The following is a 57,671-nucleotide window of genomic DNA, read 5'->3' on the forward strand; positions in this document are numbered from 1 at the left end:
GATTACTGCACAATCCAGGCTAGACAAACTGTCACCGGCATGAGCAACTACCGCAACCCCAAAACATCCTGCATATCATAGAGCCCGGTGGTTCGCTCATTTAACCAACGGCAAGCGCGAACCGCTCCACGTGCGAAATTCATACGGCTGGTGGCTTTATGCGTAATTTCAACCCTTTCACCATCAGCCGCAAACATCACGGTATGTTCACCGACAATATCGCCCGCCCGCACGGTGGCAAAGCCGATTGTTTCCCGGTCACGAGGACCGTCTTGCCCTTCACGACCGTAAACGGCCACCTTATTAAGATCACGGCCCAACGTCTCGGCTACCACCTCGCCCATCCGCAATGCCGTCCCGGAAGGCGAATCCACTTTATGGCGGTGATGAGATTCCAATACTTCGATATCGACTTCATCACCCAGCACGCGGGCGGCAAGTTCAAGCAGTTTGAAACACAGATTCACACCAACGCTCATATTGGGTGCAAACATGATTGCCGTTTTGCTCGCTGAAGCCTCTAACTGAGCTTTTTGCTCTGCGCTCAGTCCGGTGGTACCAATGGCCATTTTTTTGCCGTACTGCGCACAAAACTCAGCATTTTTGATCGTTGCTGCTGGAGCAGTAAAATCGATCAGCACGTCAAAATCATTTTTTACCGCATCCAGATTATCGACGACCGCCACACCCAGTTTTCCGATCGCTGCTAATTCACCGGCATCGGAACCGATCAGGGAATTGCCGGGGCGATCAATAGCGGCTGTCAAAGACACCCCTTCCGCCTCGCTAACAGCCTCGATCAACGCACGTCCCATACGACCAGCAGCACCAATCACTGCGACTCTTACATTGCCCTCATTTGTATTCGCTGCACTCACATGGATTCCTTAGCGTTAGAGCATATCGTCAAAAAAAGATTTAACACCATCGAACCAGCCACTGCGTTTTGGCGACTGACGATAGCCTTCTTTTTCCAGCCCGGTCTGAAACTGTTTGAGCAAATCTTTCTGCTCTTTGGACAGGTTCACCGGAGTTTCAATAATGACCCGGCACAACAAGTCACCTGGCTTGCCGCCGCGAACCGGGGTTACCCCTTTTTCACGTAAACGGAATAATTTTCCGGTTTGTGTTTCCTGAGGTATTTTCAGTTTTACCCGACCATCCAGTGTCGGCACTTCCAACTCACCCCCCAAAGCTGCGTCAGCGAAGCTAATCGGTACTTCGGTATATAGATCCTTGCCTTCGCGACGGAAAATAGCATGATCACGCACTGCGACCTGCACATATAGATCACCCGCTGGACCGCCGGCGATGCCTGCTTCACCCTCTCCAGCCAGACGAATGCGATCGCCAGTATCAACACCGGGGGGGATTTTGACCGACAGTGTTTTGCGTTTTTCTTTCCGGCCCTGGCCACGACAATCCGGGCAGGGTTCTTTTATAATTTTGCCCTGACCACGACAAGCTGGGCAGGTTTGCTGAACAGAGAAGAAGCCCTGCTGCATTCGGATTTGCCCTACCCCATTACAGGTGGTGCAGGTTACCGGGCTGGTGCCTTTTTTGGCGCCACCGCCATCGCAGGTTTCACAATTCACCAACGTCGGCACTCTGATTTCAACGCTGGTGCCTTTTACGGCCTCTTCCAAATCCAGTTCCAGGGTATAGCGCAGATCGGAACCCCGATTACTGCGGGCGCCCCCACGACCGCCAGCAGCTCCGGCACCACCGAATATATCGCCAAACACATCACCGAATATATCGCTGAAACTGGCACCACCCGCTGCTGAGTGAAAACCACCGCCACCCATATTGGGGTCGACTCCAGCATGACCGTAACGATCATACGCTTCTTTTTTCTGCGCGTCCGACAGCACTTCGTAGGCTTCGCTGGCCTCTTTAAACTTTGCCTCAGCATCAGCGTCGTCCGGGTTACGGTCAGGGTGATACTTCATCGCCAATTTGCGATACGCTTTTTTCACATCCGGCCCGGTAGCATCTTTGCCTACCCCGAGAATTTCGTAATAATCTTTTTTCGACATGCTTTCAGCCCAATTCTGTTAAACCAATCCTGTTCCAATAGCCGCCTGCGCTTTGCAAGCCATTGACATGACAGCGCGGAGACTAAGCTCCGCGACTATCGAGGTACTGTTTTTAGTTACTGCATCTATGGATGCTACTTTTTGTTTTCATCGACTTCTTCAAACTCAGCATCCACCGCATCATTTGATGAATCGTCGGCACCGGAAGCTTGTGCTCCGGGGCCTGCAGAGGCATCACCACCATCGGCTTCGGCTTGCTGCTCAGCATAAAGACGCTGCGCCAGATTGGCTGAAGCTTCCGTCAATGCTTTGGTTTTCTCGTCAATGTCGTCTTTGTCATCGCCTTTCAATGCTTCTTCCAAAGCAGTGATAGCAGACTCAATCGCCTCTTTTTCGCCTTCCTCTACTTTCTCTTCCGCTTCTTCCAGGGTTTTCTTGGTGGCGTGGATCATGCCATCGGCCTGGTTACGCGCAGCCACTAACTCTTCAAACTTGCGATCCTCTTCCGCATGGGATTCTGCATCACGGACCATTTGCTCGATCTCATCATCATTCAGGCCAGAGGAGGCTTTGATCACGATGGATTGCTCTTTACCCGTCGCCTTATCTTTCGCACTAACATTCAGAATACCGTTAGCATCGATGTCGAAGGTAACTTCGATCTGCGGCATCCCGCGCGGTGCCGGCGGAATATCAGACAAATCAAACCGACCAAGCGATTTATTCTGGGTTGCTTGTTTACGCTCGCCCTGGCACACATGCACGGTTACCGCAGTCTGGTTATCATCGGCTGTTGAGAACACTTGCGACTTCTTAGTAGGAATCGTGGTGTTCTTTTCGATCAGCGGCGTCATTACGCCACCCATGGTTTCAATACCCAGAGTCAGGGGCGTCACGTCTAACAACAAGACGTCTTTTACGTCACCGGCCAATACCGCCGCTTGGATAGAAGCACCAACCGCGACCGCTTCGTCCGGATTAACATCCTTGCGTGGCTCTTTACCGAAGAAATCTTTTACCTTTTGCTGAACCAAAGGCATACGGGTTTGACCGCCCACCAGGATCACTTCGTTGATCTCAGAGGCTTTCATACCCGCGTCTTTCAGTGCAATTGCACAGGGCTTCAATGAATCCTCGACCATCTGCTCAACCAATGACTCCAGCTTGGCGCGGGTCAGTTTGATATTCAAATGCTTGGGTCCGCTCGCATCCGCTGTGATGTAAGGCAGATTAACTTCGGTTTGCTGGCTGGAAGACAGCTCAATCTTCGCTTTCTCAGCCGATTCTTTTAAGCGTTGCAAAGCTAAAGGATCGTTATGTAAATCGATACCGGAATCTTTTTGGAAGGTATCGGCAAGATACTCGATCAGACGTAAATCAAAGTCTTCACCACCCAGGTGAGTGTCACCGTTAGTAGCCAGCACTTCAAACTGGTGCTCACCGTCCACTTCTGCAATTTCGATGATGGAGATATCGAAGGTACCACCACCCAAATCGTACACTGCCACGACCGAGTCGCCGCGTTTTTTATCCATTCCGTAAGCCAGTGCTGCAGCCGTTGGCTCATTAATAATACGTTTTACGTCCAGACCTGCGATACGACCAGCGTCTTTGGTAGCCTGACGCTGACTGTCGTTGAAATAAGCAGGTACAGTGATTACGGCTTCGGTGACGCTCTCGCCCAGATAATCTTCCGCGGTTTTCTTCATCTTTTTCAGAATTTCCGCAGACACCTGAGGGGGCGCCATTTTCTTACCGTGCGCTTCTACCCAGGCGTCACCATTATCCGATTTGATAATTTTGAACGGTGCCCGCTTCAGATCTTTCTGCACTTCATCATCAGTAAATTTACGTCCAATCAGACGTTTTACCGCATATAACGTGTTATGGGGGTTTGTCACCGCCTGACGTTTGGCGGATTGACCCACCAGGATCTCACCATCTTCGTTATAGGCAATGATGGAGGGAGTGGTACGATCACCTTCGCTGTTTTCAATAACTTTGGGCTTATCGCCTTCCATTACTGCTACGCAGGAGTTGGTTGTACCCAGGTCGATGCCAATAATTTTACCCATTTTATGCTCTCCGCTTTTGCGCCGGATTCAGGTTCGGGAACCCGCCGCCGCATACTGTGAATAATGTTAATTGAGTTGTTTAGGGGCTTATCCCTTCACTTGGTTAAGTAAGTGGGGTCAGGCCAATTAAATTCAAGGGCTGAAAAAGTTAACCTGCTGCTTTGCTGACCACGACCATCGCCGGGCGCACCAGGCGGCCTTTCAGAACGTAGCCTTTTTGCATTACAGCCATAACTGAATTGGGCTCCATATCCGGGTTTGGCACCATCGACATGGCCTGATGGTAATCCGGATTGAAGGGCTCACCCACCGGGTTAAGCTGCTCAACACCGTGTTTAGCCAGGGTGTCGACGAACATTTTCAAGGTCAGCTCGATGCCGTCCTTCATACTTTTCACACCGTCGTGCTCAATACTGTCGGCGGCGTCCATAGCCCGCTCCAGACTGTCGATTACCGGCAGCAGATCCGCGGCGAACTTATCCAGCGCAAATTTATGAGCGTTTTCGACATCCCGCTCCGCGCGGCGACGCACATTTTGCATTTCCGCCTGAGCCCGCAGCACAGACTCCCCTTGCTCGGCCAGTTTGGCCTGCAGTACGCCCACTTCTGTTGCCAATGTCTCTATCGTGACCTCGGTGGTCTCAGTATCCGCAGCTTCATTTTCCACTTCCGCTGATTGCTCAGCAGCGTCTGCCTGCACGTCCTGAGATTCTTCCTGCTCCGGTGTTGGGCGCGCAGCTTCTTCATTCGACATGAAATAATCTCCATAAAATCAACATGTTGCTTACCGCCACAAGATTCGTGGCAAGATAACTGAAAAAGTTTGGGGTCTATATGGGGATTATTTTCCAGGCTTCAAGGCTGAACTTAGCATTTTTGCTGTGAGATCGACCATAGGGATAACTTGCTGATAGGGCATACGGGTGGGACCAATGACAGCGAGCACGCCCAATACTTCATCTTCGGTGCCATAGGTAGAGGATACCAGGCTGCACTCATCAAATAATTTAAAGCCGGATTCCTGCCCGATGAAAATCTGGATGCCATCGCTGTTAACACAGTTGTTCATAAGCCCCAAGAGATCCCGCTTCCGCTGAAAGGCGTCAAACAGCTCTTTCAGCTTTTCCATCCCCTGATGATCGGCCATTGCCAACAGGTTGGACTGCCCCGACACCACACAATCACTTTGCTCAGAACTCTGAAAGCTTTGCGAAGCCACCTCAATAACGGTTTGCATCAGCGAATCCATTCGGGTTTTATCGCTTTTCATATCGCTGAGCAACTTACTGCGGATCGATTCCAGGTCACTGCCGAGGAAATTGTGATTCAGGTAATTCGCCGCCTGAACCAATTCACTTTCACTGTAGCAACGGTCGGTGGTGATGATGCGATTCTGCACTTCACGATCGTTCAGCACCAAAATCACCAACACCCGATTACCTTCGAGCGGTAAAAATTCGACCTGACGCAGGCTGGAACGGTTTTTCTTCGGCACCATCACCACACCGGCCATCGAAGTCAGGTCCGACAGTACCTCAGACGCTTCTTCCACCAACTCAAGTGGCGTCTTATCCGGTAATAAGCGCTTGCGCACCTGATCCACATTAATCGCCGCCGGTGAAGCAATGGTAAGCATCGTATCCACAAACAGCCGATAACCCAACGCAGTGGGAATGCGCCCGGCAGACGTATGCGGAGACTGGATAAGGCCGCGACATTCGAGCTGGGCCATGACATTTCGGATGGTGGCAGGGCTCGCACTAACTGACATTGAATCCGCGATAGCCCTTGAACCAACCGGCTCACCATCCCGGATATAACGCTCCACCAACGCTTTCAGGACTTGCTCTGCTCTGTCTATTTTGGGGGGCATGCTTTCTTGGCGCCTGTCATATCATTGAAAAACTGTCTATTTTTGATTCTAGCGCGGGTTTCCCGATGGCGACAAGGGCACAATTTCACTAATATGGAATCCTCTTCCACCCAATCACCCGAATCCTCATTGCGCCCATGCTGACACACATCAATATTTCTAATTTCGCTATCGTTGAGCAACTGGACCTGGACATTCCCAACAAACTCACTGTCATCACTGGCGAAACCGGGGCCGGTAAATCCATCATGATCGATGCGCTGGGGCTGGCTTTGGGTGACAGAGCCGACTCGGGATCAGTACGCCACGGGGCCGACAAAGCAGAAATACTGGCCAGTTTCGACATCAGTAACATCCCCGAAGCACAGCACTGGCTACAGCAACGGGACCTGGAAGCGGAACACGAATGCATCCTGCGGCGGGTCGTTTCCGGCGACGGCCGCAGCCGCGCTTACATCAATGGCACCCCGTCCCCCATTCAGGCGTTAAAACAGCTTGGCGAGATCCTGGTCAGCATTCACGGACAGCATGAACACCAGGCTCTGCTAAAGAAAGAGACCCACCGCCAACTGCTGGACGCGTTTTCGGGACTAGCCGGGCAGGCGGACATAGTTGCGGAGCGCTACCAGCATTGGCAGGACCAGCTAAAGGCTTTCCAGCATTTTCGTGACCATGCCAAGGAAATGCAGGACCGGGTGGATCTGCTGCGCTTCCAGATTAATGAATTACAAGAGCTTAAGCCTGAAGACGGAGAGTTGGCGCAGCTGGAAGTCGAGCATAAGCGGATGTCCAACGTGGATTCACTGCTGGGACGTGGACAACAAGTGGTGAGCGGATTGACAGAGGGAGAACCGGCACTGACCGACCAGGTACAGAGCATAAACCACATTCTTGACGACATGGTGGGTGATGATGAGTCATTACGCGAAATCCACGACATGCTGGACAGCGCCCGTATCCAGATGGAGGAAGCCTCGTCCAGCCTGCAGCATTATTTAGGGCGCCTTGAAATCGATCCTCAACGCTATCAAATGCTGGATTCGCGCATCTCCGGATATTTCCACTTAGGGCGCAAACATCGCATCGACCCCCATCAGCTAGCCCATCTGTGGCAGACCTTGGAAGAGGAACTGAACGCCATTGACGGCGGCGAAGAGAAACTGCAAAAACTGGAGCAAGCAGCCGAAAGCGCTAAAGACAGCTACCTGGACGCGGCCAAGACCCTTTCCAAAGGGCGTAATAAACACGCCAACAAGCTGGACAAGATGATCACCGAGAAAATTCAGCCGCTGGGCATGCCGGGAGCTGAATTCAAGGTGCAGTTACAAACCAATCCAGCTAATCAGTACAGCATCCATGGCCTGGAGCAAGTGGAGTTCGTTGTCAGCACCAACCCGGGGCAACCCATTAAAGCCCTTAACAAAGTGGCTTCCGGCGGCGAGCTATCGAGAATCAGCCTGGCCATTCAAGTGGCTTGCGCGGCAACGACGAACGTGTCCACTTTGGTGTTTGATGAGGTGGACGTGGGTATCGGGGGCGCAGTTGCCCAGATTGTCGGTAAACTACTGCAGGAGCTCGGTACTAACAACCAAGTGCTTTGCGTTACTCACTTGCCCCAGGTCGCCGCCCAGGGGCACACACACCTGCATGTGAACAAGCAGACGAGCAAAAAACAGACTCATACTGACATCGCCAAACTGTCGCAAGATGAAAAAGTAGCAGAGATAGCACGCATGCTGGGGGGATTGAAAATTACCAATCAGACCCTGGCGCATGCCAGGGAGCTGATTGAGGATAGCCAAGGCTGAAAAGCGTTAGGACTTCGGTTTTACATAAAGCACCAAGTTATGATCAATCAGCTCGAAGCCATGGCGTTCAGCAATGGCGTGCTGCAATTTTTCGATATCTTCGTCAACGAACTCGATCACCTGCCCAGACACCATACAAACCATATGGTCATGATGATCACCTTTGGACAGTTCAAAGACAGCATGTCCGCCATCAAAGTTAAGCCGGCTTACCAGGCCTGCACTTTCAAACTGGGTGAGCACCCGGTATACCGTGGCCAATCCGACATCTTCGCCAGCATCCAGCAACGCTTTATAGACGTCTTCAGCGCTTAAGTGATGGGTTTCCGCCGATTCTAGTATCTGCAGTATTTTTACCCGCGGCAGGGTAACTTTGAGGCCGACTTTACGGAGTTCTTGATTTTCATTTGTCATGGGAATCTTTCTGTCCTGACTTTCTGTTCGGGAAGGGATCTTTCTGCGCATTCTGGTTTCTAATTAAACCAGCTTACCTGTATGATAATCGCTTTTTGCGAAGATAGTGGAAAACCATACCAGATGCAAAACTTGTTGCGACAAATACGCCTTCCGGCGTTGATATTGATATTGGCCACCACCACCCTGCCCGGCTGTAGTTCATTGCGTTTTCCGGGGGTTTACCGTATCGATATTGGTCAGGGCAACCTGATTACCAAGGAAATGATCGAAAAATTAAAGCTCGGCATGAGCCCTCGCCAAGTTGAATACGTCATGGGATCACCGATGATTGCCGACACTTTCCATCCTGATCGCTGGGATTATATGTATAGCCTGGAAACCGGCACCGGCATTTTGGTTAAAAATCAGATCACGCTGTATTTCGACAGTGAGCGCTTAGCAAAAATTGACGACAGTCTGTATAAAGACCCTGACAAACTACGAAACGACCTGCTGGAGCAGATGGGTCTGCCGATCCCTCCTGGCGACGACAAGGCTGAGTCCGCCCCCGCGGAACCGGCCAGCGAAGAGCCTCCGGTTATAGAAAGCTAGTCGGAAGCCTTTTCCTTTGCTGCTTTCTCGGCGGCACGTTTTTTACGGACTTCTTTCGGGTCGGCGATCAGCCCACGGTAAATCTCGACCCTTTCCCCCGCCTCCAGCACCCGCTCCTTGGGCTTACGCTCGGCTTTGCCGAACACGCCCATGGGCGCTGACTCGATATCCAACCCCTCAAACTTCGCAGCAATACCGGACTGCACTACTGCATCGTACATTGAGGTGCCTTTTTTTATCATTACCGGCACAATCATCTGCTTTTCAGGCAAAGCATACGCTACTTCCACTTTAATCATTTGTTCGCTCATATTACTCAAATAATTTATTGATCATGACCACGGCCACCCCGACCGGCGACAGCACCCGCACAAATAAATACCACACCCGGTAAATAGTCGGGTGGCTGATATCAACTTCATTGCGCACCACCGCCCGATCCATCACCCAGCCGACAAAGAGGCACAGGGTCAGCCCGCCCAAGGGCAGCATGATATTGGTGGTCAGCTTATCGAAGAAATCAAACAGGCTGTTACCGAATATCGTGAAGTCGCTCCAGATGTTGAGGGAGAGCGCACAGCCAATCCCCAGCGTCCAGGCTATCAGTCCCACGAAAATGGCGGCTTTCACACGGCCGACTCCGGTGCTTTCAACTGCCCAGGCAACCGCCGGCTCGGCCAGAGAAATCGCCGAACTCCAGGCGGCAGCCACCACCAAAACAAAAAACATTGTTCCTAGATACACGCCAGCCGGCATCTTACTGAATGCGATCGGCAGGGTTTTGAACATTAGCGAAGGGCCTGCACCGGGCTCCAGCCCGTTATTAAACACAATAGTAAAAATCACTATACCCGCCACTATCGCTACCAGGGTATCCAGCAAACCGATGGTGACTACCGTCGTCGCAAGATTCTGCTGCCGTGACATGTAAGCGCCATAGGCCATGATGGCGCCCATGCCCAGGCTCAGAGTAAAGAACGAGTGCCCCAACGCGCTAAGAATCGCCTCTTGGGTCAACTTACTGAAATCGACTTTAAACATAAAATCGAGACTGGCCCCAAACGCATCCTGAGTTGCGGAGTAGCCCAGCAGAACCAACAACATAATGAACAACAGCGGCATCAACCATTGCACGGCCATCTCCAGCCCCCTATGGATGCCATTCGCCACCACAACAATGGTCATCACCATAAAAACAGAGTGCCAGCCGAGTAAACGCCACGGATCGCCAAGCAGATCACCGAATACTGCGCCCACTGCGTCCGCCGACTGGCCACTAAAGGAATCGGATGCCATGAGATAAACATAGGACACGGCCCAGCCTGCCACGACGCTATAAAAGGACAGAATTAACATGCCGGCTAAGGCGCCAAGCCAACCGATGCCGCCCCAGAAAGGGGTTGCCCCGGCTTCGTCTGCCAGCTTGTGCATGCTATTGATCGGGCTGGCCCGTCCGCGGCGCCCCAGCAGAATTTCCGCCAGCATCACCGGAATACCGATTGAGAAGATAAATACCAGATAGATTAAAACGAAGGCACCGCCGCCGTTTTCTCCCGCCATGTAAGGAAATTTCCAGATATTCCCCAACCCCACCGCTGAGCCGGTCGCGGCCAGCACAAAGGTCCAGCGCTTCGTCCACACCCCATGAATCGACTGCTGCTCTGACATTGGCAATCCCTTATCTCAGATTTCTTTTTAGTTTAAACAACTTGACCATAAGGCCAGCGCCCACCCAACTATGACATTTTCCTTACGTTTATCCTGGCTGTCAAAGTAACAAAATCCTTTCCAGTGCTAATGATTTGGGTTTCGCTGGCAAAACCCCCTATAATTGGGCCCCATTTTCCAATGACCAACCAAAGCAGACCCCAACGTTATGTCGAATAAGAAAGCCGGTGGCAACACCATCGCACTTAACAGAAAAGCCAAACATGAGTTCTTCCTGGAAGATCGCTATGAGGCGGGCTTGGTGCTGCAAGGCTGGGAAGTGAAAAGTCTGCGTGAAAACAAAATCAATTTCATGGACAGCTATGTAATGATGAAGAATGGCGAAGCCTTTTTGTACGGTTGCCATATTTCACCCCTTGCGACGGTTTCCACTCATTACGTACCGGACCCCACCCGCACCCGCAAACTGCTACTGCATCAGAATGAACTGGGGCGCATATTCGGCTCCATTACCAAAAAAGTGCTGACCTGTGTACCCACTGCCCTGTATTGGAAGAACGGGAGAGTGAAATGTGAGATTGCTCTGGCCAGAGGTAAACAGCTGCATGACAAGCGAGCGACAGAGAAAGATCGCGACTGGAGCCGGGAAAAGCACCGCATACTGAAAAACTGAATATTCCGCACTTATCCAAACCTTCCCAGGTTAAACAGAACTTCAGCGCCGAAAAAAAGTCCAACCAACATGGCGGTCGTGTTACACTCCGCCTTCTGGGGGCGACATTGGCTTCGACGTCGGTTACAAAACCTCTGGTGCATGTCGTGTGGGTAGCAACACACGTACTCCAAATGCTGCACAATATAGTCGCAAACGACGACAACTACGCTCTAGCAGCTTAATGCTAGACCGCCACAAGGGCTTGCTTGTGGGAACGAAGTGGCGGTAATTAAACACAAGATCGTGGTGAGGCCTGCCTGGTGCCGAACCCCTAAAACTTCACAGGCTGGTTTGTTACATCCTGTCTGGTCGGGCCGTAACAGACGAGATCAATAGACTCAGACTAAGCATGTAGATCCTTTGGCAGCGGACTGGCGGACGCGGGTTCGATCCCCGCCGCCTCCACCATCTTGTAAATAGCCCTAATGAGCCCTCACCAGCCATTAGGGCTTTTTATTAACCCGCAACTTTACTATCGGGTAGTTAGGGATGATGCGGATATTTGCGTACTAGCCCACCTTCAAACGGCTTCAAAAGTACTCCTTCTCAAGCAACTGGCCTCATACTCCAGCACATCCTCTCGCCGGTAGCTGACTTGGCCGCCTAATTTCACATAAATTGGGCCAATACCCTCAGATCGCCATTGCTCCAGTGTCGCCTCGCTTACCTGCCAACGATTACAAAGCTCTCTTTGCGTCATAAGTGCTTGATATTCATCCATATAGATTCTCCGGTAGAATTTAGTTGATACAGTCCCATTTTGGGACTATTGTTAACTCTATGAGAATCATTGCCCTATCGACACTGAAAATTTTCTGGGAAGAGCACCCAGAATACATGGATGCGAAAGAGCCAACTCTCGCTTGGTATCGGCATGCCTTAGCGGCTGACTGGAGCGCACCAGCGGATGTAAAGCAGGACTTCAGAAATGCCAGCATCCTCAAAGATGAACGTGCAGTTTTCAATATTGCGGGCAACAAGTACCTACTAGTCGCGTGGATCAACTACGCATGAAGAAAATCAGCATTTAAAAGATCGCGTTGCCTGGTTCGAGCGTCAGCTGTTTGGCCGTAAATCGGAGAAGCGCATTATCGATGCGCCAGTTGGCTAATGATAAGCAGTTACACGGTTATTTTTACAGTCTCCAATCGTGGCATTTTCAAAATCTATTTAATTCGAAAATCCTCATGTAAATTGCCCCAGTGGTCCTTCAATTTTTTCTTGTGCGCCTCATTCATTGGGAGATCTTTAATTGCTTCTCGCCAAAGATTTCGAGCCTTGTCCAAAACGTCATCCAAGTGAGGTTTAATTACTCTCCATGGAATTTCGGCACGATCAGTCCATGACTGAAAATTTGCCATTGAGACGTCGTACCAATCTTTAGTCTTTCCTAAATTGAGCGCGTAATTCCTTTCGCCATCAATATATGCGCTCGTGGTAACGATATCGTATGCTGGCGAAAGCCTAGGTGTGATTTTATCTGAATAAATCAAACTCCAATTTTTTAGATGTGCATCACCGTTAGCAAGAAGAATGTTAACTAGCAATCGCCTGGCGAATTGTTGTGCATCGGCCAAGCCGTCACCAGAGTAACCGTAGATGATTCTGCCGATTTGCTCGTAGTTTGCTGAGTTGTATTTTTCATGGGCATACTTCACCAGTACCTGGGCAAAGTCTTCCATATGGATGCGTACATCATCATCGCGATCAAAACGTTTGATTGCGAAGGCTAGCTTCTCGTCGGGCAGATTTATCTGAGGAAGATTGTCGAGCTTGTTCAGCTCGACCAGCTTAATTTCTGGAATGTCGACCCCAACTAATTCCGCAAGTTTCATTGCGGTGTATTCGTTCACAGGCACATCTTTATGTTTGGTCGAAGGGGTTTTTACTATCCAATCCCCCAAGACGTCGCCTTTGGAAAGATTGTAGCGTCCATCCTTTTCCTTCATGGAAAATTTCATCTGAACGCCGGCCAACGAAAATTTATTTTCCGGTGATACTTTGTCAAACTTTATCGCGCGAGCTTTGCCGTGAGTATTGAGAACACTAACTGGAACATCGTCGGGTTCCATCGGCTCAGCGACCAAAGCGCCAGGAAGGTCAGCACCTAAATATGAGAGAATATGGAACTCATTGTCGATATGGACTTTTAGTCCTTGCGCAATCAACTCCCGCAAAGATCCCTCCGGAAGTAAATTGGACAACGTTGGATGCAACCTTTGGTTTCTTGCCCACGGTTCCGACATTATTTTTTCAGCATGAGGAAACGCCGGGTGGGTAATCAAACTGAATGTAGGGCGACCTACATCACTCTTGAATTGCTCGGCAAAGCTCAGCACATTTCTACCGCCTTGAAAGCCAGCCAAATAGCCAACCAGCCTTTCGTGCAAGCTCAACTTGAGTACGTTTATTTCATCGACTTGGGCTTCGCTCATGATTCATCCCCCAGTAAATCCTGCCATGGATCATCTGAAAGACTTTTCTTTGCATCTTCCTTTGCGTTTTTTTTCGCCTGGGACACATGCGCTTTGCCTGGCTCGGAGCTCTCCTGTTCAAGCAGCGCCATCACAGCGCCAAGCTTTTCCTTTGGTATGAGCATAAGTTCGCTATTCAAGCCCTTCGCGATCAACTCCAAGGTGTCTAACCTAGGGTTTCCTTTGGACTCCAGGCGCTGATATTGCTGACGAGATACGCCTACACGCAACATCATGTCGTTCTGCTTGAGGCCAAGTGTCAGTCGCCGCTGCTTTATTTGGTGGAGTATCGAATTCATCATAGTAAACACATATGTTGCTTTTACAGTCAATAGCAACATATTAGTTGCTTAGAACTCTAAAGGCAACTTATTCGTTGCTTTTATGCAAATCACTACGCCAGATGTAGAAAAAGCAACACAAATGTTGCTTTGCTGGTTGTTTAGCTCTCTCTGCCGGTCTGCCATTGCGCCAACGATTCTTAGCTGCGGTGCGACCCTAAACGGAAGACACCGAACGGATCTGCTGCTTGGCTATGGGGCTGCTGGTAGACTGCCGGAGGCAACTTTCCTCAAAGGCTTCAATGTCGATCTGACGATACATCACTCGGCCGCGCTGCTTCAGGAATTGCGGGCCAATGCCTTCAGATCGCCAGCGCTCCAGTGTCGCCTCGCTTATCTGCCAACGATTACAAAGCTCTCTTTGCGTCATAAGTGCTTGATATTCATTCATATAGATTCTCCGGTAGAATTTGGTTGATACAGTCCCATTTTGGGACTATTGTTAACTCTATGAGAATCATTGCCCTATCGACACTGAAAATTTTCTGGGAAGAGCACCCAGAATACATGGATGCGAAAGAGCCAACTCTCGCTTGGTATCGACATGCCTTAGCGGCTGACTGGAGCGCACCAGCGGATGTAAAGCAGGACTTCAGAAATGCCAGCATGCTCAAAGATGGGCGTGCAGTTTTCAATATTGCGGGCAACAAGTACCGACTAGTCGTGTGGATCAACTACGCATATCGCGTGGTGTACATCCGGTTCATCGGCTCCCATGCGCAATACGACAAAATGGATGTACAAACCATTTAATTGCCTGAGGAAAAATTATGGACATCAAACCGATCAAAACTGATGCCGACTACCGAGCGGCATTAAAAGAAATTGAAAGCCTGATGATGGCTGGCCCTGACACACCTGAAGGTGAAAAGCTGGATGTCATGGTCACGCTTATCGAAGCTTATGAGGCTAAGCATTTCCCTATGGAACTGCCTGATCCTGTTGAAGCCATCAAATTCGAGATGGAGCGCAAAGGATTAACCGTAAAAGACCTTGAGCCAATGATTGGTAAAAGCAACCGAGTCTATGAGATTCTCAACTACAAACGATCGCTCACGCTAAAAATGATCTGGAAGCTGCATAAAGGTTTGGGTATTCCGGCAGAATCCTTAATCAAACCACCTCAAGCGCATGCTTAAGAGTGATAGATTTGAAAGCACAACCGAGATTGACGCTCGGCTCGCACAGCTTGAGCAGGAGAAAAAGCAGCTTCTAGCTCTCAGAGAGCAACTCCAGCAACCTTCACCGAATACATCAGACTCGCCCCTATATTCGCCAGACCAAAAGATTGCCCTCTTCAGAGGGCTGTTTCGAGGCCGAACCGATATTTTTGCATACCGCTGGCAAAACAAACAAGGTCGCAGTGGTTACTCTGTTGCCTGCAACAACGAGTGGGTACAGGGGATCTGTCATAAGCCTCGCATCAAATGTCAGGATTGCAATCACCGTCAGTTCACAGAGTTAAATGACCAGATCATTTATCGCCGCTAAGCTGGGCAACAAGTCGTTGGCCTTTATCCTTTGATGCACGATAACACCTGCTATTTTCTCGCCGCCGATTTTGATAAAGGCCAATGGCAACATCTAGCGAATATGGAGTCTATTTCACACAGCAGACTGACAAAGCTACTGACACAAATTTCACCAAACTCTACGTTATTTAAAGAACAAGAGGTTATAGAGAATCGCCCACCGTGGGAGATGACCGCCAAGGCAAAACCGCTCTTATTGGAAAGCCCACCGAAAAAGGTATCCGTCACTCTCGCAAACCATGTTTATTTTGATTTAAGCGCATTACCGAGCGAATTAGTAGCAAGGTTAAGGCGAATCGCGAGCTTTTCAAACACTGTATTCTTTAAACCACAGGCTCTCCGGTTTTCAACTCATGGTATTCCGAGATTTATTTCCTGTGCTCGAATAGACTTGGCGATACCTCGCGGTTGCTTAGACGAAGCGCTAGAGTTGTTAACCGAGAATAAGATCGAAGTTCAATTAGACGATCAGCGTGAACGTGACACTAAACTGAAAGCCACCAAGTCACTCGTCAAGCTCAGAAACAATCAATGCCATGCTACTCGATAGAGATATCGATTCAGTCGTTTTAAAAGGCGCAATGCGCGCGTCTGAGCTGATTTGCCAAGACTAGATACGCTGTTCTTAGCCATGCCCATTGCATGGAAAGGTTCACTGGCTCGGTATGCCGGGCGTATTCACCGAGAGTCGGATGGCAAAGACCGTGTCACCATTTACGATTATGTCGATTGCTCGCTCCCTATGTGGCAACGAATGTTCAACAAACGGGAGAAAAGCTATGAGGCAATGGGATATCAAATTTCGTTCAATGGTGAAGCGCCCGAACAAGGCCAATTGTCAACCGAGTTTCTGCTAGCTTCTGACAAACAGGGTTCCGAAGCTCTTGCGTAAGCATAAACCCTCATTAGCTTACTAAAGCAATTGAGGGACTAATTCAGCTCCTATTGTGGGAACCAAACCGGCGTCCCACTCCCCCCACCAATTGAAAAAGGTGAACTGATATCAGTTCACCTTTTTTATGCCTGCTCTAACCGCGATTCGTTTTTTCCTGAATCCGGGCCGAGCTCAAGACCAACTCAAATCCTGTTTCCGAAAAGGCATGCTCCGCACCCGCTTTCCGGTAGCCTGATATATAGCATTGGCGATCGCGGGGCCAACAGGACCCACTGGCGCTTCGCCAATAATCGCGAAGCGATCGTGTCCCGAAAGCGCATCGAAGTGAATATTGATCTCCGGAATATCGGCCATTTTGAGTAGAGGCAAACCGTCAAAGTTGCCCTCCATGATGGCGCCATCTTTAATGGTTAAGCCTTCGTTGAGCGCCATATTCAGGCCGAATACGATTCCGCCCTGGAGCTGTTGCATCACAGCGTCTTTATTCACGATACGACCGCAGTCAAAGGTGAAATCGATACGGTGCACCTTGAGCTCACCCGCTTGACTCACCTCAACATGTGCCACCGCGCAAACAGTAGAACCGGCCTGCTTTGAGCCGGAATGTGGCCAGTTGCTGATGGCGATTCCGCGTCCCTGTCCCTTCGGCAAGGACTCACCCCAGCTTGCCTTTTGGGCTGCGATGTTAAGGCAATCCGACCAGGCCGGGTCCCAGTTTTCCAGCAATTTAAGGCGAAAATCCAACGGGTCAGCAGCGGCGGCGACAGCACACTCATCAATAATACTTTCCACGGTGAAGGCATGAGAATTGTAGCAAGGAGCACGATAAGCTCCGGTGGCAATATGGGTGAGCAGCTTACTGGTGGCCAATCGCATGTTCGGTATTGCGCCACTGGCCGCATAAACCATATCACTGTAACCCAGGCTCAGTTCCATACCGCTAAAACAGGTCTCACCCTGCAATGAAATCAATGCACCCTGCTCATCCAGGCCCGCTTTATAGCGAGCAGCAACCGGGGTTCGATACGAACCTTGACGAGTGGTTTCTTCCCGCGACCAGATCACTTTCACCGGCACACCCGGGTACTGTCGGGCAATGGCCACCACAGCCCGAACATCATCACCGATAACACGGCGTCCGAAGCCACCCCCAACCAGGGTCTGGTGAAAGGTAACCTGGTCGGGTTGCAGCCCACTTTCGTCAACCGCCACCCAGAAAGCCTGCTGCATATCTTGTGTGGGGTGCCAGAACTCAAGCCCATCCTTCGTATAGATCGCCGTGCCGTTCAGCGGCTCCATTGCCGCATGCTCACAAAAGGGTGTGCGATAGGTGGCTTCTACCGTTTTGGCTGCCGGTACCGAGACGTCGCCGGCCTTGGTGAGCGCGGAGCCGGACCACTGTTCAAGCACACGGTCCTGACGTTGGTGTATTTTTTCCTCGGAAGACCAGAATGGACCCAAACCCAGATCCCACTCCACCGGCAACGCATCCAGAGCTTTTTTCGCCTGCCAGTAGTGCTCGGCAATCACCGCGACCCCACCGTGACATTCAGAGCCTTCAAACCCGAATGTCGGGTCTGCCTGTACCGGCGATCCCACGCGACCTGCGGGGTCAATTACCACCACGGCTTTAACTCCTGGCATATCCAGCACGGCTTTCGGGTCGTGGCTTTTCAACAGCCCGCCATGCACCGGACACTGCAGGATAGCGGCATACACCATTCCCGGCAGGGTGACGTCAATACCATAGACAGCGGTGCCTTTCACCACTTCCGGAAGCTGCAGCTTATGAGGTTTGGTTTTACCCAACAGGCGCCATTCTGCCTGCGGTTTCAGCGAAGGCTCGGCACTCAGCTCCACCCCGGCGGCCTCTTGCGCCACTTCGCCAAACCGCAGCGTACGGCCACTCGCTTTATGACTCAGCACACTGTCACGGGCCACCACATCCGTGACCGGCACTCCCCAACGTTTGGCCGCCGCTAGCTTTAGCCGTTCGCGCGCACTGGCACCCAGCTGCAGGGTATAAGGCATGCGATCGTGATCGGTGCTGTGACCACCAAAAAAGGGCTGCAGACCGACCGCGTAACTGCCTGGCTGCTGGTGTTCCCGGCTATAGGATGCAAATTCAACTTTGACATTCTGCCACGCACATTCCAATTCCTCGGCGATGTTCATCGCCTGTTGGGTAGAAGACCCGTTGCCGATCTCCGGAGTTGGCACAGAAACAACAACCGTATCGTCGGGCAAAATCTTCAGCCACGGCGAAAACTCATCCGCGGCGGCATCAGGGGTTGCTGCCTTCGAGGCAGCTGCATTTGAATTGGAGGGAATCAATTGCAGCGATAAGCCGCCAGCCAGTACGCTGGCAGAAATCAGAAATTTACGCCGGGACATCGCCGGATTCAGCAGCTTGCCCTGCCGGTATTTTCGCATCAGATAATCAGGATTCATGCTTTTGTCTCCTGTGCCGCACGATGGATCGCTGCACGGATGCGCGGATAGGTGCCACAACGACAAATATTGGATAGTTGGGCGTCAATTTCTTCGTCTGTGGGGTCTGGTATGCGCTTCAGCAGTTCCGCCGCCGCCATCAACACTCCGGCCTGGCAATAGCCACACTGGGGCACATTAAGCTCAACCCACAACGTCTGCAGGATATGGTCTCCGGATTCCGACAAGCCTTCAATCGTTGTGATTTCAGCATCGGACACCGCCTGCACCGGGATCTGGCAGGAGCGCACCGCGGCGCCGTTAAAGTGCACAGTGCAGGCACCGCACATTCCGACACCACAACCAAATTTTGTGCCCGTCATGCTCAAGTGGTCACGCAAAGTCCACAGCAAGGGGGTTGAGGGATCAATATCCAGAGATTTTGGCTGCCCGTTGACCGTAAATTTAATGGCTGTCATTACAATCCCGCCCTTGATTTGGCCAACGCTTCAAAGTCGGCATTAATTTTCGCCAGCTTTTCATCGGACATCGCTTCCCGATCAAACTTCTGCATAAAGTTGAGGGTGAAGCCCCGTCCCTGACCGATATCCGGATGAGTTGAAAAGCCCGGCAGATGCTTATCCACAATATCCCGAGCCTCCGGATCGTCCAATATCACGCCCACCAGTGTAGAGCCCGAGGTATAGACCACGACCCCCGAACCTTTCAGCTCTTTCAATTCGTCATCAATGGCGGCCAATTTGGCGTCGGTGATTCTGTCTGGGTAGTAGGGCTGAATGTCTTTCAGGGTCAAGGCTTTCGCCACTTCAATCTGACGCAATTCAGCAATGCCGGGGATATGGCGTTCCAGCACCTCTTTGGCTTCGGAAAATTCCAATAAGGCGCCGACATTCGATTCGGCCACCGAATAGGAAATACCGGGGAGTGTCACTGTGGGTTCCTGGGAAGGCATGAAGTTATAAGCGGCTATTCCCAGCGCCGCTAACAGCAGGACAATGCTGCCAATAATGAGAAGTTTACGTCGAGACATGAAATGCAGACCACTGATAATTTGTTATTATGCCACTAGTGTACACCAGTGTTGTCTACATACAAAACCCCTCGGATACTATCGGGATTTATCCCGCCTGATTTGCAGATATCGCCATTCCCGCTTGCTGTGCCAACATAGAGAAGCCGGCATATTGCTGTTCATTCAAACCTGTGCCAGACACCGCACGATCGGCATAGAACACACCGATTGGCTTGCGCGAAACAATGATAGGGACAACAAAATACTCGTGGTAGCCTACCGCTTGCTGGATTTGTTCGGTGTGTAAATAACTGCGCCCCGCCATGAGTTTTGACCCCATCCAAAACTGCTGGGACAGCATAATCGCCGAGGTAAATACATTTTCTTCGTTCAGGAGCAGATTAAACCGGGCCTTGAACTGATCATCGACCTGCCCTTTAAACAGTTTAGGCAGAAGTTGCTTTCGGTCTTTAGTGACCAGTGCCATCACCACCCGCTCCATACCAACAGCATTGCACATTCCCTCCATAACCAGCCCCAACATAGCGTTGACATCCATTCTTCTTTCGGCGATCAAAGCATTGAGCCGCTGCATTATATCCATCTGCAACTGAACATCTCCGACTTTGTCTGGTTCGTGTTGCACGCTGTCCCGCGCGCCATTGGAAACAGGTTTGATTAGTTCTGGCTCGTTTACGGGAGCCAGAACGTCTGAACCGGGTATTAAATGGCGAACTTTCGCTGCGCCGTATTGCACCGCCAACTCTTGTGACAGATCAGCGGTTCGCTTAATCTCGTCGAGCGCGTCGCTAACGCTGATGTTGCGGTATTTTGCAATCTTATTCACCACGGCTTTGACCGGTTCTGCGTTCCAACCTAATCCGGCTACCTGGCTTAATTCATCGGCCAATAGAACAGCCTGGGCTGATTTGCTGGGCGTTCCCACTTTGTTTAGCGCTTCAATCAATATGCCGCCCAACTCCCAATGCCTGGCCAAGGCCAGCGAGATTTGATCAAAGCTGCAACCCAACACTTCCCTGGCAGCGTCATTGACGGACACCTCCTCCTCACTCAACAACTCATTTAATTGGCGGCTGATCTCATCGTCTCGCGATAACATGGCCAGCTCTGCAAAATGCAGCAGTAAAGTGGATATGAAAATCTCTTCCTGATCCGGGGTTTTTGCGCCAGCTAACATGCTCCGCGCCTGCATAGCTGCGTGAAACGAATTGGCGATCTGGGCCATCAGGTACTGAGATGGGTTACGCTTCAAAACGTTGTCGAGGATCTGCATGGACAGGGATATATCGCGCACCGTAGTAAAACCCAGCATGACGATGGCATAGGTAATAGTCTTAATATTACCGCCAAAGCCTTTGTAGACTACGCTATTGGAGATCTGCAAAACCCGCGAAGTCAGACTGGGGTCTTTTAAGATTTGCTCCGTGAGCTGCGAAACCCTCGCGTCGTCATCGGAGGTCAGCTTATTGAGTTTCTGAACCGTCTCCGCAAGGGCGGGCATGTGCTCCTCATCGAGAAGGGCTACCCAATCGTCAACCGAATTACTTTGTTGCACCAACATTCCAGCTCTCTTGTTATGACTCCTGCTCAATTAATCTTAGCCGACGAATCGAAAGCTGTTGGTCATATTGGTGTTGTTAGGGTTATCAATTCGGCCCGTACCGGGTTTGCGTTGAAATGCCCGGTACCCGGGAGACATTGGCATTCCGGCTTTAAAACTGAGGATAGAAAATACCCAGTTTATTGCCGTATGAGGAGTTAAAGTCGCCAATAACGCCCTTCTCGGTGACCAAGAAGGCGTCTGGCTCGAACAGCGGCCCTTGTGTCTGGGCTATTGCGGTAGGAGCAAAGAAAGTTTGTCCCTCTGTTTCTGACTGCAATGAACCCGACTGCCAGAACAACACCGACCCTTTCAGGTAATCGGCTATCAGAAAGCCACCGTCATAGGGCAATAAGTCGTCCAGGACCGCTTGCTTGCGCTCGAATAGAACCTCCACATCACCGGGTGTGCCATCGCTATATTGCTTGATGCGCCCCAACACCCCGGTGGTTAGCCGGTGTTGAGCGGTAAAGTACAAATCATCATCTTTCCATTTCAAACCGTTGAACAGCATGCCCGGCGCACGCTTCCAGGTGGATATACTGTTGACTTCCAAAGGACCGTTAAAGGTGACCTTGAAAACCCTGGGTGCACCGTAATCGGCTATGTACAAATCGCCGGCCGCATCCACCGCCACTCCGTTCGGGATGGTAATCTCACTAAGTGGACTTATGATTTCCAGATTCATAGTGGGGTGCAACCCCGGCAGATCCGGATCGATCTGATGAGCACCAAAAGGCTCGATTTTGCTTGCTATCAAATACGAGTCAAGCAGTTCCGGAATCCGGGTTCTGGAGCAGACTCCGTAAATATATTCACCGCTCTGCGCAAGACCCTCCACCAAGCAACTTTCGTGAAACGCGTCCAGCTTATCGTAGCGACCATGCTGATTTTTAAAAATTTCAAATACATTCTCCCCGCCTGACACAAATAGCCTGCCGTCCGGAGTAAAGAACAGGTTTTCTGCATCAGGGATGCCGCTCACCACCGTTTCTGTTTTCGAATCGCAAGCTGCGATTAATAATACTGATGCAGTCATCAATATTAACTGTACATACAACACGACGGTATTTTTTATTTTTGATATAGCACTCATAACAATGACATTCCCTGTCTTTTTTTGATTTTATGTATTTATTATTCATTCGAGAATTACACACACGCATATTTCAAAACGATAAAAACGCTTCCGAAAACAGCGAGAAATATCGAGTATATAAAAAGCCGAATCGAAGCGATATCAAATTCACCGGCTTTCGCCACTGCATCCAGCCTCCTATGGTATGCATCCAAGCCATAACAATGCGCGCTTTAGCCAGCACTTTACCGTTGACCCGACGCCCCGCCTTTTACCCGCTCCCTCATGCCCTGGATCATCGCAAAAAATACCGGGATCACCGGCGTACCCAGCACCAGCGCAGCGGTCATACCCCATAACACGGAGTTACCCAGCGACATTTGCGAAAACATGCCGGCCCCGGACGCGAACACCAGGGGCAGAATACCCAGCACGAACGACAATGCTGTCATGCAAACTGCACGAAAACGCATGCGGCCTGCCTCAGCCGCGGCTTCCATTATTGAAAGGCCTTTCTTAACCCGCATTTCCAGTGCGAACTCAACAATCAGAATCGCGTTCTTCGCAGCCAGGCCGATCAACAAAACCAGCCCCACCTGCGCGAAAAGATTGAGTTCGCCCAATTGCGGGATGCCGATTTGCTTGACCAGTAACAAACCGCCTATCGCGCCCGCCACGGCGAGCGGAACCACCAAGATAATCGCAGCAGGGATCGACCAGCTTTCGTATTGCGCGACCAAAAACAAATAAATGAAGATCATCGCCAAGGCAAAAGCAATCATTGCCTGATTACCCGCTTTTTGTTCCTGATAGCTCATACCGGTCCATTCAATCTGGTAACCGTCTGGCAACTGTGCCCGGGCAACACGCTCAAGCTCTGCCATGGCTTCGCCACTGGACACCCCGTCGGGCGCAGCAGCCCGTAAAATCGCCGAGCGGTATAGGTTATACCGGTTACCCACATCCGGCCCCAGCACCGGCTCAATACTGATTAACGTTGATAGCGGTACCATATCGTTACTGGCTGAACGCACATACAGCTGCTGAACATCACTGATGCTGGAGCGGAAGTCCGACTCGGCCTGCATCATCACCCGATAGGTTTGTCCGAATTGAGAAAAATCATTGATGTAGGAAGAACCGAGCTGAGACTGCAGAGTCGAGAAGATTGAGGTCAGAGATACGTTAAGCACTTTCGCTTTTTCGCGGTCAATATTCACAAGGTATTGGGGAACATTCGCACGGAAGGTGGTGTAAACGTTTTCCAGCAAGGGGGACTGATTTGCAACTGCGGCCAGCGATTGGATGGCCCCGGCCAATGCCTCATGGGAACGCCCCTGGGTATCTTCCACCACCAACTCCAGTCCGCCGACCGCGCCCATTCCCGGTATGGAAGGCGGCGGAAAAACCTGCACCAGTGCTTCCGGAATCGCTTTATACGCCATGCTATTAATCCGCGCTGCCACTGCAAAATTAAGATCTTTCAACTCCGGCCGGTGTTGCCACGGTTTTAACACGATAAAGCCAAGCCCGCTGTTGCTCTGGGCAGCACCAGACAAGATGGAATAACCGGTGATCAAAGTGGTGCTTTCGATTGCCGCATCCTGCTCCAGCAGATCGGCCATTTTTTCCATTACCTGATTAGTGCGTTGCAGAGAGGCGGCATCTGGCAATTGCACGTTCAACATCAAAACCCCTTTATCTTCAACGGGAACGAATGCGGAGGGAATGACATTAACGCCCCAATACAGCAATGACATAGCGACTACAAAGAACACGACAACAATACTTTTACGAACTAGCAATGCACGCACCAAGCGACTATACCCATTGGTAACGCTGCCAAAACCACTGTTGAACCGCGCAAACCAAGCCGCGTCCGCTGTGCGACGTAATACCAGGCTAGCCACAGCTGGGCTTAACGTCAGGGCATTTACCGAAGACAACACCACTGCGACACAAATAGTGACTGCGAACTGGTTGTACATTACGCCAGTGATACCTGGCAACATCGCTACCGGCACAAACACCGCCAACAGGACCAGCGTAGTGGCGATGATCGGACTGCTCACTTCTTCCATGGTCCTCATAACCGCCTGTTTGGTAGAAAATTGCGGATTCTCGCGCAGGATCCGGTCGGTGTTTTCTACCACCAATATGGCATCATCTACGACAATCCCGATCGCTAAAATCAATCCGAATAGTGTCACCGTATTAATACTCATATCCAGCAGCAACAAGACCGCAAAGGTGCCGATAAGTGAAACGGGAATCGCAATGGTCGGTACCAGCGTCGGACGCCAGTTACCGAGAAATACAAAGGTGATTAACACAACCAGCCCCACGGCCATAAACAGCGAAGTGGTGACCTGTTTTACCGACACTTCCACATAACGCGTGGTGTCATAACCGACTTGATAATCCAACCCCTTAGGAAAGCGCTTCTTAAGTTGTTCCAGTTCCGCTTTCACCGCGTCGCCGGTGATCAAAGCGTTAGCGCCGGGCAACAAATAGATAGCCACCGTGGTGGACGGTGCCCCCATGAAAGTAGAATTCACTTTGTAATCCAATTGCCCCAGCTTGACCTCCGCCACATCCTTCAGCCGCACTACAGCGCCTTCATCGGACACCCGCAGCACCACGTTTTCAAATTCTTTTGCGTCTGTAAGCCTGCCTTTTACCTGCAACGTATATTCTGTGCTCCTATTGCCATCGGAAGGAGGGGCTCCGATGCGACCCGCCGGAACCTGCACATTCTGCTCCCGTAGCGCAGCAGCGATATCGTCGGATGTAATGTTGAGCGCCGTCATTTTTGAGGGGTCAAGCCACAACCGCATGGAATAATCAGCGGTGCTGAATGTGGTGGCGTCGGAAACCCCCGGCACCCGTTTCAGGCTATTCTGAATATTGATCATGGTGTAGTTGGCAATAAACAAAATATCCAGGCTTTGATCCGGTGAATACAAATTGATAGTAAACAGAATATCAGGCGATATTTTGGAAATCGTTAGCCCTTGATTGCGCACATCCGCGGGCAAACTGGGCTCCGCCAAGGCCACCCGGTTTTGTACCCGCACCAGCGCCATATCCGCATCGTCACCCACGCCAAACGTAATCGTTAATCTATAGCTGCCATCATTGGAGGAGCCGGAAGACATGTACTCCATACCTTCCACACCATTAACGACATTCTCGATAACCTGACCCACGCTTTCTTCCATTACGGCAGCCGAGGCTCCAGGCCAACTCGCTCTTATCGAAATCTGCGGTGGTGCCACCTCAGGATATTCGGATACCGGCAGCAATTGCAGAGACACCAACCCGGCCAACGTGATGACCAATGCAATCACCATGGCAAATTTAGGACGCTCGATAAAGGTTTTGCTGATCACGAGGCGTCCCCATCCGTTGCCTGAGTGGCAGGTTGATAGGGCGCGGTCTTCACGGTGTCGCCCGGCCGCGCTTTCTGGACACCCCGAATAATGACTGATGCCCCTTCTTCCAAACCTCCAGTCACTACCACATTTTCATCCACCCGCTCACTGGTGGTTACATTGACCCGGCTTACTTCACTCGCGTCGGTGACGGTCAGCACATAGGTTCCCTGCTGGTCGACCTGAACAGCGGATTGCGGAACCATTAATACGGAAATGGGTTTTTTAACCCTTAAAGTTGCCCTTACATACATTCCCGGGCGCAGGACGTCCTCCGGATTCGCCATTCGTGCCCGCACCTCCACGGTCCCTGTGGCGGTGTCCACCCGGTTGGAAAAATAATCCAGGGTACCCGTTTCGCTATACCTGGAATCGTCCGGTAACGTCAACACGACCTCAATGTCCTTGGCGCTCGGCTGACCCGGCTTGCGCGCCCTGGTTGCCACTATCAGGGCCTCTGGCAGCTGGAACACAGCGTCCATGTCGTTCTGTCCTACTAACGTTGTCAAAGCACCCGATTGCGGCCCGACGACATCACCCACCGCGTGGATAGAGCGCCCCAAACGCCCTGCCTGCGGCGCAGTTATGGTGGTGTATTCCAGATCGACTTTAGCGCTCTCCAGGGCGGCTTCAGCGGATTTTACAGCGGCTTGCGCTTCCTGCATGGCGGATTCCAGGTTATCCAACTCAGCACCCGAGATATAACCGTCTTTTACCAATGTTTTGCCCCGCTTATAGTTTCGGGAAGCGTTCGCGTCACTCGCCTTGGCTTTGGCCAGATCCGCTTCAGCCTTGTTCACCGCTGCCCGGAATGGTGCCGGATCAATATCGAATAATTTAGCACCGGCCTCAACCTGATCTCCTTCAGTGAAGTGCAGCGCGATGAGCTTGCCTGTTACCTGTGCCTTAATCGAGACATCGCTGCGCGATTGAATTCTGGCGTTAAAGCTCGCGTTGGGTTGATAGGCGTGTTTTTCTGCGGGCAAGACCAGGACTTCGGGCACCGGCTTGGCTTGCTGTTCCGTTTCCTCACACGCCGTGAGCATGAATAAAGCCAAAACAGTCAGCATTGGTACTGTTAAACGAAATACCATTCGTCTCTCCCTGTGTCATTGATAACAATCATTGCGTTAAAGATAACCGATCTATACCAGTCCAGCCATGCATAACCCCGTATTTAGCCCCTCAGAAACGTCGGTAATTATTGATATCTGAAGCTGCAGAATTTCTTCGCATGGAACAATGACGGCGAACAGGCCAATTGATACAGGTTAACTTACAGCTCTTGCGGTTTAATCATTAAACCGGATCCATGGCAACCTTATTTAAATCCAATAGTGTGAAGTGTGTCGACGTCATTGCAGCGATATATCCAGGATAATCGGCCCACTACCAATCCGGTCGACACCCAAAAACTTTCCGTCGACCTTTCAGCGAGCAAGACGCTAACTTCCAAACAGCAGCTTATTAACGGACTACTTATGCGACTCATTCTTTCTACTTTGTGCGCGATTTCATTCGTGGTTGCAGCAGTAATATGGTGGGGACGCGGCGCACTGCCCACCGCTGCAACCAAGTCAGAACAACCGATTGCCATTCAACATCAACCGGGTGCAGCAGATGAGCAGGTGGTTACTAGCGAACCCGTCAATGCGCTTGCTGCTGCCAACAAGCCACCGCCGTCGATCAAACATATGGCTAAAACCGACGGCGCCAACGACGCCGACGAAGCGGATTCGATTGCAGCACTCAACGAAGACTACCCCGACCTGGATATGCGGCTGCATGAAATGAATGGCCGAAGCGCAGGAAAAACATACGACCCGGAAGAAGTTAAGCAGGTCTTGTTTGAGGAAAGTGCCTGGGAAGCCAGTGACAAGCCGGGGGACGAACTGGCCCTTAGCGATGAAGAAATCGGTGACGGCCGCGAATTTATCCAGTTCAAACGGCTAAAACTGGATTCACTGGTTGCCGGAGATCAGCTGGACATACCCATCAATCAAACGGGCAAAACTTATCAGGCGGAAATTACCCAGGCGGTTGTTAATTCAGACGGCAGTGTCACCTGGAACGGACAATTAATGGATGAGCTGGGAGACGTTTCCAGCGAGTCCGGCTCGCCTTATTCGGTAACAATCACATCAGGGCAAGCTATCGTTTCCGGTGGAATTTTCACACCGGAAGGTCACTTTGTGATTGAGGCTGTAGGAGAGCAGGGCTGGATTGCGAATGCGTCCACTCTGTTTAAGTTTGACGAAAACAAACCGGATTACGTCATTCCGGAAACCCATTAAAACAACATCCATTACCTATAAAAAAAACCAAATTACAACGTAACTGACCCAAACCATTTAAAGGAGTTATAACCATGGACAAAGGTATCAGCCACCACCTTAAGGCAGGCCTTGCCGCTGTCGTGTTCGGGGGTATCGCGCAAGCGGGCCATGCGGCACAAATCGATTTACTGGTTTTGTATGATGATGCCAGCGCATCTCAGCTCAAGGGCGAGCCGGCTGTCGTAATGAAATCCTGGCAAGATCAGATCAATACGATGTACAAAAATAGTCAGGTTGATCTGCAACTGCGGGTTGTCGGTGTGGAAAAACACAACGAGACCGGCACCAGCATGAGCCGTGTTCTGGATAACATTCTGAGATCATCAACGGTAGCGGAAAAGCGCAACAGAGTCGGTGCCGACTTCGTTACCCAACTGCATGAAACAGGCAACTGTGGTGTCGGCTACCTTGCCGTTGATGCTAATTATGCATTCAATGTGCTCGGTGCAACCTGTGGACCCGCAGCCCTTGCTCACGAGCTGGGCCACAATATGGGCCTGAACCACTCACGGGCACAGGGCGATACAGCCGGTGCCAAATATCGATATGCGCTGGGTCACGGCGTGAACGGTGCGTTCGGCACATTGATGACCTATGAATGGTATTATCGCGCCAGCAAAATGTCGGTGTTCTCCAACCCACGAGTACAATGCCGTGGCTACCCATGTGGTGTGGCTGAAGGCCAGGCGGATGAGGCTGACGCAGCCAAAGCGATCAATAACGTGAAAACATCGCTTGCTAACTTCCGCCCCACCGTCATTCCCAACGGCAATACAGACCCGACTCCGCCCGATCCGGTCGAACCCACTGATCCCACAGAACCCACCGATCCGGGTCCAGGCACAAACCCCACAGTTAAAGACGGACGCTACACGTTGAAGGTGGCATCGAGCGGACGCTGCCTGGACATCTATCAATCCGGCTGGGGCATGAACGATGTCGTAGAGTGGAACTGCACCCAGGCTGCCAAACAGCAGTGGCAGTTATCCAGCGTGGGCAACGGCTTCGCAACGTTGCAAGGCGTCAGTACTCAGGCTTGCCTGAATGTCTCCTGGAGTAGCAGCCGCTCCGGTGCCAATGTCATTCAGTGGACCTGCACAAACGATCGCGCAAGCCAGCAATGGAAATTAGTACCCAAAGGCAATAAATACCAGGTAGTCGCCCGCCACAGCGGTATGTGCCTGGATGCGCAAAGCAAAACCAATGGCGGTAGTGTAGTGCAGGCAACGTGCAGTGATGCAGCAAGCCAGCGCTTTACTTTGACCGCAATTTAATCCCAATTACCACCTGCAAGAAAAAAGCCCTCCTGCCAATGGAGGGCTTTTCACCCTCCTTCTAATGACCACCTTTTACCGTCACTATGCATATGGTATATTTGCGCCCGTTTTACCTGCGCGGATCAGCCGAGCTGGTAGCTAACTAATTTAGACTAACGGTCAACTCTTTGCCGCCCTCCCCTTCGAGACACGCATTCACTTAAAAGCAGGACTAACCCTTTGATTTCTACCGCGAACATCACCATGCAGTTTGGTGCTAAACCACTTTTTGAGAACATCTCCGTCAAATTTGGTGGCGGTAACCGCTATGGTCTCATCGGTGCCAATGGCTGTGGTAAATCCACGTTCATGAAAATTCTTGATGGCAGTCTGACCGCCACGTCCGGCAATGTGTCGATCACCCCTAACGAACGAGTGGGTAAATTGCACCAGGACCAGTTCGCGTTTGAAAAATACAGCGTAGTCGACACGGTGATTATGGGACACACGGCACTATGGGAAGTAAAACAGGAACGCGACCGCATCTATTCACTGCCGGAAATGACGGAAGACGACGGCATGAAAGTCGCGGAGCTGGAAACCCAGTTTGCAGAAATGGATGGTTACACGGCGGAAAGCCGGGCCGGGGAAATACTGATCGGCGCGGGCATTGATCAAAGCCTTCATTTCGGCCCAATGAGCGAAGTGGCTCCGGGTTGGAAACTGCGTGTTTTGCTGGCCCAGGCTTTGTTCTCCGATCCGGATATCCTGTTGCTGGACGAACCCACCAACAACCTGGACATCGACACAATCCGCTGGCTGGAGGACGTCATCAACGAACGCAAAAGCACCATGGTGATTATCTCTCACGACCGCCATTTCCTGAATGCAGTCTGCACCCACATGGCGGATATTGATTACGGCGAACTAACGGTATACCCCGGCAACTACGATGATTTCATGACCGCGTCAACCCAAGCCCGCGAACGCATGCAATCCCAGAACGCCAAAAAATCCGCCCAGATAGCCGATTTGCAGCAATTTGTCAGCCGCTTTTCTGCCAATGCGTCTAAAGCTAAACAAGCCACCTCGCGCGCCAAGCAAATTGAAAAAATAACGCTGGATGAGATCAAAGCCTCGAGTCGTGTGTCTCCCTATATCCGGTTCAATCAGGATAAAAAACTGCACCGGCAGGCATTGATCCTTGAAGATCTGGCATTTGCCTATGAGAACGAGGCGCTGTTCAGCCAAGGTGAATTAATTCTGGAAGCGGGCACAAGGCTGGCCATTATCGGCGAAAACGGAGCAGGTAAAACCACACTGTTGCGCTGCTTGATCAACGAGTTATCACCCACACAAGGCACCATCAAGTGGGCAGAAAATGCCACGCTGGGATATTGCCCGCAGGACAGCAGTGCCGATTTCGATATGGATATGACACTGTTTGACTGGATGGCACAATGGCGTAAACCGCGTCACGACGATCAGGTGGTACGTGCGACCCTGGGAAGGCTGCTGTTTTCAGCCGATGATTTCAATAAACAGGTAAGGGTCTGCTCCGGTGGGGAAAAGAACCGTTTGCTGTTTGGAAAACTAATGATGATGGATAACAATGTCCTAATTCTGGATGAGCCCACCAATCACTTGGATATGGAAGCGATTGAAGCCTTGAACCTCGCGCTTGAGCATTACGAAGGAACACTGATCTTTGTCAGTCATGACCGGGAATTTGTATCCTCCCTCGCAAATCAGGTAATTGAGATAAAACAGAAAAAGCTCAACTATTTCCAGGGCACCTACGATGAATTCCTGGCGCACCAGTTATCATCAGTTCAATAGAATGACAGAAGCCAAACTGCATGGAGGAACACCATGGCATCGCTACAAGATCAGTTGCTGAAGGCCGGAATGGTCGATTCAAAAAAAGCAAAAAGACTTGATAAAGAAAAGAAGAAACAGGCCAAGCTGGCACGCAAAGGCCAGGCCGAAGTAGTGGATGAAGCGAAAATTCTGGCGCAGAAAGCACAAGCAGAAAAGGCCGAAAAGGACCGCGAGCGTAATCATAAAGCCAAACAGGCAGCAGAACAAAAAGCCATTGCCGCACAAATCGTACAGCTCATTGAAACCAATAAAATTGATCGGGGCAAGGGCGATATCGGATTTCAGTTTGTTGATGGCAAGAGCATTAAAAAGATTTATGTCAGCGGGGAGCAACAAAAGCAATTGGAGAACGGCCAGATCGCCATTGCCATATTGAAGGGGCAATACGAGTTGGTGGCCGCTGCGGTAGCCGAAAAGGTTCAGCAGCGGGATCAAACCACCATCCTTTTATTAAACACGCGCGCCCAGACCAAACAAGATGAAGCTGAGGAAGACCCCTACGCCGATTTTCAGGTTCCGGATGATCTGATGTGGTGAACACCCCAATTGCCGCCTGATCTAGATTCGATTCTCACAGATTCACTATTAGCCGGTCTCCGGATTTTTCTGCTTTCCCGGAGGCCACTGCCCTGATCTGCTACTGTTTAGCTGGAAATACTATCGGGTTCTCCTTTTTTAAATAACACCGTTGTTCGCTTCTAAAAAGCACCTCTGTTATTACGTCGCAGCACCAATCTATCTGAATATGCGTTTAACCTCGGACATTTCTGTCACTTTTTTTGACGCCGGGCCAGCGCCTCCATCACCACCGTCAATTAACCAGCGACTCAGCTAGCCTCTTGAATAACAAAATCGTCTGCTTAACCGACTGCAGCAGGCAATCGCCGACGCTCAATCGACAAACTCCACCTGCCAACCTATTCTTAAATCAACCCCCACGTTAAATCGCTTATGAGGATAAGAAGTACATGAGCTATAGAATAAAACCAGAGTTTGCGGCTTACGGGCTGGCCGGATTACTGTTCCTATCTGCACCGTTAACTGCAACAGCCGGTAACCTGGGTATAGCAGCCAAAGCCGGAACCCTGGGCCTGGGTCTGGAAGCAGACTACATCATCAATGACAAATTCTCTGTCCGCGTTCAGGGGAATCAGCTTGACTACGATTACGACCTGGACGAAGACGGTATCGAATATCAGGCAACATTGGAATTAGCCACCTTCGGTGCATTGCTTGACTGGCACCCTTTCGGCGGTGCATTCCGTGTCAGTATCGGTGGCTACAGCAATGGCAACGAAGCCAGCGGTGTTGCCGGTGGTCCAGGCGAATACCAAATCGGAGATGACATTTATGTTGTTGACGATAATGACGAGTTCCGCATGAGCGCTGAAATAGGTATGGGTGACAGCTTCGCTCCCTATGCAGGAATTGGCTGGGGTCACTCGACCAGTAACGACGGCGGTCTACTGCTTTCGCTTGATGTCGGTGTCTTGTTTCAAGGCGAGACCACGGTTAATCTGACAGCCTCCGGTTCCGTCTATGATACGAACTCCGATACCACCATTGACGTAACGAACAACGCCGAATTTCAGAATCAACTGCGCACAGAAGAAGCCAATTTACAGGATGACCTTTCTGATTTTGATATCTACCCGGTTATTACCTTCGGTATTGGCTATCGGTTCTGATTAACTTTTTTTAGTACGCCGCCATCTCTCATCCGAGTTGGCGGCTTTTTCTAATCTAGCGAAAAGAACTCTGAGCAACTATCTAACCATCCAGGCAAGCGGAACCTGAGCTGTCCGTATCGATGTCCGGTAATACCGCCACATAATCACCCAACCATTTATAGAACGCGTCGACCGGCATCGGTCTGGCGATGTGATAGCCCTGGGCCAGATCGCACCCCATGGCTTTCAACAAATCCAGGGTAGGTGCATCTTCAATCCCTTCTGCAACGACAACCAGGCTCAGGTTGTGCCCCATGCTCAGAGTAGTACGGACGAGCAACTGATCATCGCCGCTGGTCGCCATATCCATTACAAAGCTACGATCAATTTTAATTTCATTCACTGGCAGACGCTTTAGATACGACAGCGAAGAATAACCGGTTCCGAAGTCATCAATCGACAACCGAATTCCCGCTTCGTTAAGCTCACTCATCATTTTCAGTGCATGATCCGGATCGGTCATTACTGCCGTCTCCGTCAGTTCCATTACGATATCCTGCAGCGAGATATTTTCCTCATCGGCCAACAGCTGAATCTTCTGGCTAAACTCGGCATCCTGTAAATTACGTGCCGATATATTAATAGACAAGGCGATATCAAAACCCTGGCGGGTCAAACTGGATTTTATCTGGAAAGCATGGCGGCAAATCCAGTAGGTTAACGCATGAATTACTCCGGTGCGCTCAGCCAAAGGAATAAATTCGTCAGGGGGAATAAATCCATATTCCGGGTGGATCCAACGAATAAGTACTTCTGCCCCTTCTACTTTGTTTGTTTTCAATGAAATCTGTGGCTGAAAATACAATTGCAACTGATCGCTTTCAATAGCATGCCGCAGCTCCCCAAGTAACGATATACGTCGTTCGTTATAAGGGTCGATTTGTTGAGAATACACTGCCAGTTTTTCATTGCTGCTTTCGGCAGCTTCCAATGCAATATGAGCATTACGGATCAGATTTTCACTGTTCGTTCCATGTTCAGGGTAACACGCCATACTCGCCGTCGCGTCGATATCCAACGCCAACCCCTGATATTCAAAAGGTCGCTCCAGATCCCGCAGCAAGCGCAAAGCGACCTGCTGTGCTTCCGGCACTCCACAATCCGATAGCATCAAAGCAAAAGTCACTCCTTCCACTCCGGCAAGAAAATGCACCCCCGCGCTGTGCCGTTCCAAAGCCACCACTTTCCCTTCTTTTTCACAGGCAGCATTCATCCGTTGTGTTGCCAAATATAAAATGGCATCCCCATTGGAATGGCCGAGCGTTTTATTAAATTCGTGGAAATTATTAAGATTAAGCAGCACCACGGAAAACTGGGTCTGTAGCGCGGAGGAAACCAGCATTTCAATCTGGGTTTTTAGAAAGGTCCGGTTCGGCAAGCCGGTTATGCCGCTGTGCAAAGCACGGTGCATCAACCGTTGTTCGGCCTCCTGCAAACGCAATACGGTTTCATGCTGCGATTGCAACGCGCTGTATTTTTGCTTGCGTTCGGAATTTATGCGATCCGCCAACCCCAGAGAAAGCAACAACGTTTCCATCGCCGCGCCGACAAAAACCGCATTGTTTGTAATCGAGTTGGATGGCAAGACGGCAAGCAAGCTGAGGGTATATAGAAACACGCCGACAAATAACATCGCCCACCCCAGCAAAAAGAACCCCGCAGGCCGCGAGCCTTTTCTCCAGCACATATAGGTCATCACCGGCATCACTATACTCATCGCGCCGACATACAGTGTAATGGTTTCGCTGAGAAAATAAGGTGTTAACAAACGGAATAAAATGAGTCCAAATCCGACGTAAACAATCCACGAAATGAGGCGGTCCAAAAAAATATAGTAACGTTTCACATCGATAAAATGCCGCACAAAGAGCATGCCGGTAATAACCCCGACGCAAGTGGGTAACTGCAACATATACTCATTTAATACGGGATACCGGGGCCAGATAAAATAGTAGCCATAACCGGTTGTCATTAGAAAAGAGATCATGGCGCTGGCAATATAGAGAATGTAATAGAAGTAAGCCCGGCTACCAACAGAAAGACACAGGTACAGATTATAAATAATCATGGCACCCATAATGCCGAACAGCATCCCAAAGATATAATTGTTACTGAGTTCATACTGAAGGAAGATAGACGGCCGGTAGAGTTTCAGCGGCAACTGAATGCTGCCGTTCTTACGCATTACATTTACGTATACCTGATACTCTACTTGTGGCTCCAATAAAATAGGCTGCACGAAAAGTCGATGCGGAAGTTCACGCTGTTCCATGGGTAAGCCATAGCCAATATTGTATTCCTGAACGACCTTCTGATCGGCTACCACATAGATATTCACCCGCTTTAGTTGCGGATAACCGATTTCGAGTAACCAGGGAGTTTCACTCAGATGCTGCGGATCGTTATCTATGACTGTGAAGGTGGCCCACACCGAGCTACTACTGTGACCTAAATTGATTATGTCATTTTCGACGGGTGAAAAATATTCGTTACCTTTTGTTAAAACGTCCCTGATTGAAAGCGCAGCTTCCGTATCCTCGTAAACACCCAGATACACAGGTGACAGATTTACCTCACCAGTGTGGCTGTCTAATTGCAGCGGCTCGAATCCATAAGCCCAACTCGACAGACTTAGGACGGCCCATGTCAAAACCAGCTTGAACGTTGTATGAGATTGAAAATACTGCAAAATATTAGACCCATTTATCACTGCAACCCGACATCTCCGTGCCGGAATACAGCACTCTACCAACCCAAAATACATCTATAACGACATTAGTCTGGTGCGAGGTTTCAGTATAGATCACAATAAGCTGAACGAACGTTCACAGGCGGTCGCCGAAGGTGCTGCACTGAGACGGGAAAAACAAATCATCACAAAAAAACCGGACAGCTCCCGCTACCCGGTTTTCATTACCTTTTGAAACTAACCGTCCTACCAAACGCTTGTTGAGGACACGACTCAGGCCACTTTGGGTTCTGTCTTATCTTCCAGGCGAGTGGTCTTGGGTTTACATTGTTCTACTGCTTCCAGGAATTCCAGGCCCCATTGCCTAATGTCGTTATGCTCAACCACATGGAAAGCTTCCCGGATGCGCCCTTTCGCCTCTGCTTTTTTCATGGTCAATGCCAGATAGCAGGCGGTGACCATTTCGGACGGATCGTGGGGGTTCGCTAACACCGCCCCCCTCAGCTCTGCCGCTGCACCGGCAAACTCAGACAGCACCAATACGCCGGTGCCCTCAGTCATTCCCTGTGTCGCGACATACTCCTTTGCCACCAGGTTCAATCCATCCCGTAACGGCGTAATCCACATCACGTCCGCCATCGCGTAATAAGTCACTAGGTCTTCAAACGGAAACCCTCTGAGGAAGAACTGTATGGGCGACCAACCTACTTTCGAAAACCGGCCATTGATCCTGCCCACAGCCCGTTCAATATCATTCTGCAGATCACGATAAACCGTCATTTCTTTTGCAGCTGGCACGCACACCATCATTAAAGTGATCTTGGAGATCAGCTCGGGGTGATCTTCGAGTAAACGCTCATAAGCTAACAGTTTCTCCAAAATCCCTTTGGTGTAATCGAGGCGTTCCACGGAGAGGATCAGCTTGGTACCACTCAGTTCAAAGCGCAGTTGCGCCATTTTTGCCTTGGTACCCGGATCGTCCAGCACCGTTTTTACCCGGTTCATATCCAAACCAACCGGATGAGCCCCTAACCGCACTACGCGGTCGTTGACCTGTATTTCGGTGACCATTTCTTCCAGCCCGACCGCGCAGCCATAAGTCAGAAAACGCGGAGCACAACTCATACGTTCAAGTACTTTTACCGGTGTTACACCACGGACCACATCAACAAAATTTTCGGCCTGACGGGGGATATGAAAACCAACAAAGTCACACTGCAGCAAGCTGCCCACAATTTCCTTACGCCAGGGTAAGACATTGAAAACATCGGCCGACGGGAAATAGGTGTGATGGAAAAACGCGATGATGACATCAGGGCGCAACTCGCGCAAAAACGCAGGCACCATCCATAAGTTATAATCGTGAATCCATATGGTTGCGCCGGCCGCGGCTTCTGCAGCGGTGCGCTCCGCGAAATCCTTGTTCACCTTTAGAAACACTTCCCAGTGGTCTTCGCGAAAAACTGCCCGCTCCCAGAAAGTGTGTAAGGTGGGCCAGAACGCCTCTTTCGAAAATCGCTTATAAAAAATATCGACTTCTTCTTTCGTAAGAGGGACTCGCGCCGCAACCAGTTTCGGATATTGCGAAGCATCCACCTCGGTATGAGATTCGAACTTACCTTTGTTGTCGTCATGAATAGACCAGGCGACCCAGGACCCTTGTTTGCCATCGGCGAAAAAACTCAACAAGGTCGGGATTATGCCGTTGGGTGAAGTCGGCCGACGCCGAATCATTTCACCGTTTTCGATCACTTCTTCGTAGGGGAGCCGATGATACACAATCACCAGATCCGACTGGCCGGGCTCCAGTGTGTCCCGGGCTTCTGCCGCAATACCCTCCGGCCCTAAAAAGCCGAAGTGCTCAATCGCTTCCAGGATGCCACCACAGCCGGAGGCCTCGGCATGATAGACCCTTGTGTTATTTTCTGTGGCCTGCAATAACTTTTGTTCCGAGTCGCCAACGCAAACACCGACGTATTCCTGTTCGAACATAGTCAGATCATTCAGGGTATCCCCCGCCACCAACACCTGCTCGACACCAATACCGAGATAATCGATGAGCTTTTTCAGCGTGCCGCCCTTGTTGACTCCTTTCGGCAGAACATCCAGATAGCGCCCGGCAGAAAATACCAACTCACAATTCAGTTTCTCTACGATCGTTCGCAGCTCGTCACTCACCGATTGCTCTTCGCAAAAATAGGAACAACGCCGCTCCTGCGGAACTTCTTGACGTTGCAAACCGTGGATGTGCGCGACAGCCTCTTCAATAACATGCTCACCCGGCCAGCTCTGTTCGATATTGCCTTGCAACAAAGGCACTGGCTGCTGGGTGTGGCCGTCAACCACCGTACACCCCACGTCACAAATGATGTAATCCGGGTGAGGAAGCGTTGGGTCAGCAAGTAAGGGCAGTACAGATTCAAGCCCGCGACCGGTAACAAATACCAGTTGAATATCCGGATGCGATGCAATCAGTTGATAAAGTTTTAGCCGGCTATCGGGTTCGCCGGATAGAAAGGTTCCATCTAAGTCAGTAGCTAAAAGCATACAATACTCCTGGTCAAGGATGCGCCGGCCCTGCTATATCAGGCCTTTACACCATCTTCGTCCAAAACGTCCAGGGATCAGTGTGCCGAGCTTTGAATTATTATTTCCCGAATCTAAATTTCACAACTAGGTTCTGAACGACCGCTCACCCGTTAGCAAACAACAAAGCGCGGCAGCCTGATCTCTAGACCTATAGAGGATTGCTATTGACAATCCTATGATGGCGCTATTTATAACATGCAATAATTAAACCGTAAAGCAACGGGAGTTCTCGCCATTGCCGCCGCAGCTGGTTTTCAGGTCAGTCTACACTCTATTTGTAGGGTTTCAGCGTTACGCAACCGCCACAAAAATAAATACGCAAAAAATTAATTAGAGGTGCGTTCAGGCCAATTATTATTTTGGTGGTGACGCCCGGAATCGGAGACACCGTTGATTGCAATTTTTTCAAAACTAAGTCGGTTTCTACAAAATTATTGGTAAAAAGAGGTTCAGTTCCATTGCGTATATTGACTTCCACTGCTCACACCCAGTGCCATTGGTAGCGGGTTAAATCCTGATTAAAATGACCAGGCTTGACGCTACATCGTGTTGCAGGAAAAATCGGTGCCGAACTTGCTATGGCATGCAATCTACTCCTACCCTGCGTTCGGAGGAGATTGATTGTTGAAGGCAAGTGTACAATCATCACCACACTGTGACAGCCGCATCGGACCAACACATGCCTTTTCTGGAGCGCCAATCGTTAAAGCTACACTATCAAGTATTTGGTGAGCGTGCAGCAAACCTACCTGGCCACGACAAAGTACCCGTCCTGCTGCTGCACGGATTTTCCGGTAGCATCGAACAATGGCGAATGGCGGGGATGATTGAAGCACTGCAAGTCGATCACACGGTCATCGCGATTGATTTGCGGGGCCATGGGCAGAGCAGCAAACCCCGCTCGCCGCAGCAGTATGGGCTGCAGCAACGCCTGCATGATATCGTCGAAATGCTGGAACACCTGCACATTCCCCGGGTACACCTGGTCGGCTATTCCATGGGAGGCTGGCTGGGCTTTGGCATGATGACGCAGTTTCCACAAATGATTGCTTCGCTCTGTGTTGGTGGTTCCCACCCTTTCCACGACTCCATGGCCGCGTTCAGACAAGTACAGAAAGACCAGCCGGACACCTTTATAAAAGCGTTTGAAAGTTTTATCGGAGAACCGCTATCAACGCCGGCAAAAGCGATGATCGTGCAGAATGACTTGCAGGCACTCACCGCTGCAGCGCAGGATCGAGAAGATATGTCCAATGTCATCCCTTCACTGAACTCGATTCCGGTTATGCTTTTCTGCGGAGAGCTGGATCAAAGGTTATCCGCCATGGAAACCCTTGCGCAACAACTTACCCTGCCGTTGCTTGTGCTGCCGCGTGTAGGACACGCGTTGGCCCCCTTCGCCGGCCCCGCGCTGACCTCCGCAGTGAAAGCCTTCTTGCTTAACGTTTCTGCAACTCAGACATCCAGCTTTTGAGTACCACTGGCGGTGTGGGTTTTGCGGGATAGGCTAACACCACTCGACGGTACACCGTCATATTTGAAAACGACCGGGCGATAATTTTATGCTCCGGCTTAATATAACTCTCCGGTAAAATCGCCACGCCCACTCCTGCGTTCACCAGAGCAATAGCCCACTCTTCGGACTGGGCAGTCGCCACCACATTGAACTCCATTCCTGCCAATCGGGCGGCTTCGAGAAAATTATTGGAACAATATTCCCGTGCAATCAGGGGGGTCCCCACCAGGTCCATCATCACCAGATCCGGCTTCATCGCCAGTGCATGCCCTTCCGGCAGAGCCACCACAAACGGCTCTTTCCATAGCTCAATGCAACGCTCGTCGGCGCTTACATCCGTATCACAGACTATGCGCGCATCACACTCCGCATCTGCGGCTGCCAACCGAAGATCCAGAGGCGTTTGCCGCTGCAGCAGCGGCTCCAGCAGTGTCATCACCCGATTCACATTGATGGCGGTCATTAAACCCAGGGTAAACGTGGTTGCCTGGTCAACCGGTGAAAACATCGCGCGCAAGGAAGCAGCATCGCTCAACAAGCGCCGGGCGGCCTGATAGAGCCGATCGCCCTCGGTGGTGGCCGTGACACCCCGTTTGTGGCGCAAAAACACGGTAATACCCAGATTTTCCTCCAGGGCGGATACCGCCGCGGAAATGGAAGGCTGGGAAACGTGGCAACGCCTTGCTGCGAGAGTAATGTTGGCTTCTTCGTAGGCTGCAACAAAATAACTCAACGACTTCAGATCCATCAGCATTTCCTATCGATACCATCACTATCAAATATTATACAGATGGATACCACCCACGTAACCTACCTTTCTCATGTATCACGAATGACCCACCAATCACTTCTGGATAGGAAATGCAGGCCATGGCAACATCGACAATTTTCATCACCGGGGGCACCGGGCTCATCGGCTCCTGGACCACAGCAACGCTGACTCAGCAGGGGCATCAGGTGTACGTTCTGGCGCGCAATAGTGCCGCCAGGAAAGCGACATACCTTGATTGGATAAAACGCCATGGTGGCACGCCCGAGCGAGTGCAATTAGTCGAAGGAAACTTAAATAGTCCGGCACTGGGCATCAATCAGGAGGGCCTACAGCACCTGGCACAATGTCAGATCGTATATCACATGGGATCGTCTTTTGAGTGGGGCCTGAGCCGGCAACAAGCCCACCTGACCACAGTACAGGGCACCATTGAACTAGCACAGCAACTAGTGAAGATGCCGGACCTGAAGCAATTAATACATTTGACCGGCTATATGCTGAAAGCACCCAAGATCTGGGAAACGTTGCAGTTGAATGCCAACACCTATGATTACGCAGATGGACTGACTGCTGCCCAACAAGACCGGCTCTATCGACGCTTCAGCGCTTATGAAGCTGCGAAAGTGGTGGCCAGCTTCGAAATGTCGCGCCGGGCAGCACGCCATAAGCTTCCTCTCACGAATATAGAGCTGTGTACTGTGGCGGGTCATTCGCAAACCGGTGAGATTTTGCAGCCGCAGGGTTTTCCGCAACTGGTATATGGGGTGAAGAATAAATTCATGCCGCTGATACCAGGCAAAGCAGAGGACTGGATTCCACTGATTCCGCTGGACTATCTGGTGCAATTTATTACCGGCATTATTCATGTACCTCACACCATAGGACAGGATTATCTGGTCCTGGATGAGCGCACACCGAATTTTGCAGCGCTGTTGAAACTGATCGCTGAGCATCTGGATATGAAGCCGGCAACCCACCATGTGCCGAAGAAATGGGTCAAGTTACTGCTGAACCTGGGCTTGTCCCGTATCTCCGGCATGTCCGCAGAAACTCTGGATTTTTTGCAGCCTTATCGTTTCGATACCCAGGCCAGCCAAAAGGTGGCCGCTGAAATGGGGCTGGTGATGCCGGACATTACCGACGTTGTAAAAAGAACGGTGGCATTTTTGGCAGGTAATGAATTTGCCCAATTTCATACTGCCAGCTAGCGTCCGACTAGCGGAGGTTCACTTTGATCGCTACACTCTTGGCAATGCTTGATAGCATGCTCCATAACGCTATCAATTTAAGCCGGGGTTACCAACGCACGAGGAGCAGAACAATCAAGTCCATTTTCCGAATGAAACAAACGTTGGTTCTGCTGCTACTGCTGCTATTGGGTACGATGTTCTCCGGCTGCGAAGAAACACCGCTGGAAGAACTTATAAGCCAACATATCGACGCTATCACCGAAGGCATTGAAACCGGTAAACCCGATTTGGTACTGGAGCATTTTGACGAAGGTTTCAGTACCCCTTCGGGGCAGGATAGGCATTGGGTGAAGCGCATCATGCTGGCTCAAATGCTGCGTAAACAAACCATTCACGTGGTCCTCACCAATTTGACCATTGAATCACGGGACGACTTTACCACCGATGCGAGCTTCAACGTGCTGCTAACCGGCAGCCAGGGCTTGATACCCCGGGAAGGCGCGATCTATCAAGTGGAAACCCAGTGGCGTTTACAGGATGGAGATTGGTTAGTAAATTATGCAAGCTGGCGTAAGCCGTAGTCAGGCTCAGGGACCCAGCATCGATTCCGGCACCACTAACCGTTCAAACTCCGAATCGTCCAGATAACCCAATGCGACTACCGCTTGCTTTAATGTGGTTTGGTCTGCGTAGGCTTTCTTCGCCGCCTCTGATGCTTTGTCATAACCGATGTGGGGCACGAGCGCCGTAACCAACATTAGAGTGCTGCTGACGAAGTGCTGCAGGCGCGCCGGTTCCGCTTCGATCCCGTCCAGGCAACGGCGGGTAAAACTGGCAATGGCATCGGACAGCAGAGTAACCGATTCCATAACGGTATAAATAATCAGTGGTTTGAACACATTGAGTTCAAATTGACCTTGGGTATTCGCCATGGCAATCGTTTGATCGTTTCCCAACACGCGCAACGCCACCATAGTTAAAGCCTCAATTTGAGTCGGGTTTACTTTGCCTGGCATAATCGAGCTGCCCGGCTCATTCGCGGGAATTTTAAGCTCACCTAAACCACAACGAGGCCCGCTGCCCATCCAGCGCAAGTCATTCCCTATCTTAAATAAAGCACTGGCAAGCACACGCACCGCTCCGTGAAAACTCAGTAACGCCTCATGCCCTGCCAGCGCCATAAACTTATTTTCAGCGGGCACAAACGACAGCCCGGTCAAACTATTAATCCTTGCCACCACCGTATCCGGCCACCGCGGGTGTGTGTTTAATCCCGTGCCCACCGCACTGCCACCGATGGCCAGCGCCATCAGTCCGGGAACGGCTTTTTCCAGTTCCTGCATTGCCAGCTGAACCTGCCCGCGGTAACCGCTGAACTCCTGACCCAGTGTTATCGGAGTCGCGTCCATTAAATGGGTGCGGCCACTTTTGATCAGATCTTTGAATTGGTTTTGTTTGTTCTCCAGGCTTTGCAACAGATCAGTCAATACCGGTGACAACTGGTGATACCACTGATGCACCACTGTCATGTGCATCACCGTGGGGAAGGAGTCGTTGGAGGATTGCGACATATTGACATGGTCGTTGGGGTGTATTGGCTGCTGAGTGCCGCGTTTATTACCCGCCAGCTCGTTAGCCCGGTTAGAGATCACTTCGTTCAGGTTCATATTTGTCTGCGTGCCGCTTCCGGTTTGCCAAACAGACAATGGAAACTGATCCCGATGCTGGCCTGCCATTACTTCATCACATGCGTCCACAATGTAACCGGCTAACTCTGCGTCCAGCTTACCCAATTCCGTATTGGCCAACGCCGCTGCTTTTTTTAATAGCGCATACTGAAAAATAAACTGCGCCGGAAAATGTTGATCGCCGATGGGGAAATTCTGTAGTGATCGTTGCGTCTGGGCACCCCAAAGTGCCGTTGCCGGCACTTCCACCTTGCCCAGTGCATCGCGTTCTGTGCGGGTTTCCATAACTATCCCTGCGTGCTATTCACTGTGCTCATTTAACTTCGTTCTGCTAGCTGCTCCAATACGTATTGCAAAATCCCGCCTTGCTGGTAATAGTGCAGTTCATCTTCTGTATCAATACGGCAAATCAGCTCCAGTGATGCCTCACTACCGTCTTCACGCACCACATGCAACGTCACTTTAGTGCCCATACCCAAACCTTTTAATCCGGTAAGCGACACTATTTCGGTTCCGTTCAGTTGCAGGGTATTGCGGCTTTCTCCTGGCGGAAATTGCAGTGGCAGAACCCCCATACCGACCAGATTGGAACGGTGAATGCGCTCAAAGCTTTCGGCCACTACGGCTTTCACGCCCAGCAAACGGGTTCCCTTGGCGGCCCAATCGCGACTGGACCCGGTGCCGTATTCCTTACCGGCAAAGATCACCAGGGGGACATTGTCCTGCTGGTATTTCATAGCGGCGTCATAAATCGCCATCTGTTCACCCTGCGGCTGAAACTGTGTGACCCCCCCTTCTACACCGGGGCACATTTCATTTTTTATACGCACGTTAGCGAATGTACCGCGCATCATCACTTCATGATTACCACGTCGCGAACCGTAGGAATTGAAATCTTTTTTCTGCACGCCGTTGGCTTTCAAATACAACCCGGCGGGACTTGTCTCCCCGATACTACCTGCTGGGGATATATGGTCCGTGGTAATACTGTCACCTAACAGTGCCAGCACCCTGGCTCCGCTCACATCCGCATAGGGGTCATGACTATTGTCGAGGAAAAACGGCGGATTCTGGATATAAGTCGATTTGGAATCCCACTCATAGGTTTTACTGTCTGGCACCTGAATTGACTGCCACTGCTCATCACCGCTGAACACATCCGCGTATTGCTGACTGAACAAATCACTCGACACCAAGGCCACCGCCTGCTGAATTTCCGCATTTGTGGGCCACAGATCTTTTAAATACACCTGCTTGCCCTCTGCGGTTTCGCCTACCGGATCCTCGTCCAAATTAAGCAAGGTGGAACCGGCCAGGGCATACACCACCACCAGCGGCGGTGACGCCAACCAGTTTGCACGCACTTTGGGATGGATGCGGCCTTCAAAGTTCCGATTGCCGGACAACACGGAACACACGGTTAATTTACCTTCGTCCACTGCCGCTTCAATGGGGTCCGGCAAGGGACCGGAATTACCGATACAGGTGGTGCAGCCATACCCCACCAAGTTAAACCCAAGTTGATTCAGATAGGTTTGCAGCCCGGCCTTCACCAAATAATCAGTGACCACCTTGGACCCTGGCGCCAACGACGTTTTTACCCAGGGCTTTGTGGTAATGCCCAGCTCAACTGCCTTCTGCGCAATTAAGCCGGCAGCCATCATTACTGCGGGATTGGATGTGTTGGTGCACGATGTAATGGCAGCGATCACCACGTCACCGTCTGCCAAACAATAATCCGCGCCCGATACTGCAATTTCCTGAGGTTCAGTGCGACCGGACAAGTTCAGCACATCGGTGATGGCGGCAGGCAACTTAGGCAAAGGCACCCGATCCTGGGGCCGCTTGGGGCCAGCCAGGCTGGGCACCACTGACGACATGTCCAGGTGCAATGAGCTGCTGTAATGAGTGGCATCGGACTCATCCCGCCACAACCCCTGGGCCTTGCTGTACGCTTCCACCAATTCAACCAGTTCAGGGGGACGCCCGGACAAGGTTAAATACGTTATGGTCTCCTGGTCTACCGGAAAGAAACCACAGGTTGCACCGTATTCCGGCGCCATATTGGCGATGGTGGCGCGGTCAGCTAACGGCAAATGGTCCAGTCCCGCGCCATAGAATTCCACGAATTTACCCACAACGCCGTGCGCACGCAGCATTTCAACGACGGTTAATACCAAGTCGGTCGCGGTAATACCTTCGTTTAACTTTCCATCTAGCTGAAAGCCCACCACTTCAGGTATCAACATCGACACCGGTTGTCCGAGCATCGCCGCTTCGGCTTCGATGCCGCCTACACCCCAACCCAGGACGCCCAGACCGTTGATCATGGTGGTATGACTGTCGGTGCCCACCAGTGTATCCGGAAACACATAGGTCTCCCCATCAATCTCCTTGCGCCAGGCGACTTCCGCTAAATATTCCAGATTTACCTGGTGGCAAATACCGGTGCCTGGAGGCACTACCCGAAAATTGTCAAACGCCGACTGCCCCCAGCGTAAAAACTGATAGCGCTCGCCATTGCGCTCCATTTCAATTTCAACGTTGTCGTGATAAGCAGAAGGATCTGCGAATTTATCCACCATCACCGAGTGGTCTATAACCAGATCCACCTGGTTAATGGGATTAATCAATGCCGGGTCTTTGCCCCGGCGCGCCACATCGTCGCGCATCGCAGCCAAATCCACGACCGCAGGAACTCCGGTGAAATCCTGCATCAAAACGCGAGACGGGCGGAACGCAATTTCCTGCTTGACCGGGTTCACGGGGTTCCAATCGATTAACGCCTGGATATGTTCGGACTTAACACTTACTCCGTCCTCAAAGCGCAACAAATTTTCCAATAATACTTTCAGGGAGTACGGCAACTTACGGACTGACTCGTGCCCGGATTCGATTAATTTTTGCAAACTGAAGATGGTGTATTGTTTGTCGCTAACGGACAATGAAGTGCGGGTGTGGAGTGTATCGTTTACCTGAACGGACATAGCAACCCTCCTTATGCTAGTGACGTGCTGTCTGGTACTTTTGACATAGTACTGGCCCCATATGTGCGGACACTTTAAAATGACCACACACTAACCTGAGCAATCTTCGACCACGTCCACACCAATTCGTTCAGCGGGTTGTCGCCCTGCAAAACTATATAGCGTGCAGAATTGAAGATTCACTCTAATGACTATACATTGATATACGCACATATTGAAAAGAGGATTACATTATTACCTATTCAATTAATATCGACCGGGTAGAAAAAGATCTCTATCAATTGGCCAAATTTGGATTTAACGAGAAGGACAAAGGTATCTACCGTCAGGGCTTTACCGATCCGGATTGGGAATCCCGGCTATGGCTAATGGAATATTTCGAGAGCTACGGCCTGAAAGTGCAAATGGATGGTGCAGGTAATGTGTGCGCCCGCCTGGAGCCGGAAGGCGGTGAATCTCAACCAACCATTATTATCGCCTCCCACCTGGATTCTGTCCCTGCTGGCGGTATTTTTGACGGCACACTGGGTGTGGTGGCCGGACTTGAGTGCATCCGGATCATCCAGGAAAATAACATCCCCTTCCGCTATCCCATTGAAATCATAGCCACCAGCGAAGAAGAAGGCCGCTTCGGCGGTATGCTGGGAGCCCAGGCACTCACCGGCAGCCTGACCCTGGGCTGGCTGGAAAATGCGAAAGACCCCACTGGTGAAAAGATTACCGATGCCATGGCCAAATACGGCCTGGACTACCATCAGGCTTTACATGCTGTGCGTGCCCCCGAAACCATCAAAGCGTTTTTGGAATTACATATCGAGCAGGGGCCAGTGCTGGAAGCCAGTAAAAAAACCATTGGTGTGGTGGAAGGCATTTCCGGGGTGTTCAAATGGTTAATTAAGTTTATTGGAAAAGCCGATCATGCTGGCACTGCGCCGATGAACCTGCGCAGTGACGCGTTTATGGGGCTGGCGGAATTTGCACACGAAATCGGTCGCATAATCGAAGAGAACGGCACCGATAAAACCCGCCTGACCATTGGTCGAGTGGAATTGAAGCCCGGTTATGCGCACACCGTTCCTGGTCAGGCAGAATTTACACTGGTAGGGCGGGATATGTCTGAAGAGGTCATGAAAGACGTATCAGACAGTTGCCGAAAAGCCTTATCGGCCATCGCCCGCCGTCACCGGCTGATGTTTGAATACGAACAAATGAGTTGGCTGGAGCCCAAGGCCTGTTCGCAATACGTAATGGATGTAATTGAAAAAAATACGCAGGAATTGGGATACAGCTATCAACTGATGCCCAGCGGTGCAGGTCATGATGCACAATTCTTTAGCGATATCACGCCCACCGGAATGATCTTCATTCCCAGTGTCGGCGGTGTCAGTCACGCACCGGACGAGTGGTCCCATTGGTCAGACGTAGAAAAAGGCTGCAACGTATTGTTAAACAGCCTTTTAACTATTCAGCACGATAATGCAGAAGGTAAAGCATAGAGGCTTTACCCGGACGCGCACAAGGCAGCTAGCTCGCTGCCTTCCAACCCAGTTCATCTGCCCGTTGCTGGGCCAGCTTAGGCAGATCTTGCTCAACAAAGTGGTGATGCAATAATTGCACGCCCAGCACATGGTTCAACACGGCATCCAGTTGTACTTTTGTATCCCGATCCATGCTCGGGTCTTCGTGCCCGTCAATCAAAGCACGAATACCGTCGTAATCCAGCAATCCGGCCGCTTCCACTTTTTCTTTGCTGGCGAATTCATCGGTCAAGTTCATCAGCATTTTCCATTTTTTGGTATCGGTGTGAGCCGGTGGCGCCATAAATGCAAACTTCTGACGTTTATACAACGTTTCCGGTAACAGCCCTTTCATGGCTTCACGTAAAACGTACTTTTCCGTCGCACCCTTGATGCGTAACTGCGGCGGCACTGTAGTCGCAAATTTCGCCAGGTGGTGATCCAAAAACGCAGGACGCGCTTCCATCGAGTTCGCCATATCCACCCGATCGCCGCCCCAGGTCAGGATCTGCCCTTCCAGCATGGTTTTGATCCACACATATTGCGCTTTATCCAGCGGATGGCGTCCGTCCAGCTGATCACGATCGAAGGTTTGAGCGATCGCCGCTCCGGCATCGTAATTTTTCAAATCGTCGCGCCATTGCGGGTTTAATAATTTCATGGCAAAGCTATCACAGTGCAACCAGTTTTGCAGACAGGTCGGCGTGAACCCAACCACTTCGCTCATGGCTACGGAGTTGAAATCTTCCCTGGGCAACATAGCACCACGGAACAGACTATTACTTTCTTCCAGGCTGGACTGCCACTCATTACGCAAACTGGCCGGAAGGGAATCCAGACCGTACAAGAACATGTCTTTACGGAAGGCAGGATAACCTGCGAACAACTCGTCCGAGCCCTCTCCGGTCAACACCACTTTGTAATTGTTCTTCTGGACCGTTTCGCTCATCAACAATTTGGCTACAGCCAGCGTGTTATAGATCGTGCGCTCGGTATGCCAGATGGTGCGGGAAAAGTTTTTATAGAGATCGTCCGCAGACAGGGTCAACACCAATTGGTCCGCTTCGGTCATCTCTGCCATTTCGCGGGCTATCGGCGTTTCATCGTAGGCTTCACTATCAAAACCGATGGTAAACGCTTTTACCGGGTCTTGCCGCGCTGCCGCAGACAACCCAAGAATAGAACAGGAGTCGATGCCACCGGAAAGGTAACAACCCACCGGCACGTCCGCTTGCAAACGATGCTGCACCGCTTCCAGCAACTGTTCGCGTACGCCTTCAACGTAATGACTTTCGTCTTTATGGTTGACGTATTCTCCCGCTACCGGGAAATCAATATCCCAATATTTCTTGTTGGTCACGGTTAATTGACCGTTTTTACGCTTGATCTTAATAAAATGCCCGGGCAATACCTGATGGATTCCATCGAATGCCGTGCTGCCGGGAACGGTTACCTGGATCAGCTGATGATAAGTCCCTGCCGCAGACAGCTTGCGTTTTACCGACGGATGCGCAAACAGCACTTTCAGCTCGGAACCGTACACAATCCCGTCTTCGGTCTCGGTCCAGTACAAAGGCTTAACACCAAAACGATCACGCACCAGATACATGTGGTCATCATTTTTGGCGTACAACGCAAATGCAAATTCACCGCGCAAATAATCCAGGGTTTTTTCCAGCCCGTAGCGGGGATACAAATGCAAAATTATTTCCGAATCGCTCTTGGTGGCGAAACGCGCCCCTTTAGACACTAAGCCTGAACGAATTTTCTGAAAGTCGTAAAACTCGCCGTTGTGAACCAGATAATAGTTCTGATCCTTTGATACCAGAGGCTGACGCCCTCGCTCCTCATTCAGATCTATAATTGAAAGGCGCGCGTGACTCATCCCCACCCCTAATCCCGGCGGGTTCGAATAGCCGAAATTATCTGGTCCACGGTGATACTGGATCGCCGCCATATTGACCAATACCTGGGAGTCGATGGGTTTTTGGGGGTCGCGGTGAAACACACCAGCAATACCACACATAGAATTCTCCTGAGTTAATGAATACAGACGCCGTTTACATCCAGACGTCCATTACCCTTTCTATACGCTCACACATACAGGTGAGCAGCGCCATACGTAAAAAGACCGCACCCCTGGCCTGGGAAAAATACCAATTGTGGGGAGTACCATCCAGATCCACCCCCAACTCCTCGCCACGCGCCAACGGATGCAACACGATAGCATCTTTCTTCAGCGGGGATTTGCTATCCAGAACATAGCGCGCGCCATAGGACTCAAATCCATCCCCTTTCCATGCGATGGCGTTGATGTACACCACGTCCAATTTCGGTAATTCTTCGTCCAGATCCGACGTTACACGTACGTTGAGGCCCGCCTGAGTCAACTGTTCCAATTGACCGGTATCAAAGATCGCCCCGGGGTCATCTTCACAGATGACGACCACCTCTTCCATGGTTTCCGGAAAGATAGCAAACATTTTTAACAGACTACGCACCGTTCGCATCTGGTTGGGAACGCCTACCACGCCGATCCGGATCGGATCGGCCTTGTCATCCCCTGTGGCTACCAGCTCCGGCTTCCATTTCAGAATCGTATAAAGATCTGCCAATGCCTGAGTGGGATGCTCATCTAATCCGTTGCCCGCATTAATAATAGGTATACGCAGACTGCGCATCATTTCGTGTACGGAGGATTCGTAATTATCCCGCAGCACCACACAGTCGCCGTAGTTATTAAACATTTCGCCCACATCCGAAAGGGACTCCCCTTTCGCTATACCGGTAGTAGAGCGATCCGTTATCGACATGATATCACCCCCCAGGCGGTGCCATGCACTTTCAAACGAAAGCCGGGTACGGGTACTGGGCTCATAGAATGCGCTGATCAGAATTTTGCCCTGCAAAGGGGTACGGAAACGACGGGGATTCGCTTCGAACTTGGCTGCCAGCCTGAACAACTGCAACAGGACATCCTGATCGAATTGATCTGAAGAAATAATATGTTGAGAAGACAGCTGTTTTAACGGTTCGCCATCCTCCTGAATTGTTTTCAACAAACCCTTTGGATGTGCATCGCCATAGACATCCGGCACCGCACGTTCAAAGTTCACACCCTTTTCATCAAATGCGTCTACCATAGCCTATCCTTTTTCCAATCCTGAATTAATAAACCAATGAGTATGACCGGCGACAAACAGGTAACCAGCATGGCGCAGAGGATGAGAGCCTCGAAAACGGCAATATCAATGACCATGATTTCTCTCCATTGTTTGCAATAACTGCCAATCAAATTTTGCATCCCGCAACATAAGCCCGAGACAACACACGACCAAAGACACCAGACAAGAGCTTAAGGCCGCAACGTAAAATCCGATAACGAAGTACGCTGCCAGACCACATAGCGTTCCTAACACCATGGCCAACGCCACAAAAGTACCGTGTAAGCGAGTACGGTAAAGCCCGAAAACAATTGGCCAGATTGTACTTGCTACAAACGCGCCGGTAAGATTTAACAATTCCCCCAACGTCGCTATTCGCGGCAGACACAACAGCCAGGTGCCAAACCCTAAACCCAATATCACCAGTTTGCTGACTTTAAACAAGTGCTCGTTGCTGGCTCGCGGGCGTATCATACCCCGATACACATCTTCCGTAATCAGATCGCTGGTAGCCGCTAATAACGAGTCCAGGCTGGAGGCCAAAGCAGAAAACACAACGATAAATACAAAAATCGCGCCAACACTGCCTAAAAGTTTAGCGGCAACCAGCGGCCCCACCATATCCGGGCTGGGGGGAAATATATTGAGGCTGGTGGCCGCCAACGCTATAAACCCGGTCACGATCGGAATCGGCAGCCAAAGCAGCCCTGCCAATAAATACGCGCGCTTACCGATACCTTCTTTAAATGCAAATGCACGAGACCACCAGACATTTGAGTGGAAAATCTCACCAATGCCAAAAAATATGTTATTAAACAGGAACATAATTGCCGCAGGGAAAAGCAGATTGAGCAACTGGGGCTGTTGTTCCGATACCGATTCATAAATGGTTTCCAGGCCCACATCACGCCAACACACATAGCCGATGAACAACACGCCCAACAAAATAATAATAGTCTGAATATAGTCGGTAGCGATAACGGCTTTCAGACCACCCAGCAATGTATAACCGACACAAATTGCCAGTATCACCGTCATGCCGATGTGATAATCCAAGCCGCTGAGCGCGTGCAACAAGATACCCCCTGCCATGCCCAGACTGACTAACCAACCTAACGCATAGCAGAAAGAGACGATCAGGAATACATACCACGCCGGCTTGCCAAACCGGACCCGGATAAAGTCACCGCAAGTGTACCCTTGCGGCATCAAGGTTTTAATACGTTTTGCCATCGGGGCAAACAGAATCAAACCCAACGCTGCCATTGAGTAACCTATCATGCCCCAAACGCCAAATTGATAGGTCAATTGCGGCGCGACCAAGGTGGTATTACTGGTAACCCAGGTCGCCATCGCCGTGGCGGTCGCCAGCGCTATACCGACGCTCCGCCCAGCCAGCATAAAATCATCCACGGTGCGGTTGCGGCGGCCTAGCCACCACCCGAACAGCACCCAGGCTAATCCAAAAATGATTAAAATAATGACTGCAGTTTGAGTAGGAATCTGTGCGGCAAACATAGGCTCTGCTTTAGTTATTCTTTTGCGTAAAACGGAACAGACAGACCACCAGAATCGCAAACAATGCGGCACCCAATCCGAATAAGAGAGTTGCTGACGTCAGATCGCGGTGCGCAACTGCAAATTGAGCTGGCTTGCCGACGGGCTGACCTATAGGAGAAACGATGCGGGCGAAATAATCACCATCGTTAAAACCACTGAGATGTACCTGGGATTGTGAAGTCAGGGTAAATTCACGCACCAGATGCTGGAATTGAGAATCTGAAGAAATCTGGATACGGACAGGCTGCTCCTGTTTCGAGTATTCTTCAAAGCTCAGGGTGACAAAGCCTTCACTCACTGAGGAAGCGTTCGCAAGAATGACGTTCTCCTGCGGGCTTGGTTCCGGCTCAGCTTGCACTAAAAAAGCGCAAAAAAGCAGGCAAAAATAGAGCGTCATTCTCAACATGGATCCGGAAAAAGACCTATTGGCTTGTCGTTAGCTAATGCGGGTAAAAGCGACACCAGAGTAACAAAGCCGCCTACTCAAATCAAACCAGCCACTCATCAACGCCCCCCTTGCTGCTGCTCCTGCTGCGCCAGTTTGCGCTCTACATCACCAGGGGAACCCGTTTTTTTCGCCAGCAATTCGTAAGCCACCGGCACCACAAACAAAGTAAAGAAAGTAGCCGCCAATGTACCTGACAACACCACCACACCGATCACCGTGCGCGTTTCCGCACCGGCACCGGTGGACAATATCAGAGGGACTGAACCCGCTGCCGTGGTAATTCCGGTAATCACGATCGGTCTGAAACGCACTTTGGTCGCTTCCAGTATAGCTTCCTTAAAATGCATTCCTTCGTCTCGTAACTGGTTGGCAAACTCAACAATCAGAATTCCGTTTTTGGAGGCTAATCCGATTAACATCATCAAACCGATCTGGGAGTAAATATTGAGTGTGCCACCGATCAAGTAAAGCCCGAACAGGCCCCCCGCCATCGCCAAGGGTACCGTCAGCATAATGACAAAGGGATGAATATAGCTTTCAAATTGCGCCGCCAACACTAAAAAGGTCACCAGTAATCCCAGTACGAAAATAAACAGCACACTGTCGCCCGATGACTTGAAATCACGGGACTGGCCTTTGTAATCGATCAAAGCATCCGCTGGTAATTCTTCACGCACCAGACTTTCCAGATAGGTCAACGCTTCCCCTAATGAATAATCCTCCCGCAGGTTCGCTTCCATCGTCAGCGCGCGAATGCGATTGTAGCGATTCAGCGAGGTTGAATCTGCAAACTCCTCCAGCTTAACCAGGTTGGACAGCGGCACCAACTGGCCTAGCCTCTCGGCTTTAACATAAATATTTTCCAGGCTGGTGGGGGTGTTTTGTGCATCACGCTCTCCCTCCAGCATTACGTCGTATTCCTCACCTTCCTCTACATAGGTGGTCACCCGCCGTGATCCCAACATGGTTTGCAATGTGCGCCCTATATTGCCAACCGAAACACCCAGGTCTGCAGCCCGATTATAATCAATCACCACCTGCAACTGCGGCTGGGTTTCTTTGTAGTCCCAATCTATCCCGACAAAACCGGGATTATTCTCGTTTATTTTCGCCATCAATATGTCGCGCCATTGGGTCAACTTCTCGTAGGAGCCACCACCCAAAACAAATTGCACCGGTTTCTGGGCGCGGGCACCAAAACCCTGGCGCATCACGGGAAACGCACGGACGCCCGGCAAATCACTTAGCTTTTCGCGAATTTCATCCATGATCACGAAACCGTTACGCCGCAAAGCCCAATCATTTAGCACGTTCACTACAATCGCCGAATTAAAATTTTCCACATTGTCGAAGCCCCGTGGCGCCCTTACCAGCAAACGGGTGATTTCCTGTTGCTCCACATACGGCATCATGCGTCGTTCTATTTCATCCATATAGGTTTCCATATAACGGAAAGTGGCCCCTTCAGGCCCCTGCACCATCAGAAAGAACGCACCGCGATCTTCCTTCGGCGCGTACTCCGACGGCGTTTCATTGAACAGAAAATACGTTGACAGCATAATGGCGATGAAAGCGAGAACCACAATGACCGGAAAACGCAAACAAACACCGACCGCATGGCTATAGTGGTCCCTCATCCAATCCAGAAAACGATTCACTTCACGCACCATTCTGCTTGGTGCCGCTTGGTGCTTGAGCACCTTGGACGCCAACATCGGTGACAAAGTCAGCGCCACTAACGTTGAGAAACACACTGCAGCGGTCATGGTCAACGCGAACTCCGAAAACAAGCGCCCCAAATCCCCCTGCAGGAACGCTATCGGAACGAATACCGCAACCAACACCAACGTGGTCGCAATTACGGCAAATCCCACTTGTCGTGTACCACGATACGCAGCCAGTAACGGGGGCTCTCCATAATCCTGCATGCGTCGCACAACGTTCTCCAGCACGACCACGGCGTCATCCACAACCAAGCCGATGGCGAGCACCAATGCCAGCAGGGTTAACAGGTTCACTGAAAAGCCCAGAGCGTACAACGCAATAAAAGTACCTATTATGGAAACCGGAACGGTTACAGCGGGGACCAGCATGGCGCGGGCGCTGCCCAGAAACAGATAGATCATCAGCACCACCAGCCCGATAGAAATCATCAGCGTGGTATAAACCTGTCGCACTGCGTCTTCCACGAACACCGACGAATCGTAACTTTGTTCCAGACTCATATGCGAGGGCAACAGGTCATTCACCTGCACCGCTTCGGCTTTCACCGCACGTGCCACTTCCAGGGTGTTGGCAGTGGATTGCTTGATAATACCGATACCGACTTGAGGAATGCCGTTGCCACGAAACATAACCCGGTTTTCCTCGGTACCTCGAATCACACGAGCCACATCACCCAAACGCGTCAGATAACCATTGGCACTACGGGATAATACGAGCTTGGAAAAGTCGCTCTCATCGCGGAATGCCCGTTGCACACGCACAGTAAATTGGCGGGTATCGCTTTCAATCGAGCCGGCGGGCAGTTCAACATTTTCTGCTCTCAATGCATTTTCAACATCGTTTGCCGTTAAGCCACGAGCAGCCAATTGATTACGATCAAGCCATATTCTCATGGCATAGCGTTGTCCGCCGCCAATACGAATACGCGCCACACCGTCCAATACAGAAAACCGGTCTACCAGATAACGCTCGGCATAGTCGGTTAACTCCGGAATATTCATGCCCTCGCCCACCAGGTTGAGCCACATGATGACCTCGTCGTCACCGGATTGCTTTTGAACCTCCGGTGTATCCACTTCCACAGGCAAATCGTTCGCAACACCCGCTACCCGGTCACGGACATCATTGGCTGCCGCATCAATGTCCCGATCAATTTCAAATTCGATAATGATGCGTGAGTTACCATCATCACTGATCGACTCTATGTATTTAATGCCTTCGAGACCGGCAATACGATCTTCGATAATCTGGGTTATCCGGGTTTCGACCACATTCGCCGCCGCCCCAGGATAACCGGTATTAATCACCACAATCGGTGGATCGATCTGCGGGTATTCTCGCAGTGGCAGGCGGTCAAAGGCGACAATGCCGAACGCAATTAGCAGAAAGGAAATTACTGAAGCAAAAACCGGGCGTTTAACAGAGAGATCAGAGATCAACATTAACGCTCATCCTCACCGAAAAGGTGAGCGGAAAGGGTCACCGCATCACCTGATTTCACTTTTAAAGTGCCGTCGGTGACCACCTTATCGCCAATGGATAACCCACTCAAAATTTCTACTTTTCCGAGCCAGCGTGAACCGATTTTTACTTGCCGTTTCTCAACAGTCAGCCCCGATTCCGCCTCAACAATGACAAAGACGAAATGGTCTTTGCTCTGCTGGAACAGCGCCTCTTCCGGAACGATCATCGCATCCCGCTCCCGGGTCAACAGCTCGACCTCCATCAACAGACCCGGCTTCAATGACCCATCTTCATTGGACAATACCGCTCGCACGGTAACAGAGCGGGACACCGGATCAATGAGGTTATCCACCACTTCGATGAGGCCGGTAAATTGTCGTTCCGGAAACGCCCGGGAGGTAGCGACAATCGATACCCGAGGGCGAATGGAAAGCAAATAAACCGATGGGACGCTGAAATCCAGCTTCATTTTACTGTCGTCAATAACGGTGGTGATGATATCCCCTGGCGCCAGATAAGCACCGCGGCTGACATTGCGCAAGCCCACCACACCATCGAAAGGGGCCATCACAATACGGTCCTGCAAACGGGCATCAATTGCTTCCAGTCGAGCGCGGGAAACGTCATAATCCCGCTGCTTTTCATCCAAAAGCGACTGTGATGCATCCCCCCTTTTAGCAACGGCGCGAAACCGGTTCAACTGACTCAAAGCCTCGTCAACAGTGAATTGCGCCTCCCGCAGCAGCGCCTTTTCCTGCCGATTCTCCATTTCCACCAGGACTTGACCTTTTTTAACCCGTTGCCCGCCTTCGAATTTAACCGCACTGACCATTTCAGCAACGTTCACCGTAAGGGCCACGACCTCATTGGCACGCAAGGTTCCCAGTGCTTCAACCCGGTCTGCAACCGCTTCTTGCACCACCGGCGCAGCGATCACGTTAATAGGATCGGCAGGCACTGCTGCGTGCACGCTGACTGTGCCCAGAGAAGTCAGGATCAAAAGATATAAACCAGTAAACGGCTGCTTCAGGTCCGGCATAGGATTCTGCTCTCTTGTGAGGTCCCTTTGGGATTGAGTTTAGTATGGTGCCTAATCTCAGATTCGCACTAGGACCAAACCATTAAATGGAACGGT

The 57,671-nt window shown here is 50.9% G+C and carries 46 protein-coding genes, 1 other RNA gene and 2 pseudogenes; 19 read left to right on the forward strand and 30 right to left on the reverse strand.

Going from position 1 to position 57,671, the window contains the following annotated elements:
* Window positions 1-47 precede the first annotated feature (47 nt).
* The 5 genes from dapB to hrcA form a co-directional block, all read right to left on the reverse strand.
* Complete coding sequence (dapB, locus tag FT643_RS12765) at window positions 48-878, reverse strand: 4-hydroxy-tetrahydrodipicolinate reductase (protein ID WP_317622022.1); 831 nt, start codon at window positions 876-878, stop codon at window positions 48-50.
* A gap of 15 nt (window positions 879-893) precedes the next feature.
* Window positions 894-2,039, reverse strand: a complete 1,146-nt coding sequence (dnaJ, locus tag FT643_RS12770) for a molecular chaperone DnaJ (RefSeq protein ID WP_156871793.1) — start codon at window positions 2,037-2,039, stop codon at window positions 894-896.
* A 134-nt stretch (window positions 2,040-2,173) separates the two neighbouring features.
* Window positions 2,174-4,114, reverse strand: coding sequence for a molecular chaperone DnaK (dnaK, locus tag FT643_RS12775; protein WP_156871794.1), 1,941 nt, complete (start codon window positions 4,112-4,114; stop codon window positions 2,174-2,176).
* A 148-nt stretch (window positions 4,115-4,262) separates the two neighbouring features.
* The gene (gene grpE / locus FT643_RS12780) at window positions 4,263-4,868 is read right to left on the reverse strand and encodes a nucleotide exchange factor GrpE (protein WP_156871795.1); all 606 of its coding nucleotides are present in this window, start codon (window positions 4,866-4,868) and stop codon (window positions 4,263-4,265) included.
* A gap of 87 nt (window positions 4,869-4,955) precedes the next feature.
* Window positions 4,956-5,987 carry a heat-inducible transcriptional repressor HrcA gene (gene hrcA / locus FT643_RS12785; protein ID WP_156871796.1) on the reverse strand — a complete coding sequence of 344 codons (1,032 nt, stop codon included), beginning with the start codon at window positions 5,985-5,987 and terminating at the stop codon, window positions 4,956-4,958.
* Between the two features lie 137 nt (window positions 5,988-6,124).
* Between hrcA and recN the strand changes: the two genes are divergently transcribed.
* Window positions 6,125-7,795, forward strand: coding sequence for a DNA repair protein RecN (gene recN / locus FT643_RS12790; protein ID WP_156871797.1), 1,671 nt, complete (start codon window positions 6,125-6,127; stop codon window positions 7,793-7,795).
* A 6-nt stretch (window positions 7,796-7,801) separates the two neighbouring features.
* Here recN and fur read toward each other — a convergent pair whose 3' ends face one another.
* Entirely contained in the window at window positions 7,802-8,209 is a 408-nt protein-coding gene (gene fur, locus FT643_RS12795) for a ferric iron uptake transcriptional regulator (RefSeq protein WP_156871798.1), read from the reverse strand.
* A gap of 123 nt (window positions 8,210-8,332) precedes the next feature.
* Here fur and FT643_RS12800 point away from each other — a divergent pair, with 123 nt between their 5' ends.
* The gene (locus tag FT643_RS12800; protein WP_156871799.1) at window positions 8,333-8,803 is read left to right on the forward strand and encodes an outer membrane protein assembly factor BamE; all 471 of its coding nucleotides are present in this window, start codon (window positions 8,333-8,335) and stop codon (window positions 8,801-8,803) included.
* Here FT643_RS12800 and FT643_RS12805 read toward each other — a convergent pair.
* Both FT643_RS12805 and FT643_RS12810 read right to left on the reverse strand, forming a co-directional pair.
* Entirely contained in the window at window positions 8,800-9,114 is a 315-nt protein-coding gene (locus FT643_RS12805) for an RnfH family protein (RefSeq protein WP_156871800.1), read from the reverse strand. The genes FT643_RS12800 and FT643_RS12805 overlap by 4 nt on opposite strands.
* A gap of 1 nt (window position 9,115) precedes the next feature.
* The gene (locus FT643_RS12810) at window positions 9,116-10,471 is read right to left on the reverse strand and encodes a sodium-dependent transporter (RefSeq protein WP_156871801.1); all 1,356 of its coding nucleotides are present in this window, start codon (window positions 10,469-10,471) and stop codon (window positions 9,116-9,118) included.
* A gap of 208 nt (window positions 10,472-10,679) precedes the next feature.
* On the opposite strand from FT643_RS12810, the gene smpB reads away from it, so the two are divergent.
* A complete protein-coding gene (smpB, locus tag FT643_RS12815; protein WP_156871802.1) occupies window positions 10,680-11,144 on the forward strand; it encodes an SsrA-binding protein SmpB in 465 nt (154 codons plus the stop codon).
* Window positions 11,145-11,241: 97 nt separating this feature from the next.
* Window positions 11,242-11,594, forward strand: a transfer-messenger RNA (tmRNA) gene (ssrA, locus tag FT643_RS12820).
* Window positions 11,595-11,706: 112 nt separating this feature from the next.
* Here the strand turns inward: ssrA and FT643_RS12825 are convergent.
* Window positions 11,707-11,907 (reverse strand): helix-turn-helix transcriptional regulator, encoded by a 201-nt coding sequence (locus tag FT643_RS12825; RefSeq protein WP_156871803.1) that lies wholly within the window; start codon window positions 11,905-11,907, stop codon window positions 11,707-11,709.
* A 59-nt stretch (window positions 11,908-11,966) separates the two neighbouring features.
* Here FT643_RS12825 and FT643_RS12830 point away from each other — a divergent pair, with 59 nt between their 5' ends.
* On the forward strand, window positions 11,967-12,200 hold the full coding sequence (locus FT643_RS12830; RefSeq protein ID WP_156871804.1) for a type II toxin-antitoxin system HigB family toxin: 234 nt from the start codon (window positions 11,967-11,969) through the stop codon (window positions 12,198-12,200).
* A gap of 13 nt (window positions 12,201-12,213) precedes the next feature.
* Window positions 12,214-12,297: pseudogene (locus tag FT643_RS24050) on the forward strand (IS66 family transposase); the annotation flags it as partial.
* A gap of 55 nt (window positions 12,298-12,352) precedes the next feature.
* On the opposite strand, the gene FT643_RS12840 reads toward FT643_RS24050, so the two are convergent.
* The 3 genes from FT643_RS12840 to FT643_RS12850 all read right to left on the reverse strand — a co-directional run bounded on the left by FT643_RS12840 (window position 12,353) and on the right by FT643_RS12850 (window position 14,392).
* Window positions 12,353-13,621, reverse strand: coding sequence for a type II toxin-antitoxin system HipA family toxin (locus FT643_RS12840; RefSeq protein ID WP_156871805.1), 1,269 nt, complete (start codon window positions 13,619-13,621; stop codon window positions 12,353-12,355).
* Window positions 13,618-14,001, reverse strand: a complete 384-nt coding sequence (locus FT643_RS12845; protein WP_198043514.1) for a helix-turn-helix transcriptional regulator — start codon at window positions 13,999-14,001, stop codon at window positions 13,618-13,620. The genes FT643_RS12840 and FT643_RS12845 overlap by 4 nt, the downstream gene beginning before the upstream one ends.
* 157 nt (window positions 14,002-14,158) lie before the next feature.
* Window positions 14,159-14,392 (reverse strand): helix-turn-helix transcriptional regulator, encoded by a 234-nt coding sequence (locus tag FT643_RS12850; protein ID WP_156871806.1) that lies wholly within the window; start codon window positions 14,390-14,392, stop codon window positions 14,159-14,161.
* 59 nt (window positions 14,393-14,451) lie between these two features.
* Between FT643_RS12850 and FT643_RS12855 the strand changes: the two genes are divergently transcribed.
* The 4 genes and pseudogenes from FT643_RS12855 to FT643_RS23455 all read left to right on the forward strand — a co-directional run bounded on the left by FT643_RS12855 (window position 14,452) and on the right by FT643_RS23455 (window position 16,425).
* Window positions 14,452-14,754, forward strand: a complete 303-nt coding sequence (locus FT643_RS12855; RefSeq protein WP_156871807.1) for a type II toxin-antitoxin system HigB family toxin — start codon at window positions 14,452-14,454, stop codon at window positions 14,752-14,754.
* Window positions 14,755-14,771: 17 nt separating this feature from the next.
* Window positions 14,772-15,140, forward strand: a complete 369-nt coding sequence (locus FT643_RS12860; RefSeq protein WP_156871808.1) for a helix-turn-helix domain-containing protein — start codon at window positions 14,772-14,774, stop codon at window positions 15,138-15,140.
* Window positions 15,133-16,083, forward strand: a pseudogene (locus FT643_RS24055) (TOTE conflict system archaeo-eukaryotic primase domain-containing protein). Before FT643_RS12860 ends, FT643_RS24055 begins: the two are co-directional and overlap by 8 nt.
* 81 nt (window positions 16,084-16,164) lie before the next feature.
* Window positions 16,165-16,425, forward strand: a complete 261-nt coding sequence (locus FT643_RS23455; protein ID WP_232340180.1) for a hypothetical protein — start codon at window positions 16,165-16,167, stop codon at window positions 16,423-16,425.
* Window positions 16,426-16,599: 174 nt separating this feature from the next.
* Here FT643_RS23455 and FT643_RS12870 read toward each other — a convergent pair whose 3' ends face one another.
* The 7 genes from FT643_RS12870 to FT643_RS12900 form a co-directional block, all read right to left on the reverse strand.
* Complete coding sequence (locus FT643_RS12870; RefSeq protein WP_156871809.1) at window positions 16,600-18,879, reverse strand: xanthine dehydrogenase family protein molybdopterin-binding subunit; 2,280 nt, start codon at window positions 18,877-18,879, stop codon at window positions 16,600-16,602.
* The gene (locus tag FT643_RS12875) at window positions 18,876-19,337 is read right to left on the reverse strand and encodes a (2Fe-2S)-binding protein (protein ID WP_156871810.1); all 462 of its coding nucleotides are present in this window, start codon (window positions 19,335-19,337) and stop codon (window positions 18,876-18,878) included. Before FT643_RS12875 ends, FT643_RS12870 begins: the two co-directional genes overlap by 4 nt.
* Window positions 19,337-19,909 carry a hypothetical protein gene (locus tag FT643_RS12880; protein WP_156871811.1) on the reverse strand — a complete coding sequence of 191 codons (573 nt, stop codon included), beginning with the start codon at window positions 19,907-19,909 and terminating at the stop codon, window positions 19,337-19,339. The genes FT643_RS12875 and FT643_RS12880 overlap by 1 nt, the downstream gene beginning before the upstream one ends.
* A gap of 88 nt (window positions 19,910-19,997) precedes the next feature.
* Window positions 19,998-21,473: an HDOD domain-containing protein gene (locus tag FT643_RS12885; RefSeq protein ID WP_156871812.1), complete on the reverse strand. Its 1,476-nt coding sequence runs from the start codon at window positions 21,471-21,473 to the stop codon at window positions 19,998-20,000.
* 151 nt (window positions 21,474-21,624) lie between these two features.
* Window positions 21,625-22,608 (reverse strand): NHL repeat-containing protein, encoded by a 984-nt coding sequence (locus FT643_RS12890; RefSeq protein WP_156871813.1) that lies wholly within the window; start codon window positions 22,606-22,608, stop codon window positions 21,625-21,627.
* A gap of 227 nt (window positions 22,609-22,835) precedes the next feature.
* Window positions 22,836-25,982, reverse strand: a complete 3,147-nt coding sequence (locus tag FT643_RS12895) for an efflux RND transporter permease subunit (RefSeq protein ID WP_317622023.1) — start codon at window positions 25,980-25,982, stop codon at window positions 22,836-22,838.
* Window positions 25,979-27,118 carry an efflux RND transporter periplasmic adaptor subunit gene (locus FT643_RS12900; RefSeq protein ID WP_156871814.1) on the reverse strand — a complete coding sequence of 380 codons (1,140 nt, stop codon included), beginning with the start codon at window positions 27,116-27,118 and terminating at the stop codon, window positions 25,979-25,981. Before FT643_RS12900 ends, FT643_RS12895 begins: the two co-directional genes overlap by 4 nt.
* A 252-nt stretch (window positions 27,119-27,370) precedes the next feature.
* Between FT643_RS12900 and FT643_RS12905 the strand changes: the two genes are divergently transcribed.
* The 5 genes from FT643_RS12905 to FT643_RS12925 all read left to right on the forward strand — a co-directional run bounded on the left by FT643_RS12905 (window position 27,371) and on the right by FT643_RS12925 (window position 33,185).
* The gene (locus FT643_RS12905; RefSeq protein ID WP_156871815.1) at window positions 27,371-28,318 is read left to right on the forward strand and encodes a hypothetical protein; all 948 of its coding nucleotides are present in this window, start codon (window positions 27,371-27,373) and stop codon (window positions 28,316-28,318) included.
* A 74-nt stretch (window positions 28,319-28,392) separates the two neighbouring features.
* Complete coding sequence (locus FT643_RS12910; protein WP_156871816.1) at window positions 28,393-29,634, forward strand: RICIN domain-containing protein; 1,242 nt, start codon at window positions 28,393-28,395, stop codon at window positions 29,632-29,634.
* Window positions 29,635-29,856: 222 nt separating this feature from the next.
* Window positions 29,857-31,455: an ABC-F family ATPase gene (locus FT643_RS12915; protein WP_156871817.1), complete on the forward strand. Its 1,599-nt coding sequence runs from the start codon at window positions 29,857-29,859 to the stop codon at window positions 31,453-31,455.
* Window positions 31,456-31,488: 33 nt separating this feature from the next.
* Complete coding sequence (locus tag FT643_RS12920) at window positions 31,489-32,034, forward strand: DUF2058 domain-containing protein (protein ID WP_156871818.1); 546 nt, start codon at window positions 31,489-31,491, stop codon at window positions 32,032-32,034.
* A gap of 431 nt (window positions 32,035-32,465) precedes the next feature.
* Entirely contained in the window at window positions 32,466-33,185 is a 720-nt protein-coding gene (locus tag FT643_RS12925) for a hypothetical protein (RefSeq protein WP_156871819.1), read from the forward strand.
* Window positions 33,186-33,267: 82 nt separating this feature from the next.
* Here the strand turns inward: FT643_RS12925 and FT643_RS12930 are convergent, their stop codons facing one another.
* Entirely contained in the window at window positions 33,268-35,877 is a 2,610-nt protein-coding gene (locus tag FT643_RS12930; RefSeq protein WP_198043515.1) for an EAL domain-containing protein, read from the reverse strand.
* A 312-nt stretch (window positions 35,878-36,189) separates the two neighbouring features.
* Window positions 36,190-38,463, reverse strand: coding sequence for a glucosylglycerol-phosphate synthase (gene ggpS, locus FT643_RS12935; RefSeq protein WP_156871821.1), 2,274 nt, complete (start codon window positions 38,461-38,463; stop codon window positions 36,190-36,192).
* Between the two features lie 721 nt (window positions 38,464-39,184).
* Here ggpS and FT643_RS12940 point away from each other — a divergent pair.
* Window positions 39,185-39,979, forward strand: a complete 795-nt coding sequence (locus FT643_RS12940) for an alpha/beta fold hydrolase (RefSeq protein WP_156871822.1) — start codon at window positions 39,185-39,187, stop codon at window positions 39,977-39,979.
* On the opposite strand, the gene FT643_RS12945 is transcribed toward FT643_RS12940, so the two are convergent.
* Window positions 39,945-40,769 carry a LysR family transcriptional regulator gene (locus tag FT643_RS12945; protein ID WP_198043516.1) on the reverse strand — a complete coding sequence of 275 codons (825 nt, stop codon included), beginning with the start codon at window positions 40,767-40,769 and terminating at the stop codon, window positions 39,945-39,947. The two genes, FT643_RS12940 and FT643_RS12945, sit on opposite strands and share 35 nt — an antisense overlap.
* A gap of 122 nt (window positions 40,770-40,891) precedes the next feature.
* Here FT643_RS12945 and FT643_RS12950 point away from each other — a divergent pair, with 122 nt between their 5' ends.
* Both FT643_RS12950 and FT643_RS12955 read left to right on the forward strand, forming a co-directional pair.
* Window positions 40,892-42,001 (forward strand): SDR family oxidoreductase, encoded by a 1,110-nt coding sequence (locus tag FT643_RS12950; RefSeq protein WP_198043517.1) that lies wholly within the window; start codon window positions 40,892-40,894, stop codon window positions 41,999-42,001.
* Window positions 42,002-42,132: 131 nt separating this feature from the next.
* Entirely contained in the window at window positions 42,133-42,564 is a 432-nt protein-coding gene (locus FT643_RS12955) for a hypothetical protein (RefSeq protein ID WP_156871825.1), read from the forward strand.
* A 6-nt stretch (window positions 42,565-42,570) separates the two neighbouring features.
* Here the strand turns inward: FT643_RS12955 and fumC are convergent, their stop codons facing one another.
* Window positions 42,571-43,956: a class II fumarate hydratase gene (fumC, locus tag FT643_RS12960; RefSeq protein WP_156871826.1), complete on the reverse strand. Its 1,386-nt coding sequence runs from the start codon at window positions 43,954-43,956 to the stop codon at window positions 42,571-42,573.
* Between the two features lie 32 nt (window positions 43,957-43,988).
* A complete protein-coding gene (acnA, locus tag FT643_RS12965) occupies window positions 43,989-46,658 on the reverse strand; it encodes an aconitate hydratase AcnA (protein WP_156871827.1) in 2,670 nt (889 codons plus the stop codon).
* A gap of 251 nt (window positions 46,659-46,909) precedes the next feature.
* On the opposite strand from acnA, the gene FT643_RS12970 reads away from it, so the two are divergent.
* The gene (locus FT643_RS12970) at window positions 46,910-48,154 is read left to right on the forward strand and encodes a Zn-dependent hydrolase (RefSeq protein ID WP_317622030.1); all 1,245 of its coding nucleotides are present in this window, start codon (window positions 46,910-46,912) and stop codon (window positions 48,152-48,154) included.
* 28 nt (window positions 48,155-48,182) lie between these two features.
* Here the strand turns inward: FT643_RS12970 and asnB are convergent, their stop codons facing one another.
* The 6 genes from asnB to FT643_RS13000 all read right to left on the reverse strand — a co-directional run bounded on the left by asnB (window position 48,183) and on the right by FT643_RS13000 (window position 57,575).
* Window positions 48,183-50,201: an asparagine synthase (glutamine-hydrolyzing) gene (gene asnB, locus FT643_RS12975; protein ID WP_156871829.1), complete on the reverse strand. Its 2,019-nt coding sequence runs from the start codon at window positions 50,199-50,201 to the stop codon at window positions 48,183-48,185.
* A 34-nt stretch (window positions 50,202-50,235) separates the two neighbouring features.
* Window positions 50,236-51,318, reverse strand: coding sequence for an aspartate/ornithine carbamoyltransferase family protein (locus FT643_RS12980; RefSeq protein WP_156871830.1), 1,083 nt, complete (start codon window positions 51,316-51,318; stop codon window positions 50,236-50,238).
* Between the two features lie 105 nt (window positions 51,319-51,423).
* Window positions 51,424-52,857, reverse strand: coding sequence for a sodium:solute symporter family protein (locus FT643_RS12985; protein WP_156871831.1), 1,434 nt, complete (start codon window positions 52,855-52,857; stop codon window positions 51,424-51,426).
* A 10-nt stretch (window positions 52,858-52,867) separates the two neighbouring features.
* The gene (locus tag FT643_RS12990) at window positions 52,868-53,296 is read right to left on the reverse strand and encodes a hypothetical protein (protein WP_156871832.1); all 429 of its coding nucleotides are present in this window, start codon (window positions 53,294-53,296) and stop codon (window positions 52,868-52,870) included.
* Between the two features lie 107 nt (window positions 53,297-53,403).
* On the reverse strand, window positions 53,404-56,514 hold the full coding sequence (locus tag FT643_RS12995; protein WP_156871833.1) for an efflux RND transporter permease subunit: 3,111 nt from the start codon (window positions 56,512-56,514) through the stop codon (window positions 53,404-53,406).
* Window positions 56,514-57,575, reverse strand: a complete 1,062-nt coding sequence (locus FT643_RS13000) for an efflux RND transporter periplasmic adaptor subunit (protein ID WP_156871834.1) — start codon at window positions 57,573-57,575, stop codon at window positions 56,514-56,516. The genes FT643_RS12995 and FT643_RS13000 overlap by 1 nt, the downstream gene beginning before the upstream one ends.
* Window positions 57,576-57,671 lie beyond the last annotated feature (96 nt).

Source organism: Ketobacter sp. MCCC 1A13808, from assembly GCF_009746715.1.
Taxonomy (GTDB): Bacteria; Pseudomonadota; Gammaproteobacteria; order Pseudomonadales; family Ketobacteraceae; genus Ketobacter.

What these genes read in the sequence shown, in the direction of transcription:
- dnaJ (WP_156871793.1), bottom strand. Translation starts at nt 2,039, where the DNA reads ATGTCGAAAAAAGATTATTACGAAATTCTCGGGGTAGGCAAAGATGCT.
- dnaK (WP_156871794.1), bottom strand. Translation starts at nt 4,114, where the DNA reads ATGGGTAAAATTATTGGCATCGACCTGGGTACAACCAACTCCTGCGTA.
- grpE (WP_156871795.1), bottom strand. Translation starts at nt 4,868, where the DNA reads ATGTCGAATGAAGAAGCTGCGCGCCCAACACCGGAGCAGGAAGAATCT.
- hrcA (WP_156871796.1), bottom strand. Translation starts at nt 5,987, where the DNA reads ATGCCCCCCAAAATAGACAGAGCAGAGCAAGTCCTGAAAGCGTTGGTG.
- recN (WP_156871797.1), top strand. Translation starts at nt 6,125, where the DNA reads ATGCTGACACACATCAATATTTCTAATTTCGCTATCGTTGAGCAACTG.
- fur (WP_156871798.1), bottom strand. Translation starts at nt 8,209, where the DNA reads ATGACAAATGAAAATCAAGAACTCCGTAAAGTCGGCCTCAAAGTTACC.
- FT643_RS12800 (WP_156871799.1), top strand. Translation starts at nt 8,333, where the DNA reads ATGCAAAACTTGTTGCGACAAATACGCCTTCCGGCGTTGATATTGATA.
- FT643_RS12805 (WP_156871800.1), bottom strand. Translation starts at nt 9,114, where the DNA reads ATGAGCGAACAAATGATTAAAGTGGAAGTAGCGTATGCTTTGCCTGAA.
- FT643_RS12810 (WP_156871801.1), bottom strand. Translation starts at nt 10,471, where the DNA reads ATGTCAGAGCAGCAGTCGATTCATGGGGTGTGGACGAAGCGCTGGACC.
- smpB (WP_156871802.1), top strand. Translation starts at nt 10,680, where the DNA reads ATGTCGAATAAGAAAGCCGGTGGCAACACCATCGCACTTAACAGAAAA.
- FT643_RS12825 (WP_156871803.1), bottom strand. Translation starts at nt 11,907, where the DNA reads ATGGATGAATATCAAGCACTTATGACGCAAAGAGAGCTTTGTAATCGT.
- FT643_RS12830 (WP_156871804.1), top strand. Translation starts at nt 11,967, where the DNA reads ATGAGAATCATTGCCCTATCGACACTGAAAATTTTCTGGGAAGAGCAC.
- FT643_RS12840 (WP_156871805.1), bottom strand. Translation starts at nt 13,621, where the DNA reads ATGAGCGAAGCCCAAGTCGATGAAATAAACGTACTCAAGTTGAGCTTG.
- FT643_RS12845 (WP_198043514.1), bottom strand. Translation starts at nt 14,001, where the DNA reads ATGTTGCTATTGACTGTAAAAGCAACATATGTGTTTACTATGATGAAT.
- FT643_RS12850 (WP_156871806.1), bottom strand. Translation starts at nt 14,392, where the DNA reads ATGAATGAATATCAAGCACTTATGACGCAAAGAGAGCTTTGTAATCGT.
- FT643_RS12855 (WP_156871807.1), top strand. Translation starts at nt 14,452, where the DNA reads ATGAGAATCATTGCCCTATCGACACTGAAAATTTTCTGGGAAGAGCAC.
- FT643_RS12860 (WP_156871808.1), top strand. Translation starts at nt 14,772, where the DNA reads ATGGACATCAAACCGATCAAAACTGATGCCGACTACCGAGCGGCATTA.
- FT643_RS23455 (WP_232340180.1), top strand. Translation starts at nt 16,165, where the DNA reads ATGCCCATTGCATGGAAAGGTTCACTGGCTCGGTATGCCGGGCGTATT.
- FT643_RS12870 (WP_156871809.1), bottom strand. Translation starts at nt 18,879, where the DNA reads ATGAATCCTGATTATCTGATGCGAAAATACCGGCAGGGCAAGCTGCTG.
- FT643_RS12875 (WP_156871810.1), bottom strand. Translation starts at nt 19,337, where the DNA reads ATGACAGCCATTAAATTTACGGTCAACGGGCAGCCAAAATCTCTGGAT.
- FT643_RS12880 (WP_156871811.1), bottom strand. Translation starts at nt 19,909, where the DNA reads ATGTCTCGACGTAAACTTCTCATTATTGGCAGCATTGTCCTGCTGTTA.
- FT643_RS12885 (WP_156871812.1), bottom strand. Translation starts at nt 21,473, where the DNA reads ATGTTGGTGCAACAAAGTAATTCGGTTGACGATTGGGTAGCCCTTCTC.
- FT643_RS12890 (WP_156871813.1), bottom strand. Translation starts at nt 22,608, where the DNA reads ATGAGTGCTATATCAAAAATAAAAAATACCGTCGTGTTGTATGTACAG.
- FT643_RS12900 (WP_156871814.1), bottom strand. Translation starts at nt 27,118, where the DNA reads ATGGTATTTCGTTTAACAGTACCAATGCTGACTGTTTTGGCTTTATTC.
- FT643_RS12910 (WP_156871816.1), top strand. Translation starts at nt 28,393, where the DNA reads ATGGACAAAGGTATCAGCCACCACCTTAAGGCAGGCCTTGCCGCTGTC.
- FT643_RS12920 (WP_156871818.1), top strand. Translation starts at nt 31,489, where the DNA reads ATGGCATCGCTACAAGATCAGTTGCTGAAGGCCGGAATGGTCGATTCA.
- FT643_RS12925 (WP_156871819.1), top strand. Translation starts at nt 32,466, where the DNA reads ATGAGCTATAGAATAAAACCAGAGTTTGCGGCTTACGGGCTGGCCGGA.
- ggpS (WP_156871821.1), bottom strand. Translation starts at nt 38,463, where the DNA reads ATGCTTTTAGCTACTGACTTAGATGGAACCTTTCTATCCGGCGAACCC.
- FT643_RS12940 (WP_156871822.1), top strand. Translation starts at nt 39,185, where the DNA reads ATGCCTTTTCTGGAGCGCCAATCGTTAAAGCTACACTATCAAGTATTT.
- FT643_RS12945 (WP_198043516.1), bottom strand. Translation starts at nt 40,769, where the DNA reads ATGGATCTGAAGTCGTTGAGTTATTTTGTTGCAGCCTACGAAGAAGCC.
- FT643_RS12950 (WP_198043517.1), top strand. Translation starts at nt 40,892, where the DNA reads ATGGCAACATCGACAATTTTCATCACCGGGGGCACCGGGCTCATCGGC.
- FT643_RS12955 (WP_156871825.1), top strand. Translation starts at nt 42,133, where the DNA reads ATGAAACAAACGTTGGTTCTGCTGCTACTGCTGCTATTGGGTACGATG.
- fumC (WP_156871826.1), bottom strand. Translation starts at nt 43,956, where the DNA reads ATGGAAACCCGCACAGAACGCGATGCACTGGGCAAGGTGGAAGTGCCG.
- acnA (WP_156871827.1), bottom strand. Translation starts at nt 46,658, where the DNA reads ATGTCCGTTCAGGTAAACGATACACTCCACACCCGCACTTCATTGTCC.
- asnB (WP_156871829.1), bottom strand. Translation starts at nt 50,201, where the DNA reads ATGTGTGGTATTGCTGGTGTGTTTCACCGCGACCCCCAAAAACCCATC.
- FT643_RS12980 (WP_156871830.1), bottom strand. Translation starts at nt 51,318, where the DNA reads ATGGTAGACGCATTTGATGAAAAGGGTGTGAACTTTGAACGTGCGGTG.
- FT643_RS12985 (WP_156871831.1), bottom strand. Translation starts at nt 52,857, where the DNA reads ATGTTTGCCGCACAGATTCCTACTCAAACTGCAGTCATTATTTTAATC.
- FT643_RS12990 (WP_156871832.1), bottom strand. Translation starts at nt 53,296, where the DNA reads ATGACGCTCTATTTTTGCCTGCTTTTTTGCGCTTTTTTAGTGCAAGCT.
- FT643_RS12995 (WP_156871833.1), bottom strand. Translation starts at nt 56,514, where the DNA reads ATGTTGATCTCTGATCTCTCTGTTAAACGCCCGGTTTTTGCTTCAGTA.
- FT643_RS13000 (WP_156871834.1), bottom strand. Translation starts at nt 57,575, where the DNA reads ATGCCGGACCTGAAGCAGCCGTTTACTGGTTTATATCTTTTGATCCTG.